Consider the following 48,481-nt stretch of genomic DNA (forward strand, 5'->3'; position numbering starts at 1 on the left):
CCATGTGCATTTCGCACTCGCCGGTCACGACCGCGGCGGCCGCGTCTCATACCGGCTCGCGCTCGATCATCCCGGCCGGCTGTCGAAGCTTGCGGTGCTGGATATCGCGCCGACCTATGATTACTGGCAGAAACTCAACCGCCTCTCGGCGCTGAAGATCTACCACTGGGCGTTCCTGGCGCAGCCCTATCCGCTGCCGGAGACGCTGATCTCCAACAATGGCGAATTCTTCCTCAAGGAGAAGATGGCGAGCCAGACCAGAACCAAGACACTGGAGGCGATCGATCCGCGCGCGCTCGCGCATTACCTTGCACCATTCCGCGATCCCGCCCGCATCCACGCGATGTGCGAGGACTACCGCGCCGGCGCCTATGCCGACTTTGAGATCGACAAGGCGGACGTCGACGCCGGCAAGAAGATCACGATCCCGATGCTGGCGTTGTGGGGCGATGCCGGGGTTGCCAGCGCCGCAACGACGCCGCTCGACGTCTGGAAGAACTGGGCGACCAATGTCAGCGGCGCGCCGGTGGCGTCGGGGCATTTCCTGCCCGAGGAGGCGCCGGACGCGACGGCGAAGCTGCTGCGCGAGTTTTTCCTGGCGGGGTGACTCTGCATAACCACCGTCATCCTGAGGAGCGCGTAGCGCGACTCGAAGGATGCACGGCCCGGCTGGTGGCCGTACATCCTTCGAGACGGCCGCTCCGCGGCCTCCTCAGGATGACGGGGTTGACTTGCTGCATGCCGAGAGGTGCGCAGCCCCTACCGCCGCGCTTTAAAAAAATCCTTCAGCAGCGTCGCGGACTCGGTCTCGCCGACTGCGCCGTAGACCTCCGGGACGTGGTGGCAGGTCGGCTGCGCGAAGAACCGCACGCCTGACTCGACCGCGCCGCCCTTGGGGTCGGCGGCGCCGTAGTACAGCCGGCGGATACGGGCGAAGGAGATCGCGCCGGCGCACATGGTGCAGGGCTCCAGCGTCACGTAGAGGTCGCAATCGACCAGCCGCTCGGTGCCGATGGCCTCGGCGGCTTGCCGGATCGCCAAAACTTCCGCGTGGGCGGTCGGATCGCGGTCGGTGAGGGTGCGATTGCTGGCGGTGGCGATGATCTCGTAACCCCGGACAATCACGCATCCGATCGGAACTTCGCCGGCTTTTCCGGCGTTTTCGGCCGTTTTCAGCGCCAAATCCATGAAAGAAGGGGCTGACATGCCTCGTATCATCGGAAGAAACCTGCTAGTAGCTTCGCCTTCAGCAAAAGTGGATGCCGGTTTTGCGTCAAATGCGCTGCCAACAGGGCGCGTACGCCCGGCTGCCCTTGCACCCCAATTGAGCGTCCAGCGAGATTATTCATGCCCCGCGACAGCGACAAAAACAACGATTCCCGCGGCCGGCGTGATCGGCCCGGCGGCGGCCAAGGCCGTTCCGGAGGCGGCAAGGGCCGCTCCGGCGCCGCCCGTGGACCGGACAAGAAATTTGCCAAGCGCGGCTTCGGCGACAAGAAGTTTGCCGGCAAGGGCGATGGCGAGAAGCGGCCCTACCGCGGCGATCGCGAGGACCGTGCGCCGCGCCGCGAGTTCGGCGACAAGCCGAGGTTCAACCGCGACGATCGCCCCCGTGGCGACCGGCCGTTCCGCGATCGGCCCGCGCGTGACGGCGATGGCGAGAAGCGCACCTTCAAGCCGCGCGAAGACCGGCCGAGATTTGATCGCGGCGGCGATGGCGAGAAGCGTTCGTTCAAGCCGCGCGAAGACCGCGGCGGCGACAAGCGCCCCTACGCGCCCCGCGGCGACCGTCCGAACTTCAATCGTGACGATCGCCCGCCGCGGCGTGATCGCGATGATGCCCGCCCCGCAGGGCGGTCTTCCGATCGGAAGTTCGGTGACCGGAAGCCTTACACGCCGCGCGAACGCGACGGCGAGAAGCGGCCCTATGCGCCGCGTGGCGAGCGATCGTTCGGCGACCGTCCTTCGCGCGATGGCGACCGGCCCGCGCGGAAATTCGGCGGCGACAGCAAGTTCAAACGCGGTGCAGCGGATCGCGGCGGCGATCGCGGCCCACGCAAGGACTTTGGCGACCGGCCGCCGCGCGGCGAATCCAAGCCGTGGCAGAAGCGCGAGGGCGGTTCCGATCGTCCGGAGCGTGGTTCGCGTCCGTTCCGCGACGGCTCGCGCAATTTCGACAAGCCGCGTTACGACAGGCCGCGCGACGATCGCGGCGGCGGCGAGCGGCCGCGGTTCTCGCGCTCCCGCGACGATCGCGAGCAGGGCGATCGTTCGGAGCGGCCGAAGTTCAGTCGGCCGCGTTGGGAAAGAGACGAGGCTGGTGGCGACAATCGCCGGCGCGAGCGCCCCGAAGGCCGCACCGACTGGCAGGAGCATCCGCGCAGCGAAGGCCGTTTCGGCGATCGGCCGCGCCGCGAGAATGAAGACGACAGCAAGGTCTTTGCCAAGCGCCCGGCCTTCGGCGGCCGCGGTGCCTATCGCGAACGTGCCTTTGATGACCGCCGCGAGCGCCCCGAGCCGAAGCCGAAGAAGGCGGGCGAGCGTATCGCCAAGGTGCTGGCGCGCGCCGGTCTTGCTTCGCGCCGCGATGCCGAGGAGATCGTCACCCAGGGCCGCGTCACGGTCAACGGACGGGTGATCAACTCGCCGGCGCTCGATATCACCGAGAACGATGTCGTGGCGGTGGACGGCAAGCCGTTGCCGCCGCGCGAGCGGACGCGGCTGTTCATGTATCACAAGCCGCGCGGGCTGATGACGACGCACGCCGACCCCGAGGGGCGGCCGACCGTGTTCGACAATCTGCCCGAGGGCTTGCCGCGGCTGATCTCGATCGGCCGGCTCGATTTCAACACCGAAGGGCTGTTGCTGCTGACCAATGACGGCGGGCTTGCGCGGACGCTGGAGCATCCCGACACCGGATGGCTGCGGCGCTACCGCGTGCGTGCGCATGGCGAGGTGACGCAGGGCCAGCTCGACCAGCTCAAGGACGGCGTCGAGGTCGACGGCGTCAAATACGGGCCGATCGATGCGACGCTGGAGCGCGACCAGAGCGCCAACGTCTGGGTGGTGTTCGCGATCCGCGAGGGCAAGAACCGCGAGGTGCGCAACGTGATGGCGCATCTCGGGCTCGACGTGAACCGGCTGATCCGGATCTCCTACGGCCCGTTCCAGCTCGGCGAGCTCGAGGAGGGCAAGGTCGAGGAGGTCAAGACGCGGGTGCTGCGCGAGCAGCTCGGCGAGAAGATCGCCAAGGTCGCCGGCGCGGACTTCGCGCGGCCCGAGCAGCGTGACGCGGGCGATGGCGACGATGCGCCCGCCCGGAAGCCGAAGCCCAGCAAGCGCGAGACGATCAACGATCGCAAGGGCCGCCGCGTGCTGGTGCAGCGCACCGGCAGCGAGGAAGCGCGTGCCCGCAACGAGGACGACGCCAACGGCTACGGTCCGCCGCGCCGCCCCAAGCGCGGCTATCACGGCAAGCGCGATCTCGCGCCGAAGGACGAGTAGGGGAACGGAATGGGCCGCGCGTTTTTTGCCGCGATGGTTGCTGAACGGCACACGCTGCTCCCTTCCCCCTTGAGGGGAAGGGTTGGGGAGGGGGGTACTGCTTGCTCAGACCTCCCGTGTGGCACCCCCCTCCCTAACCCTCCCCCACAAGGGGGGAGGGAACGCACCGTGCGTGCGGCAAACATCCGAGCTCTGTAATGCGCGTCGTCGGGGGCAGGCTGAAGGGCCGCAATCTCGCGTCGCCATCGGGCCGCGACATCCGTCCGACTGCGGACCGCCTGCGCGAGTCCGTGTTCAACATCCTGATCCACGCCTACGACAATCCGATTGAGGATGCGCGCGTGCTCGACCTGTTTGCCGGCACCGGTGCGCTCGGCATCGAGGCGGTGTCGCGTGGCGCGAAGTTCACGTTGTTCGTCGACAATGGCGCCGAGGCGCGGGCACTGCTGCGCAACAATGTCGAGGCGCTCGGCCTTGGCGGGACCACCAAGGTCTATCGCCGCGATGCCACCGATCTCGGACCGGCGCATCCGGTCGAACCGTTCTCGCTGGTGTTTCTCGATCCGCCCTATGGCAAGGGTCTCGCCGACAAGGCACTCGCCTCGCTGCGCGACGGCGGCTGGCTGACGCCGGGCGCGCTGCTCGTGGTGGAGGAGGCGAAGGCCGCGGCGTTCGCGGCGCCCGCGGGGTTCGAGGAGCTCGAGCGGCGCGCCTATGACGACACGGAGTTCGTGTTCCTTCGCGAAAAAGTGTAGGGCGCATGGGTGTCAGCGTCATCCGCTGACTTTATGGTGGTTACGCCTTCTCCACCCGACGACTGATTCATCACCGTTTGCGGAGCGCGAACCATGGTCGACACTCTTGCCGGGCTGGCCGGTCAGCTTGAGACCCGCGTCAAGGCGTTGCGCGGCGGGGGTGATGACGCAGCGCTGCTCGCAGCCGCACGCGACGCCGCCGACCAGATCGAGCGCCATCGCGGCGCGCAGGATGGTGACGCGCGTGAAGCGCTCAGGATGGTTCAGCGGTGGACGTTCAACGCGGCGGCCGATTGCTGGCCGGGCTGGAGCGTTTCCGACAAGCCGATCAATCAGGACAATTTGCTCGCCGCGCGCGAGCTTGCGGAGCGCTCGCTCCGGCTGGTGCGGACCCTGGAGGTCGGATCGCTGCGCGAGGCGACGGGCGTCTGGCTGGTGGGAGCGTTCGATCTGGCGCTCGGCCGGTACGACGAGGCGTCACGGCTGTTCCGCGATTCGCGCGAGCAATATGCCTCAGCGAACGCGCCCGGTCTCGTCCTGCTGGTGGATGGCTATGCCGCGATCGTGCGGCAGGTCGACAAGCGCGCTGCCGAAGGCGATGATCTCGATCAGGTCTGCGCCCGCATCGCGGCAGGCGGCTTCGAGGACGGCGATGAATGGATCGCGCAGCTTCGCACGGCGTTGCAGGTCTTCACGCAAAAGGATTCGTAGGATGGGTAGAGCGAAGCGAAACCCATCCTGCGGCTATGGCGACACCGAGTTCGTGTTCCTTCGCGAGGCGTGACATGACATTGCCACTTGTTCTGCTGTCATCACCCGCGCATGCGGGTGATCCAGTACGCCGAGGCCTCTCGTTCGATCACAACAGCCGCGGCGTACTGGATCGCCCGGTCAAGCCGGGCGATGACAGTTGCCTTACCTTCGCCCGAACAGCTTCTCGATATCGCTCAGCTTCAACTCGACATAGGTCGGCCGGCCGTGGTTGCACTGGCCGGAGTTCGGCGTGTCTTCCATTTCGCGCAGCAGCGCGTTCATCTCTTCCGGCTTGAGGCGGCGGCCGGCGCGGACCGAGCCGTGGCAGGCCATGGTGGCGGCGACATGCATCAGCCGGCGCTCCAGCGGCAGCGCTTCGTCCCACTCGGCCATGTGCTCGGCGAGGTCGCGCAGCAGCCCGGCCGCATTGGCCTTGCCGAGCAGCGAGGGCGTCTCGCGCACCGCGACCGCGCCGGGGCCAAACGATTCGATCGCGAGTCCGAACGACGCCAGCTCCTCGGCGCGATCGAGCAGCTTCTCGACGGTCGCCTCATCGAGCTCGACGATCTCGGGAATCAGCAGGATCTGCCGCTGCACGCCGTTCTTGGCCAGCGAGGCCTTCAGCCTCTCGTAGACGATGCGCTCATGCGCCGCGTGCTGGTCCACCACGATCAAGCCGTCGCGGGTCTGCGAGACGATGTAGGTCTCGTGGATCTGGGTGCGCGCGGCGCCGAGCGGCCGGTCGAGCATGTCGGGCGCTGGCGCGGCCTCGAAGCGGACATCGGCGGTCGGCGTGCCGACGTCGAAGGCGGCCTGTCCGGGTTCGGCGAAGGCGGGCGCCGCCGCGCCGTCGAATGCGCGCATCGGACCAGCCGGATAGGACGGCGAACTGCGCCAGTCCCAATTGCCTGGGCGCGGTGGCGTGAAGGCGGGGCGGAACGCGGAGAGCGTCGCGCCGTCGGCGGTGTTGGCCGCGGTGCGTCTGCCCTCGCGCGCCAGGCCATCCTTCAGCGCGTGCACGATCAGCGCGCGCACCAGGCCGGCGTTGCGGAAGCGCACCTCGGTCTTGGCCGGATGCACATTGGCGTCGACCTCTTGCGGGTCGCAGGTGACGAACAGCGCCACGACGGGATGGCGGTCGCGCGGCAGATAGTCGGAATAGGCCGCGCGCACCGCGCCGAGGATCAGCTTGTCGCGCACCGGGCGGCCGTTGACGAACAGATATTGCCCCAGCGCATTGGCCCGGGTCAGCGACGGCGCGGCGGCAAAGCCCTCGACCATGACGCCCTCACGCTCGGCGCGCACTTCGATCGCGCTGGCGCGAAAGTCCGCGCCGAGGATATCGCCGAGCCGCGTCAGCCGGCCGGCCGCGCCGGGCAGCGCGGCAGCCCAGGTGACCGGCGCGCGCTCTTCGCCAGCCAAGGTGAAGGCGATGTCGGGCCGCGCCATGCCGAGGCGCCGCACCACCTCGCGGATCGCCTCCGCCTCGGTGCGGTCGGTCTTGAGGAATTTCAGCCGCGCCGGCGTCGCGTAGAACAGTTCGTTGACCTCGACGCGGGTGCCCTGGCCGAGCGCGGCCGGCATGATCTCCGACTTCTCGCCACCCTCGACCGACAGCGACCAAGCATGCGGTTCGCTGGCATGGCGCGTGGTGATGCCGAGCTTTGCGACCGCGCCGATCGACGGCAGCGCCTCGCCGCGGAACCCGAGCGTGCGGATGCGCAAGAGGTCTTCGTCGTCGAGCTTGGAAGTGGCGTGGCGGTCGACCGCGAGCGCGAGGTCGGTGCGCGTCATGCCGCCGCCGTCGTCGGTGATGCCGATCCGGCGCCGGCCGCCGCCATCGGTGAAAACGTCGATCCGGCTCGCGCCGGCGTCGACCGCGTTCTCGACCAGTTCCTTGACGACGCTCGCAGGGCGTTCGACCACTTCGCCGGCGGCGATGCGGTTGACGAGCTGTTCGGGAAGCTGGCGGACGGGCATGGATTGAACGTCGGAAAAAGCGATTCGAGGCTTGCCGTTACTATAAGTCACCGCCCCGGCAAATGCATGGGAGCGCTGCGGCCATCAGCTGCGCGTTGGGGATGATTCCGGCCTATCGCCTTGAAGACGCTCGTCTTCGGCGCCCGGCCCGTTACGCCCTACGTCGCGATTGTGGGGCCGCACGCACAGGTATATCGTTTAGAAAAATTATAAGTTCTCGCCGGAGGAACGCCATGTGCCATCTTTTCGCGCACCAGCCGCAGCGTGACTATGAATCGCAGACCAGATCGCTGCGGATCGACGGCCATTGCACCTCGATCCGGCTGGAAATGTCGTTCTGGGATACGCTGGAGGAGATCGCGGCCAAGGAAGGCATGAGCCTGGCCAAGTTCCTCACGACCTTGCATAACGAAGTGCTCGACCATCACGGCGAGGTGAACAATTTCGCGTCGCTGCTGCGCTGCTCCTGCCTGATCTACCGCGCCAAGGCGAATGCGCGGGCGGTTGTTTCGGATTATCGCGAGACGGCGGCGATCATGGACGCCGCGGAATAGCGGCGCGCCGACCCATCACGCAGGAAGAAAAAGCGGCCTTGTCCAGTTGGGCAAGGCCGCTTCAGTGAGAGGGGAATTGGATTTTCTTGCTAGAGCTTCGGTTCTGTTGAATCAGAACCGAAGCTCCAGCTTCTTGTTTCGACGCGTTTTCTTCACGCGAACCGGTGCCCACTTCGCTCGAAAACGCTCTAGATCTCCTTGCGCTGCATCGCGCCGGCGATGTGGTCGGCCTGCCGGATCGCCAGCGACACGATCGTCAGCGTCGGATTGCATGCCGCGCCTGATGTGAACTGGCTGCCGTCGGAGACGAACAGGTTCTTGATGTCGTGGCTCTGGCCGAACTTGTTGACGACGCCATCACGCGGCTTCTCGCTCATCCGGTTGGTGCCCATGTTGTGGGTCGAGGGATAGGGCGGCGTCGGGTAGGTCACGGTGGCGCCGACCGCCTCATAGACCGCGGAGCCCTGCTTGTAGGCGTGATCGCGCATCGCGACGTCGTTCGGATGATCGTCGAAATGCACGCTCGCGACCGCCATGCCGAACTTGTCCTTGATCTTCGGATCCAGCGTGATGCGGTTGGTCTCCTGCGGCATGTCCTCGCCGACCAGCCACATGCCGGCCATCCGCGGATAGCCCTCGATCGCGCTGGTGAAGCTGCGGCCCCAGGCGCCGGGATTGAGGAACGCCGCCATGAAGGGCAGGCCGAGCGACAGCGTCTCCATCTCGTAGCCGCCGACGAAGCCGCGGCTCGGATTGTTCTTGGCCTCGTCGCGGATGATGCCGGCCATCGTGGTGCCGCGATACATGTGCACCGACTTCTCGAAGCTCGCATACACGCTGCCGGTCATGTGCCGCATATAGTTGCGGCCGACCTGGCCCGATGAATTGGCGAGCCCGTCCGGGAACATGCTGGAGGCACTGTTGAGCAGGAGCCGCGGGCTCTCGATCGAGTTGCCGGCGACCGCAACCACGCGGGCCTTCTGACGCTGCATCGCGCCGGTCGCATCGGCATAGACCACGCCGGTCACCTTGCCGGACGGGTCGTGCTCGATCTTGATCACCATGCTGCCGGGACGCACTTCGAGATTGCCGGTGGCTTCGCCCTTGGGGATCTCGGTGTAGAGCGTCGACCATTTGGCGCCCGACTTGCAGCCCTGGAAGCAGAAGCCGATCTGCTGGCAGGAGCCGCGGCCGTCGCGCGGCTCGCTGTTGATCGCCATCCGCCCGGTGTGCACTTCCTTGTAGCCGAGCTTCTTTGCGCCGGCCTCCATGACCTTGAAGTTGTTGTTGCCGGGAAGCCCGGGAATGCCGTTGGTGCGGGTGACGCCCATCTTGTCCTCGGCCTTGGCGTACCACGGCTCCATCTCGGCGAGCGTGATCGGCCAGTCCAGCAGGTTGGCGCCGGGGATGCCGCCATAGGCCGACTTGACCTTGAACTCATGCTCGTCGAAGCGCAGCGAGGCGCCGGCCCAGTGCGTGGTCGAGCCGCCGACCGCCTTCACGATCCAGGCCGGCAGGCCCGGAAAATCCTGGTGGACGCGCCAGCTGCCCGACGTCGAGCGCGCGTCGGACCAGGCGAGCTGGGTGAAGCTGTCCCATTCATCGTTGATGAAGTCCTGGTTCTCGATGCGCGGTCCGGCTTCCAGGATCACGACCTTGACGCCCTTCTGCGCCAGCTCATTACCGAGCGTTCCGCCGCCGGCACCGGAGCCGACGATCACGACAACGCCGCTGTCATTCAGATCGAATTTTGCCATTGTTTCCTCCTTGGCGTTGTCCGTTCAAGCCTTCGGCAGCCAGTCGATGTCGGCGAAGCCGCGCTTGATGTAGCCGCCATGCTCGGCGGAGGAGCCCTCGTAGCCGAACCGCGGCCAGACCTCCTTGTTGTTGTAGAGCGAGACGATGAGGTCGCCGCGGATCTTCTGGAAGAACGCGCTCTGCTCGATCTGCTGCAGCAGCGCGACGCGATCGTTCTCCCAGGCGACCTGGACATAAGGCATCTTGTGGCGGTCGTTGGCCGCCTGATCGAGCCGGGCGATGCCGTCATTGATCAACGATTTCGTCGCTGGATCCTTGGCAGCCTTGTCATCCCACGGCTTCACTGCGGTGATGTAGTAGCTGTCGCCGAGGAAATCGTGCGGATAGATGTCGCGCGCCACCTTCAGCAATGTCTTCATCGTGGCCGGCGTCAGCGTGCCGGCCTCATCGGCCCACGCATCGGTGATGCCGAGCCCCGTGGATGTCGCGATCGCGACTGCGGGGGCCGTGACGGCCGCGCCTTTGAGAAACACACGCCGGTCATATTTGCTGCGTCGATCGATTTCTCTCATGGGTTTCCTCCGTGGACATTTTTTGTAATTGGATTAGCCGAAGCGCCCCCCGCGCTGGATCACCTCGATCTTGTAGCCGTCGGGATCCGAGACGAAGAAGAAGCGCGCCAGCGTCTTGCCGTCATGCTTGAAGTCGCGCAGCGGCCCGGGCGACAGTTGCTCCTTCTCGAAGCGCGCGTGTTCGGCATCGACGTCATCGACGATGACGGCGAGATGGCCGTAGCCGTCGCCGAGCGTGTAGGGTTCCTTGCGGTCGAAATTGACGGTGAGCTCGACCTCGAAAGGCGAGGAGGGATGGCGCAGATAGATCAGCGCGAAATCGCCAAATCTCAGATTGTCCGCGATCTCGAGCCCGAACGCGCGGTGATAGAAGTCGAGCGCCTTGGCCTCGTCGAACACGCGGATCATCGAATGCACGGGTTTCGCCATTCAGTTCAGCTCCTTCAGATAGGCGATGATCATGGCGCGGGTTTCCGGCTTGGCCTGCCGGTAGGCCATCACGGCGCCGGGGATCACCTGTTGTGGATTGGTCAACCAGGCATCGAGCCTGGCATCGTCCCAGACGAAATCCGCCTTGGCGAAGCCCGCGGAATATTTGAAGCCGTCGGCCTGGCCGGCATGGCGGCCGACGATCTTGTAGAGCGACGGCCCTTGTCGGACCGGGTCCGAGGTGTTGGTGGTGTGGCAGGTCGCGCATTGTTGCTTGAACAGCGTCGCCCCGTCAGGCGGCTTGGCGGCAGGCAAGGGCATTTGCGCAGCCGTCATTTGCACTGCAAACATCGCGCCGCAAAATCCCAGCGCCAACGTCCACCTCGCGCGCAGCTTTGTCATATACATCACCGCCCCTGTGCGGTGACTGTAAGAGGCGGAAATCGGCCATTGGTAGTAGCGGGCTGTTTCACGGCAGAACAAAACGGCAGAACAAAGCTAGGCGGTGTTCGGGCGGGGAACCGATGGCTGCCGCATATGCGGACGACAAATCCGCAAAATGACCGCGAAATCCCTGCACGATGACCACACGCCGCCGCTTGCATTGCGCGTGCGCCGTTTGCGGAAAATTCAATCTCGCACGATGGGGTTCAGGGTCGGCGCTGCAAACGGCGCACACCTGCGCCGCTCCGTCCATCGTCAATCAAGTCCTGGAGAAATGATGACATTTGCAAAAACCAGCGTGCTCGCCCTTGCCATCTCGGCCGCAATCGCCGGTCCCGTCCTGGCGCAGGGCGCGGCTACGCCGGATACCCAGCTTCGCGGCGGCGCACAGGGCCGAGGGTCCGTGCAGCAGGGCGGCGGCATGTCCGGCAGCGGCGATGAGGAGATGGCGGCGCAGCCGACTTCGCCGACGCCAAAGAGCGGCACCAGCGCCAAGTCGGGCAACAAGGGAACGGTCGGCAGCGGACACGCGACACCGAAGTCGAGCGGCGGTTCCGAGATGGCGCCCGCAACCAAGAAGTACTGATCCACGATGATCGGATCCCGGATGCAGCGCCGCGCGTGCGCTGCGTCCGGTGCTCTAGATTCTAGTTTTGACGCGTTTTCTTCATGCGAACCGGGTATCCACTTCGCTCGAAAACGCTCTAGTCGTCGAAACGTTGACTGCCGCGGCCGGCCTTGATGTCGCTGCGGCGTTTCTTGCCTTCGAGCCGGCGCTTCTTGGAGCCGAGCGTCGGCCTGGTCGGCCGCCGCGGTGTCGGCCGCACCATCGCCTCCTTCAGCATCTCGAACAGCCGCTCGATCGCGTCGGCGCGATTGCGCTCCTGGGTGCGGAAGCGGAACGCCTGGATCACGATCACGCCGTCCTTGGTCATGCGGCTGCCGGCGAGCCGCGCCAGCCGCTGTGCGGCATCCGGCGGCAGCGCGATCTTGTTCGTGTCGAAGCGAAGCTGGGCTGCGGTCGAGACCTTGTTGACATTCTGCCCGCCCGGACCGGAGGCACGGACAAAGACGATCTCAATGTCGTTCTCGTCGATCGTAAGGTCGCGGGACAGCCGCAGCATGACATCACCGTGGAGGGAAGAATCGGCGGCCGCAGGATAGCGGGTTTGCGGTGGGTGTGCTTGGGCGGCGTTGATGCGGTGTTCGCTACGTCGGCGGTCCGAGCCCGCGGCCACCCCTCTCCCCAACCCTCCCCCACAAGGGGGGAGGGAGCCTATGCGCCTGCGCGTCCCTTACGATCGAAGCGTCAATCGAGCCATCGGTGCCGATGTTGGCATGACGTGAGGTGAGCACGCCTCTCAGGCTCCCTCCCCCCTTGCGGGGGAGGGTTGGGGAGAGGGGTGGCCACAACGGTGGTGTGTAGAAGGAGCGGTGTGCGTAACCGCGTCAGTTCGCCTTCGGCGGCGCTGATGCCGGCTGCGCTGCGGCTTGCGGGGCGCGGCCGACGATCACGGTGAGCAGGCCGTTGCCCCACAGCCGCTTGGAGACCCGCTTGACGTCGTCGAGCGTCACCGCATCGACGATGGCGCTGCGCTTCTCGATGTAATCGATCGGCAGCTTGTCGAGCTGGTATTGCAGCATCGCCTGCGCGAGCTTGGAGGAGGTGTCGAGCGCCAGCATCTGTGAGCCCTTCAGATAGGACTTCGCCTCGTCGAGCTCCTGCTGCGTCGGACCTTCGTCGGCGATCCGGCGGATCTCCGCCTCGATCGCATCGACGGTTTCGCCGGCGCGGTCGGCGCGGGTGCCGGTGTTGCCGATGAACAGCGCGGAGTGATCCATCCAGAGCAGCGCCTCATAGATCGAATAGGCCAGCCCGCGCTTCTCGCGCACTTCCTTGTAGAGCCGCGACGACAGCCCGCCGCCGCCGAGAATGTGGTTCACCACATAGCCGGCCATGAAATCCGGGTCGTGCCTGTTGATGCCGGGGCCGCCGAAGGTGACGACGGTCTGCGGCACGTCGAGCGGGACGAAGGCGCGCTGCGGCGGCTTGGTCGCCACGACGTCGGGGATCGCCGTCAATTCGGCCTTGGCCGGCAGGCCGCCGAAGGTCTTGTCCAGGAGCTTGCCGAGCGTATCGGGATCGACGTCGCCGACCACGGCGATGCGCAGCGTGTCCTTGGCGATGATGCGGCGGACATAGTCCTTCAGATCGGAGATCTCGATGGTCGGCACGCTCTCGAGCGTGCCGGTCGCCGCCCTGGCATAGGGGTGATCGCCGAAGGCGAGCTCGAGGAACTTGCGGCCGGACAGCGAGGACGGATTGGTCGATTCGCGGCGCAGGTTCGAGATCACCTGGGCGCGGATGCGTTCGACGTCCTTCGGCTCGAACCGCGGCGAGGTCAGCGCCATCCGCAACAGGTCGTAGGCCTCGTCCTTGTTGTCCTTGAGCATGCGCAGCGAGCCGCGGAACTGATCGCGGTTGGACTGGAAGCTGAGCTCGATGGCGCGGCGCTCGAGCCGCTCATGATAGGTTTTCGAATCGAGATCGCCGGAGCCCTCGTCGAGCAGGTCGGCGACCAGATTGCCGACGCCCGGCTTGCCCAGCGGATCCTGGCTGGCGCCGCCGCCGAAGGAATATTCCATCGCGATCAGCGGCACGGTGGCGTCCTGCACGAACCACGCCTCGATGCCGCCGGGCGACACCAGCCGCTGGATCTTGGCCGCGGCCTGCGAGGGCACTGACGTCAGCGTCAGCATCGCGGCGCAGGCGCCGCCGATCAGCGCCGCGCGGCGGGTGATGGAATAGCTCACGAGCGCTTCTCCTCGCGTTTCGGCGCAGTATCCTTGATCAGATAGCCGGTCACCGACCGCTTCTTGTCGAGCCAGGTAGCGGCCGCAGCGCGCACCTGCTCGGCGGTGACGGCGCGAATGCGGTCCGGCCAGCTCCTGATGTCGTCGATGCTGAGCCCGGTGGTGAGCGCGCCGCCATACCAGCGCGCCAGCGTCGCCTGGTTGTCCTGGGCGTAGATCGCCTCCGCGATCAGCTGGGTCTTGACCCGTTCCAGATCCTCGGCGCGCGCGGGGTTCTGCGCGAGATCGGCGATCACCTTGTCGATCGCGTCCTCGATCTGGGCGAACTCGACGCCGGCCTTGGGCGTCACCGCGATCGAGAATTGCGACGGATCGAGCGCGGTGCCCTGATAGCCGGCGCCGGCCGAGATCGCGAGGCCCTTGTCGATCACCAGCGAGCGATAGAGGTAGGAGTTGGCGCCGCCACCCATCAATTGGGCGAGCACATCGAGCGCCTGGCTCTCGCCGGCCGCCGCCGTGGTCGCCGAGGGCACCAGATAGTAGCGGCGCAGGTTCGGCTGTTCGACGCGCGGATCCGACAGCGTCACGCTGCGCGGTGCAGCCGGGGTCGGCTCCTGCGGCCGGACACGCTTCTCGGCGATCGCGCGTTGCGCGGGGATCGGGCCGAAATTCTTCTCGACCAGCGGGCGGATGTCCTTGACGTCGACGTCGCCGGCGATGACCAGGATCGCGTTGTTCGGCGCGTAGAAGCGGCGGTAGAATGCGAGCGCATCCTCGCGGTCGAGCTTCTCGATTTCCTGGTGCCAGCCGATCACCGGCCGGCCGTAGGGATGGTTGAGATAGAGCGCGGCCATGATCTGCTCGGTGAGCCTTGCATCCGGGTTGTTGGCGACCCGCATGTTGAACTCCTCGAGCACGACGTCGCGCTCGGGCAGCACATTCTCATCCTTCAGGATCAGGCCGGTCATGCGGTCGGCCTCGAACTCCATCATGGTGGGCAGCTGCTCGCGCGGCACGCGCTGGAAATAGCCGGTGTAGTCGTTGGAGGTGAAGGCGTTCTCGTTGCCGCCGACGCGCAGCACGGTCTGCGAGAACTCGCCGGCCGGGTGCTTGGCGGTGCCCTTGAACATCAGATGCTCGAGGAAATGCGCGAGGCCCGATTTGCCAGGCGTCTCGTCGGCGGAGCCGACCTTGTACCAGATCATCTGCGTCACGACCGGCGTGCGGTGATCGGGGATCACCACGACCTGCAGGCCGTTGTCGAGCGTGAAGCTCGCAGGGCGTTCCGAGGTGACGGTGGTCTGGGCGCGGAGGCCAGTGCCCGACAGCGGGATGGTGGAAACAAACGCGGCAGCGAACAGGGCAATCGATCGGCGTGAGGGCATCATGGTCCTTGTGGAAGCCTGAACAGACGGCCGGGCATGAAAGACGCCATCGTACACGGTGCAGTCCGTGCCAGTCGTCACGAAGCGGAGAGACGGACGTCCCCCCGCATTAAGCTTTGCTCATGTCAGCCTTCGCCCAAACAGGCCAAGCTTCGCCCAAGCAGGCCAAGCGTCACTGGATCGGTTTTCCGGTCATGATGTCGTACTGGCCCTCGTTCACCTTCGGCTTCATCGGGCCTGTGCCATAGTCAAAGCCCGAGGACGGCGTCTGGTAGCCCGGAGGAGGCTCGGTCAGGGATTCGCGCGTCGGCTCGCCTGGGAACGGCTTGGCCTCGCTGCTGTTCCCCTTGAAGATGCCGAGCAGACCACCGCTGTAGCCGAGCTGGCTCGGCATCAGCGACGGATTGGTGTTGGTGCCCGGCTGGAGCGGCTCCCTGCGGCCCTCGGTGGCCGTCTGTTGCTTGCGGCCCGCCTCGATCTCGGCCGGCGTCAACGCCACCGCTGACTGCCACGGCTCCTTCTTGACTTCCTTCTTGCGCGCAGCGATCGCAGCCTTGCGCGCCGCGATATCGGGGTCCTTCGGCCAGTTCGGCGCGTTGACCTGGGCGGCTGTGGCAGGCGGCGGCAGATCGAGCTTCGGCGGCACCACCAGCGGCGAGCGCTCGCGATAATCGATGCCCTTGCTGGCCGCGCTCTTGGCGCCGAGCCCGGTCATCAGATTGTCGATGATCCTCTCTTCGAAGGTCAGGCCGTCATCGCCGTCATCTTCATCGTCGCCGGCACGCACCGGGCCGGCCGTCATCACCAGGCCGATCCCGGCCGCAACGAACGCCAGACGCAGGCCGCGCAGCAGCGACAGCCGGGACGTCTCGATCAGGTAACCGCGGACTTTGGTGTTGCGCATCGCGCTATTCCCATCTCAAAATTCGCCAAAGCGATCACTGGCTTAGCGCTCAGTTCCGCTCGGTGCAGGTCGGCCGCCGACCGGCTCGTATCGGCCGGGATCAGGGCGCTTTTACGGCGGGGGTCCCCATGACCGAATCATACAATAGGGCCGCCACGCCAGCAACGATCGCCACATCGGCGAGGTTGAATACGTACCAATTGAAGGTTTTTCCCCCGATCTCGACATGAAACAGGGCAAAATCGACCACCGCGCCATAGGCGAAGCGGTCGATCCCGTTCCCGATCGCACCGCCGATGATCAGGCCGAGCGACACCGTCGCCAGCCAAGTCCGCGACCGCGCCATCCAGATCGCCAGCGCGATCACCGCGGCGGCCTTGATCGCCATCAGCAGGATCTGGGCCGCCGGGGTCTCGCTCTGAAACCAGCCGAAGCTGATGCCGGGATTCCAGGCGAGCACCAGGTCGAAGAACGGCGTCACCTCGACCGCGCCGCGGTGGGCAATGCCGAAGACGAACAGCAGCCAGAGCTTGGAGGCCTGGTCGGCGATCAGGGTGATGACCGCCGCCAGCACACCGGCACGAACGGGAGGGGTCATTGCCAGCACACCAAAGGTGTCGTCCCGGCGAAGGCCGGGACCCATACGCCGTGCCGGGCATTGTTTGAATGACTCGGGGTCATCACCTTCGTCCATTCGAGACAGCGGTGGTTATGGGTCCCGGCCTTCGCCGGGACGACGGACAGTTAGGAGATGCTGACCCCCAGCGCCTTCCACTCGCGCAGCGCTTGCGCGTCGCGCGGCGAGACGTCGGGATAGTCGGGATCCTCGCCGATATCAGGCAGGATCTTCCACGAGCGCGCGCATTTGGTGCCGACCGCCTTCTCCACCACCACGGCGACGCCGGGCACGGCATCGAGGCGGAAGGCATTGGCCGGCGCCTCGCCCTCGCGCACCTCGTAGTTCGAGGTGATGCAGACCTCGGCGAGATCGATGTCGAACAACGTCGCCAGCATCTCGCGGTCGGCGATGTAGATCACCGGCGAGGCCTCGAGTGACGAGCCGATCCGCTTGGCAGCGCGCTCGAGCTCGAGCGCACCGGTGACGACGCGGCGAACGTTGCGGATCGTCTCCCACTTCGCGGCGAGGGCGTCGTCGCGGAACTGCTCGAGACCTTCGGGGAACAGCGTGAGGTGCACCGAGGGCTCGGCGTTCGGCCGGTACATCCGCCAGGCTTCGTCGGTGGTGAAGCTCAGGATTGGCGCCAGCCATTTCAGGATCGCGTCGCACAGCAGGTCGATCGTGGTCAGCGCCGCCTTGCGCGCCACCGAGGACGGCGGGTCGCAATACAGCGTATCCTTGCGGATGTCGAAGTAGAACGCCGACAGCTCCGAGTTCATGAAGGCGGCGAGCGTTGCGACCACGGTCTTGTAGTCGAACGCGGCATAGGCCTTGCGGATGGTCTCGGTGTGGCCGGCCAGTTCGTGCAGCATCAGCCGCTCGAGTTCGGGCATCTCGGCGAAGGCGACCTTCTCGCTCGGCTTGAAATGATGCAGCGTGCCGAGCATCCAGCGGACCGAGTTGCGCAGCTTGCGATAGGTCTCGATGGTGTTCTTCAGGATCTCCGGGCCGATGCGCTGGTCGTCGGCATAGTCGGTGGCGCAGACCCACAGGCGAAGGATATCCGCGCCGGAATCCTTGATCACCTTCTGCGGCTCGACCGTGTTGCCGAGCGATTTCGACATCTTGCGGCCGTTCTCGTCGAGCGTGAAGCCGTGGGTCAGCACGATATCGTAGGGCGCGCGGCCGCGCGTGCCGGCGCTTTCCAGCAGCGACGAGTGGAACCAGCCGCGATGCTGGTCAGAACCCTCGAGATACATCACGGTGTCATTGCCGCCATCGATCTTGCGAACGATGTTGCCGAGCTGCGGGAAGTTCTGGCGGTCTTCCAGCACGAAGGCGTGCGTGGAGCCGGAATCGAACCAGACGTCGCAGATGTCGTCGACCTTCTTCCAGTTCTCCGACGCGCGGCTCCCGAGGAAGCGCTCGCGGGCGCCGTCCATGTACCAGGCGTCGGCGCCTTCCTCCATAAATGCTTCGGTGATGCGCTGGTTGACGACCTCGTCCTGCAGGATCTCGGCCGAGCCGTCGCTGTTCTCGCGCACGAACACGGCGATCGGCACGCCCCAGGCGCGCTGGCGCGAGATCACCCAGTCGGGCCGGTTGGAGATCATGCCGTTGATGCGGTTCTCGCCGGCCGGCGGCACCCATTGCGTGACCGAGATCGCCTGCAGCGCGCGGGCGCGCAGCGTGTCGCCCTTCTTCGCATGGCCATCCTCCGCGATGTCCTTGTCCATCGCGATGAACCATTGCGGCGTGTTGCGGAAGATCACCGGCTTCTTGGAACGCCAGGAATGCGGGTATTGGTGCTTGAGGCGGCCGCGCGCCAGCAGCTTGCCGGCCTCGATCAGCGCCTTGATCACCGCCTCGTTGGCATCGCCCTTCTCGCCCTTGTCGTTGAGCACGCGTTTGCCGGTGAAGCCCGGCGCCTGCGCGGTGTAGGCGCCGTTCTCGTCGACCGTGTAGGGGATCGCCGTCGGGATGCCGCGGGCATCGAGCTCGCGGGTGTTGGCGGTCCAGACGTCGAAGTCCTCGCGGCCGTGGCTCGGCGCGGTGTGCACGAAGCCGGTGCCGGTGTCGTCGGTGACATGCTCGCCGGCGAGCAGCGGTACGGTGAATTCGTAGCCGCCACCAAAGCCGCGCAGCGGATGGGCGCATTCCACGGCGTCCAGCGTGTCGCCGGGAAGATCGCGGACCTTCTCATAGGACGTGACGCGAGCCTGCTTGAACACTTCCGCGGCAAGCGCATCGGCCAGGATCAGGAGATCGCCGGTCTTTGCCCAATTGTCAGCGGGCGCGTCCGTCACCTTGTAAAGGCCGTAGGCGATCTTCGGCGAGAACGAGATCGCGCGGTTGCCGGGCAGCGTCCACGGCGTGGTGGTCCAGATCACGACCGAGGCACTGGCCAGCGCGCCATGCGCGGGCGAGGTGACCGGGAATTTCACCCACACCATGTCGGAGGTGTAGTCCTCGTACTCGACCTCGGCTTCGGCCAGCGCAGTCTTCTCGACCACGCTCCACATCACCGGCTTGGAGCCGCGATACAGCGTGCCGTTGGCGGCGAACTTCATCAGCTCGCGGGCGATCTGCGCCTCGGCCGGATAGCTCATGGTCTGGTAGGGATGATCCCAGTCGCCGATGATGCCGAGCCGCTTGAACTCCTCGCGCTGCACGTTGATCCAGTGCGTCGCATAGGCGCGGCATTCCCTGCGAAACGCAACCATCGCGGCGGAGTCGCGGAAGTCGGGCTTCTGTTTGCCCTTGGAGCGGTAGTTCTCCTCCTCGATCTTCCATTCGATCGGCAGGCCGTGGCAATCCCAGCCCGGCACGTAGTTGGAGTCGAAGCCGAGCATCTGCTGGCTCTTGGTCACGACGTCCTTGAGGATCTTGTTCAGCGCGTGGCCGATATGGATGTTGCCGTTGGCGTAGGGCGGGCCGTCATGCAGCACGAATTTGGCGCGGCCCTCGGCTTCCCGGCGGAGCCTGTCGTAGAGCCCGATCTCGTTCCAGTATTTCAGGATTTCCGGCTCGCGCTGGGGCAGACCGGCGCGCATCGGGAATTCCGTCTGCGGCAGGTAAAGGGTCTTGGAATAGTCGTTAGCGTCGGTCTTTTGCGGCTTGTCGGACATAAAAGCTCTGGTTTGGCAGGTGCGGGCGCGGAAACGCGATCAATCGCGGGTGAAACGACGAAGTCCCGGTCTTGCGCCGAGCCTTCAAGCTCAGGCGGAAGCCGGGCCGCTAATCCGTATGATGCGCCGCGAAAACATGGGTTTTCCATAGCAGCCAAGCGGGGAAATCGCAAAGCCCCCGCCGCCGGCAAATCCAGCCCCGCCGGGCCGCCCTAAGCCTGCCGCGGCCGGGCCGGATTTCCCGCCACGGTGGCGCCGGGGGCGACGTCCCGCGTCACCACGCTGCCGGCCCCGACCAGGGCGCCGTCGCCGATCGAGACGCCGGGCAGGATGATGGCACCGCCGCCAATCCAGACGTTGCTGCCGATCCGGATCGGGCGGCCGAACTCAAGCCCGGCGCGCCGGGTCGCAGCGTCGCGCGGATGGTCGGCGGTATAGATCTGCACCGCGGGTCCGATCTGGGTGCGATCGCCGATCGTGACTTCGACGACGTCGAGGATGACGCAATTGAAGTTGAGGAACACGCCGTCGCCGAGGCTGATATTGCCGCCGTAGTCGCAGAAGAACGGCGGACGGATCACGGCGTCCTTGCCGACCTTTCGGAACCGCGCAGAGAGCAGCGCGTGCAGCTCGGCTGCGGACGATGCGCCTGAGGCGTTGTAGCGCGCCATCCAGTGTTCCGCCGCGGTATGGTCGGCGGCGAGCTCTTCATCCGGGCGATAGAGTTCGCCCGCCAGCATTTTCTCTTTCTCTGTCTTCAACCAATCACTCCGAGCTGCGGGAACGCGTCCGGCGCTGCGGCCAATGCCGCGCGCGCCTTGGCGCTGTCGTCATCCATCTGGCGTATCAACGCCTCGATGGTGTCGAATTTCAGCTCTTCGCGAATGAAACTGATGAAGGCGACATCGAGCACCGTGTCGTAGAGATCGCCCTTGAAGTCGAACAGGAAGACTTCGAGCAGCGGTGCGCCGTTGTCGAAGGTCGGGCGGCGTCCGAAGCTGGCGACGCCGTCGAACCGCACCTTGTCGTTTCCGTGAGCCTTGCCGACCCGCACCGCATAGATGCCGTGCTTCAAGCCGCAATGCTTGTCGAGGCGGATGTTGGCGGTGGGATAACCGAGGTCGCGGCCGCGCTTCTCGCCGTGGATCACCTTGCCGGTCGCAAACCACGGCTCGCCCAGCATCGCGGTGGCGTCGTCGACCTGCCCCTCGGCGAGCGCCATGCGGATCGCGCTGGAGGAGACCGGACGCTCCTCGATGTCGACATGGGCCTGTACGTCGACCTCGATGCCGAGCCGCGGCGCTTCGCTGACCAAGAGGCTCGGCGAGCCGACCCGGCCCTTGCCGAAATGGAAGTCGTAGCCGACCGCAATCCCGCTGATGCCGAGCCGCCCGATCAGATCGTGGTGAATGAAGTCCTGTGCGGTGGTGCCGGCGCGCGCCTTGTCGAAGGTCATCACGACGGCGCCGGCGAGCCCGGTAGCCGCGAGCAGCCGCAGCTTGTTGGTCTCGTCCGTGAGACGGAATTGCGGGGTGTTCGGGCTGAAGAAACTGCGCGGATGCGGTTCGAAGGTCACGGCGAGCGCGGGCACGCCGTGCGTCTTGCCCATCGCCAGCGCCGCGCCGATCACGGCGCGGTGACCGAGATGGACGCCGTCGAAATTTCCCATCGCGACCACGGCGCCCTTCGGAATTGCGCTTTCGGGCGTGTTGTCGCGGATAACGGTAAAGCCGGTGCTCATGTCAGGTATTCTTCAAGGATTCTTAAGCATGATTGGTGCGGGCCGGACCGTGACGCGGCGGCGGCGTGGAAGTCAAGCATAGCGAAAATCGCGTCAAATCCGTAACAATCCGGATTCAGCCGGTTAACGCGCTGTTTAACGCCTGCTGTTAGTCGTTGGCGGAAAGCTGCGTTTGTGCAGAAGCCAAGTTGCGTTAGTGGTTTTGGGGGGAAAGATGGCGGTTGATTTGTCCATGCCGGTTCTGGTGGTTGATGATTACAGCACCATGATCCGCATCATCCGGAATCTTCTCAAGCAGCTTGGATTCGAGAATATCGACGATGCCTCCGATGGCTCTGCGGCGCTCAACAAGATGCGTGGCAAGAAGTATGGCCTGGTGATTTCCGACTGGAATATGGAGCCGATGACCGGCTACGACCTGCTCAAGGAAGTCCGCGCCGATCCCAATCTCGCGACCACGCCCTTCATCATGATCACGGCGGAATCCAAGACCGAGAACGTGATCGCGGCCAAGAAGGCCGGCGTGAACAACTACATCGTCAAGCCGTTCAACGCGGCGACGCTGAAGACCAAGATCGAAGCGGTCTTCCCGGACATGGCGACGGCGTAAGCGCCCGTCCATCGCATCACAATTCATCCTCATCTCGCTGCGCGTCAGCGAATGACCGGCGCCGCCTCACCGTCACCCCCGCGCAACGGCTTTGCCGTTGTCGCTGGAGGAGCCGCGAAGCGGCGTCTCGAAGGGTCGACGGCCCGGCTGGTGGCCGTGCATCCTTCGAGACGCGCGCAAGAGCGCGCCCCTCAGGATGACGGGACTGAAGTATTGCATAATTTCGGAATATTAGAAGAATATCCCTGAGTTGCCCGACGTGTCAAGTCGGCTGGCCGAACGTCGGCCGCCGCCGGCTACTTTGCATGGGGTTGTTTCGATATTTTGGCAGCGCGCCCCTGCGGGGCTGCCCGCTACCACTTCAGCTCGCGCATCAGCGCCCGCGGCGGATGACCGAACAGTTCCTTGATCGAGGCCGCATCGAGCTGCTCGATGCCCTCGAACTGCTCGGAATGGATGCCGCGCGTGACGAACAGGAGATCGATGCCGAAGCTGTGGGCACCGGTAAGGTCGGTGCGCACGGAATCGCCGATCGCGAGCACGCGGCTGAGTTCGGTCGAACGCCCGCGGCGCTCAGTGGCCAGCGCCATGGCGCGCTCGTAGATCGGCCGATGCGGCTTGCCGTAGAAGACCGACTCGCCGCCGAGCTCGCGATAGAGTTCGGCAACTGCGCCGGCGCAATAGATCAGCCGGTCGCCGCGCTCGACCACGATGTCCGGATTGGCGCAGACCAGCGTGAGCTTGCGCTCGAGCGCCTTCAGCAGCGTGTCGCGATAATCCTCGGCGGATTCGGTCTCGTCGTCGAACAGCCCGGTGCAGATGATGTAGTCGGCCTGCTCCAGCGGCACCAAGGTGGCGTCGAGGCCGCGATGGATCGAGCTGTCGCGCTCCGGGCCGATCCAGAAGATCTTCTGACCGGGATGATCGGCCACGAAGTGGCGCGTCAGGTCGCCCGAGGAGACGATCGCGTCATAGGTCTCGTCGGCGACGCCGAGCTTGCGCAGCTGGCGCTGCACGGAATCGGCCGGCCGCGGCGCGTTGGTGATCAGGATGACGGTGCCGCCCTGCTGGCGGAAGGTGTGCAGCGCCTCGCAGGCCTCGGGAAAGGATTCCAGCCCGTTGTGCACGACGCCCCAGATGTCCGACAGCACGACGTCGACGTCGCCAGTGAGGTCGCGCAGCCGCTCCACGAAACGCAACGATGTCATGATGCAAACTGCCGGTTAATTCGGTCCGAGCGCACGGCGCGCCAGCGCTGCGCTACCGGTTGTGCGCGGTGGCGCTGCGGGGCTGGAGACGGGTGCGGAAGTGCCGGCGCCATTGAGGTCCTGGGGCTTGGTCTGCGGAGCCTCGGCGGTAGCAGATGCCCCTTCCGGCCGCAACGGCCGCGGCGGCGCGAACAGGAAGCCCTGGCCGAACCGGACATCGTAGTCGAGCAGGTCGACCACCGAGCGCTCGCCCTCGATCCGTTCGGCGATCAGGTCGATGCCGAAGCGGCCGAGCAGGTCGGACAGATCGGAGGGATCGATATCGGTGGTTGCGCTCTGCCTGGCGTCGAGCAGCAGCGCAGCCGGCACCTTGATGAAGCGGACGCCGCGATCGGCGAGCTCGCGCGGCTCGAGGCGGAGGTCGCTGACGTGATCGATCGAGAACCGGTAGCCGCGCTGCGACAGCGCCGCGAGATTCTCGCTTTCGACCGGGCCGAGATTACGGAAGGTCGCCTGCTTGAACTCGAGCACGAAGGACGGCGCCAGCGCGCGGTTGGCTTCGAGGAAGTCGAGACACTGGGTGAAGTGCTGCGGGCTGGCCAGTGTCGCCGCCGAGACGTTGCAGAACACGCCGACATCCTTGCTGCGGATCATCAGGCGGCGCAGCACCTGGACGCAGCGAAGCATCACCATGTGGTCGATGCGGCCGATCAGGCCGCCGACCTCGGCCGCCTCGATGAAATCGTCGGCGGCAAGGACCTGGTCGCGCTCGTCGCGCAGCCGCGTCACCGCCTCGTAGTAGCGCACCTTGCGCTGCGGCAGCGTCACCATCGGCTGCAGGTAGATGTCGAGGCGATTCTCGTCGATGGCGTGCCTGATCGCGCCGATGAGCTGGGTCTGGCTGCGGGAGATCGCCGATGCGGGCGCAGCCGGCGGCGGAGGCGCAAACACGACGGTCGGAGCCGGCGGGACCGGTTGCAGCAGATCGTCGCGCGGCGCGGCGACCGGCGGCGCCACGGGAGCTGCCGCCAGCAAATCCTCATGATGGGCGACCGACGCCGCAAGCTGCCGCACCAGGCCGCCAAGCTCGTTGATCTCGCCGGCCATGCCCTGGATCCGGTCGGCGCCGGTGGAGTTCGCCGAGGCGACGCGCCCTTCGACCGCGGCCAGCCGGCGGCCGAATTCGGCGACTTGGCGGGCGAGATCGGCGGTGCCGCGCGACAGATCCGCGATCTGGCCGCCGACATCGCTGCGGTCACGCAACCGCATCGACACGGCATTGTAGAGGATCAGGCAGGTGAGGGCGGTGAGCGCCACGATCGCCGATTCCGATCCGCTGATGCCCGCCACCGAATACAGGACGAACCCGAGCGAGGCTGCGAGCAGCACCATGCAGATGGCGATGAAGATCGTCGAAATGCGAATCATGTCGCGCGCCCGCGCCCTCTCTCCGAACGTCCCCGGAGCGCAAGCTTAGCACCATTGTTGATTCGACGGGCCAGCGATCTTCCGAACCGGCTGGAACTGCACACGATTTTCGCTTCGTCTTGGTCGCCCTCGAAGCCGGCACTCCGTAATGGACCGGAGCCGGCCGTGGCGTGCCGGTCAGAGGTCGGCGGCGGCGATCCAGAACACCTCGCCCTCGGAGTCCTCGGTGTCGAGCCAGAGCAGCGGCAGGTTGGGATAGGCGGCCTCGAGATTGTCGCGGCCGCGGCCGATCTCGCAGAGCAGCCCGCCTTGCGGGGTCAGGTGCCGCCTGGCCTCATCGAGCAGGCGGCGGACGATGTCGAGCCCGTCGGCGCCGCCGTCGAATGCGATCTTCGGCTCGGCCCGGCACTCGCGCGGCAGCGCGGCCATGCCCTCGGCATCGACATAGGGCGGGTTCGAAATGATGAGATCGTAGCTGACGTCGCCGAGCGGCTTGAACAGGTCGCCGCGATGGAGCGTCAGGCGGTCGTCGAGGCCGTGGTCGGCGACGTTGCGCGCGGCGACTTCCAGCGCATCCTTTGAAATATCTACCGCGTCGACCGCGGCGTTGGCAAAATGCCGGGCAGCCAGGATCGCAAGGCAGCCGGAGCCGGTGCACAGGTCGAGCACGCGTTCGACGTCGGCGGGATCGCCGATCAGCGAGGTGCCGTCCTCGTCACCGCCGAAATGCGAATCCAGCAATTCGCCGATGAAGGAGCGCGGCACGATGGTGCGCTCGTCGACATAGAACGGCAGGCCGCGCATATAGACCTTGTTGACGAGATAGGCGGCCGGCTTTCGCGTCGCGATCCGCCGCTCGATCAGGTCGAGGATCTGCTTGCCTTCGGCAACCGTGACGCGCGCGTTCGCGAAGCTCTCGAACTGATCGGGATGCAAATGCAGCGTCTCGCAGATCAGGAACGCGGCTTCCGCCACCGGATCGGTGGTGCCATGCGCGAACACAAGCTTTGCCGCGTTGAAGCGGCTGACCGCGTAGCGCAGGAAATCGAACAGGGTGTGAAGCTCGCCGGCGCCGACCTTCGGTGCTTTCTTGGGCGCTTCCTTGGGCGCTTTCGGCGCGGCGGGGCTGCGCCTGGCCGGCACTTTGCTGCGCTTGGCCATCAGGATTTGGTCCAGCGCGCGGCGGCCGCGTCGTCTTGGCCCTGCGCCTCGATCCAGCTCGTGCCGCGCGCGCTCTCTTCACGCTTCCAGAACGGAGCGTTGGTCTTGAGATAGTCCATCAGGAACTCGGCTGCCTCGAACGCGGCCTGCCGGTGCGCCGAGGCGGTCACGACCAGCACGATGTTCTCGCCCGGCGCGATGCGGCCGAAGCGGTGGATGATGGTGAGGCCCTGCAACGGCCAGCGCGCCAGCGCCTCGTCGGCGTGGCGTGCAATCTCGGCCTCCGCCATGCCAGGGTAATGTTCGAGCGTCAGCGCGGCGATCGGCTCGCCCTGTTCGCTGCCGCGGCAGATGCCACTGAAGCTGACGACCGCGCCGACATCGGTGCGGCCCTTGCTTAAGGCCGCGATCTCCTGCGCGACGTCGAAGTCGGCTTGCTGGATCCGGATGGTCGCTGTCACCGTCATGACGAGACTTAGCCGCCGGTCATCGGCGGAAAGAACGCGATCTCGCGGGCGCCGGAGATCACAGCGTCCGATTTGACATGGGCGTGGTCGATCGCGGCGCGGATCACCGTCGGCTTCTCGAAGGCGTGGGCGTAGCCGTCGTCGCGCGCGGCAAGCCAGCCGATCAGCTCGCCGACGGTGCGCACCTCGGCCGGCGGCTCGACGATCTCTTCGGCCTTGCCGATCCGTTCACGCACCCAGGCGAAATACTTCAGCTTCATCCCTCATCCTCCTTGATGAGGTGATGGATGCCGGCACGGAAGTAATCCCAGCCGGTGTAGATCGTGAAGATCGCCGACATCCACAGCAGCACGATGCCGATCAGGGTGGTCGCCGGAAGCACCTGCTCGCCGGCTTCGCCGGCAATCAGGAAGCCGATCGCCACCAGCTGGATCGTGGTCTTCCATTTCGCAAGCTTGGTGACGGGTACGCTGACCCGCAGGCCCGCGAGATATTCGCGCAGGCCCGAGACCAGGATCTCGCGGCACAGGATCACGATCGCCGCCCACAGGGTCCAGCCATGGATCGAGTTGTCGGCGGCCAGCATCAGCAGGCTGGAGGCCACCAGCAGCTTGTCGGCGATCGGGTCGAGCATCCGGCCGAAGGCGGACTGCTGGTCCCACATGCGCGCGTAATAGCCGTCGAGATAGTCGGTGATCCCCGCCGCAATGAACACGGCCAGCGCCACCCAGCGCAGCCACAACGGGCCGTCCAGGATCGACTGCCAGTAGACGCAGCCGATCACCACCGGGATGGCGGCGATCCGGGCGTAGGTCAGGATATTCGGGAGGGACATAGTCTTGCCCTGTCCCCGGGTCGTCGCGATGTTCATCCGTTCTACCAATACCGCTGAAGCGAGAAGGTCAACCGTGCGGGCGCCAGAGCGCGGCGAGATTAGGCTGATTAGTCATGGCGCCTTAGCCCCTTGTTTATGCGTGATCTTTTCAGAACGTTGCTTGCCACTTTTCCGCATCATGCCCTAGATGCCCTGTCGCAGGCGACGCCCTGATGACTCGCCTTTGGTTTAACCCGGCTGGGCGTGGAAAAACTCGAAAATCTTGCGGGCACTCTCGGCGCTGACGCCGGGAACCTTGCCGAGGTCGGCGATCGAGGCCCGCTCGATCTCCTTGAGCGTTCCGAAGTGGTGCAGCAAGGCACGTTTGCGCGACGGGCCGATGCCCGGGATCTCCTGCAGGCCGGCCTCGCGGATGTCCTTTTTGCGCAGCTTGCGGTGCGATCCGATCACGAAGCGATGGGCCTCGTCGCGCAGCCGCTGGATGAAATAGAGCACCGGGTCGCGCGGCTCGAGCTTGATGGCCTCGCGGTCCGGCATGAACAGGGTTTCCCGCCCCGCATCGCGCTCCGGCCCCTTCGCCACCGCCATCAGCGCGACCTGGGTCAGCCCGAGATTCTCGAAAATCTGCCGGACCGCGTTGAGCTGGCCGCGGCCGCCGTCGATGATGACGAGATCGGGCCATTGCGGGAACGACTCATCGTCCGCCTTGTCCTTTGCTTTGGCAGCCTCGCCCTCCGGCGGCTTCAGCAGCCGCTTGAAGCGGCGCTCCAGCACCTCGCGCATCATCCCGTAATCGTCGCCGGGCGTCAGCCCTTCCGACTTGATGTTGAACTTGCGGTACTGGTTCTTCATGAACCCGTCGGGCCCGGCCACGATCATCGCACCAACCGCGTTGGTGCCCTGGATGTGGCTGTTGTCGTAGACCTCGATGCGCTTCGGCGTGTGCGGCAGGCCGAGCGTCGTGACCATGCCCTCCAGCAGCCGGCTTTGCGTCGCGGTATCGGCGAGCTTGCGGCCCAGCGCTTCGCGCGCGTTGGTGAGCGCGTGGCCGATCAACTCCTTCTTCTCGCCGCGCTTGGGCACGGAGACCTCGACCTTGGACCCGGCCTTCACCGACAGCGCGTCGGCGAGCAACGTGCTTTCTTCGATCTCGTGCGACAGCAGGATCAGCTTCGGCGGCGGCTTGTCGTCGTAGAACTGCGCGAGGAATGAGGACAGCACCTCCTCGGGTGTGAAGGTCTTTTCCGCGCGCGGGAAATAGGCGCGGTTGCCCCAGTTCTGGCCGGTGCGGAAGAAGAACACCTCGACGCAGGAATAGCCGCCTTCCTGGTGGATCGCGAACACATCGGCCTCTTCGACCGTGCGCGGGTTGATGCCCTGCTGCGACTGGATCGCCGACAGTGCCGCGAGGCGGTCGCGGTACAGCGCTGCGGTCTCGAATTCGAGCTCGCCGGAGGCCTTCTCCATCTCGGCCGCGAGCAGTTGCTTCACGGCGTGGCTGCGGCCGGAGAGGAATTCGGTCGCCTCGCGCACCAGTTCGGTATAGCCGGGAAAATCGATCTCGCGCGTGCAGGGGCCGGCGCAGCGCTTGATCTGATAGAGCAGGCAGGGCCGGCTGCGGCTTTCGAAGAAGCCGTCGGTGCAGGAGCGGATCAGGAACGCGCGCTGCAGCGCCGTGATGGTGCGGTTGACGGCGCCTGCATTGGCGAACGGGCCGAAATAGCGTCCCGGCCGCGACTGCGCGCCGCGATGCTTGAGGATCTGCGGCGCCCAGTGATCGCCCGATATCAAAATATACGGAAACGATTTGTCATCGCGCAGCTGCACATTGAAACGCGGCCGGAGCTGCTTGATCAGATTGGCTTCGAGCAGCAGCGCCTCGGTCTCGGTCATGGTCGAGACGATCTCGACATGCGTGGTCGCCGCGATCATGCGCAGGATGCGCGCCGGCAGCGGTGCGTTGGCCCGCGCATAGGACGACAGCCGCTTTTTGACGTTCTTCGCCTTGCCGACATAGAGCACGTCGTTGGCGGCGTTGAGCATGCGGTAGACGCCGGGCGAGGTCGGGGCGAGGCGGACCGCGTTCTCGATCGCCTCATGCCCGATCGAGAGCGTCCCCTCGGCAACCGTCTCGGTGGCGTCCTCCGAAGCCTCGGGCAGACGTGCCTCGTCGTCCTCCTCGGCGGCGAAGCTTTCCGGATCGACGTCGCTCGTGTCGAGCGTCAGGTCGTCCTGCGGCAGGTCGGACTTTGAACTGCGCCTTGGCTTGGGATCAGCCTTGGGGGCCGGCGTCGGGCGCTCGGGAGAATCGTGAACCATGGGCCGTAAATTAAGCGCTTGGGCGACCGCTCGCCAGCGTTGGCGACGCAGGAAAAACAACCCCGATTGCAGGACGTTACCGGCCCAGCGCGGCCGCCGGGGCGGGTCGGTAACACATTGTTAAGACTGATGAGCGGGCCGGTAACCGGGCTTAACAACCCTTTAACTTAAAACTCTCGATAAACCTTAGCGAAAAAAGTGGAATTCCGTAACCACGCCGGCCTCGGGCCTGCGGGCTGCGGCAGTTGCGTGGTGGAGAGTACCTATGACCCGGTTTGTTGCGCGTGCGCTGGCACTGATCGTCGCAGGCTGGACGACGTCGTCGGCGGCGGCCGATCTCAACTACGGCTCGCCCTATACCGTCTATCAGCCGCTCAATGCCTACAGCTGGGCCGGGCCCTATCTCGGCGGCAACGTCGGCTATGGCTGGGGTTCGGTCGAAAACAACCCGACCAAGCCGTCCGGTTTCGCCGGCGGCGTGCAGGCCGGCTACAATTTCCAGAACGGCTCTCCCTGGGTGTTCGGCATCGAGGCCGATATCCAGGGCACCACTGCCGACGATCGGTTCGCGCCGTGGAAGTTCTCCAACCCGTGGTTCGGCACGGTGCGCGGCCGCGCCGGCTATGCGGTCAACAACGTGCTGTTCTACGCGACCGGCGGTCTTGCCTTCGGCGAACTGCGCGGCGAGACCTTCGGCATATCGGAGTCGCATACCAATGCGGGCTTCACCGTCGGTGCCGGCGCCGAAATGGGCTTCGCCCCGCACTGGAGCGCCAAGATCGAATATCTCTACGTCGATCTCGCCAACAGCAACTTCACGATCACCGGCGGCGCGTCGAACGGCTACAGCTTCAGCCTGGTTCGCGCCGGCATCAACTACCACTTCTGAGAACAAGAAAACGTCAGACATCAACTCCCGGCCGCGCCTCGCGTGGCCGGGTTTTTCTTTGTGCTGAGCATGTCGACATCACGCACAGCTGCATGAACGCCACGGCGTCCGCGAAACCGGCCGCACGCATCCAATATGCGGGCACCGTCAGTCGCGTCCGCATCATGCAGGCGGTCTTGCAGCGAGCGCGAGCCACGCGCCCTGCGGTCAACTCACACGCAACGCTTCATTCGCTGTTCATCACGAGCCACGCACCGCGAGAGCTCATCATGAAACTACCAGGTTGACCGCCTTCGGGCCCTTGCCCTTCTTGTCCGGTTCAACCTCGAACGTAATGCGCTGTCCTTCAGTCAGGTCCTTCAACCCTGCACGCTCGACAGCTGTGATGTGAACGAACACATCGCGGCCGCCATCGTCAGGCTTGATGAAGCCATAGCCACGCTCTCCGTTGAAGAACTTGACTGTCCCAGTCATGGCCATCGGGAAAACTCCTCCCCCGTATTGCTCCACCGCTACGCGCACGCCGCGTAGTGGTTGACCGACATTCGCTTGTCGGAAGCTTGGCCACCTGAACAAGCCGGCGTCACGCCGCCGGTCTGCCTGGATTTTATTTCGGCCTTGTCACTCCGCCGCAACCATTCGCGGAAGCGGAACGTAAAGCCAGTCGTAACAGGATGAGCATAATACGGTTCCGCGCGCGTTGCCTATGCTCAAATAGAACTTTTCAGTGGGTGCTACCGTTCAAGGTTTAGGCGTTTCGAGTCTGAAGCGTCCGGCGCCGCCTTGACCAAGCGGCTTCTCGAGTTCGGGCAGAATGATCTTCAGCTCGCCCGCCAGCGTCCACGGCGGATTCACTATCAAAAGGCCGGTGGAAACGAGGCCGGCGTCCACTTCTTGCGGCGCCACACTGAATTCCAAGCGCAAGCATTTGCCCGCGGGCCGGCTGCTTGCTGCTGTCGCGGCAACGCTGCGTGCGAGCTCGTCGGAAGCTCTCCGGGATTTTACGGGGTACCACAAAAGGTACGCGCCGGTCGGCCACTTCGCGAACGCTGCCGTGAAGGCACTGGCCAGTCGCTCGAACTCGTCCTTCGCTTCGAATGGCGGATCGATCAGCACCAGGCCGCGCCGCTCGTTCGGCGGCACGAATGCGGGCAGCGCCATCCAGCCGTCGAGATCGACGACGCGCGCCTGCGCATCGCGTCGCAATGCATCGATCAATTGCTTGCGTGCCGCAGGCTCGATCTCGCAGGCCGTCAGGCGGTCTTGCGGACGCAGCAGCGCCCGCGTGATCAACGGCGAGCCAGGATAGGCTTTCAGTTCGCCTCGCGGATTGAATGCCCTGACGATGTCGAGATAGGGCCCGATCAGCGGCAGCGCCTTGTCGGACAGCCGCGCTTGCATCAGTCGCGCAATGCCGGTCAGCCATTCGCCGCCGCGCTGCGCTTCACTCGATGTCAAATCATAGAGGCCGGCGCCGGCATGGGTGTCGATGACGCGGAACGGCGCCTGCTTTTCCTGCAAATAGGTGAGCATGCGCACCAGCACGATGTGCTTGATGACGTCGGCAAAGCTGCCGGCATGAAAGGCGTGACGATAGTTCATGCGATGACGCTGCGCTCCAGAGGGTGCGCATGTTGTACTGCGTCATGCCCGGCCTGTCCCGGGCATCATGGCTGATCTCGCTGGTTTCGTGATGGCGTCCAAGGCCGGGACGCTCGGCGCGACGACGCGCGCCTGCCCGGCCGTGACGTGGACGAGACGTCAGCCGCCGCGAACCGGCGGCATCAGCACCTGATCGCGGCGGCAGGCGCGGCGATCGATTTCCTCGCAGGAGCGGAATTGCAGATCCTTGCTGAGGCAGATCCGCACCTCGCTGAGCCGCTTGCTGTCGCAGGTCACCGAGATCGCGGAGTTGCTGAGCCCCGGATTGGCCTTGATGAACGCCGTCTCCAGCTCATCGGGCGCGATCGTCTTCGGCTCCGTCAATTGCAGGAATTCCTCGGGGATCTTCACCGCGGCGCGGGCCTTGCGGATGGCTTCGAAATAGGCGCGCTCGCCGAGGCCGGAGCAGGTGCCGTGCTTGTCCCACTCATTATAGATCAGCCCGGGCGCCGGCATCAGGTCGAGCATCGAGGTCATGATGTTGCGGGCGAGTCGGGGCGAGGGCCGCTGGCAGTATTCCGGAAAGCCCCGCTCATATTGCGGCCACAGCCCGTGCACCACGAAGGAATAGGGCCGTCCGCCGCACTGCGCCTGCGTGCCGCGGCTGTTGTTGCCGCGCTCGCTCGCCGCCTCGCAGAACGACGGCGACCACGACAGCGACAGCACATAGAAATCGAACTCACCGGGCGCATTCTGCCGGCGATCCTGGGCCGAGGCCCCCATCGCACCACAGAGAACAAAGGCAACTGAAATCAGAAATCGGGAAATTGTGACCAACCGAGGCATCAAACGCTCCCCTGACGCGACCATTCAGAGCCTAGCAGGCCGCCGGAACATTTCAAGAACAAAAGCCGCCGTCTGGATGGCGGCGGCTTCCGTTTTGACCGAACTGGTCGAAGATCAGGGCCGGGCGGCCTTACAGGACGGGTTATAGGCCCAGTTGCGGTCGAGCCCGGCGACGCACCATTCGACGCCCTGGCTGAGGCCAGCAAAGCCGCCGTCCTCGATGATCGAATAGTGCACCTTGCGCACCTTGCCGTCGCTCAACATCGCATCGCCCGAGCAATAGCGGCGCGGAATATTGTCGGACTGCCAGGGACGGAAGGCGGTTTCGTGGATCCGGTTGTAGCCGGTGATCACGAGCGGCGAATTCCAGAAGGTGGCTTCCTTTTCCTGAAATTGGTTGCTGATGATCGCCAGGGCCTTCTCGCAGGGGGCCACATTGCCGTCATAGCGCGGGCCGGACAGCCAAAAATTGAGCTCGAACGGATTGGCGGCCTGAGCCGTGCTCCCGAACGCCAGAAGGCCGACCACGAGCGCGGCGCCGAGGCCGAGCTTATGGCTGAGTTTATTGGGGGAGTTGAACAGGTTGCGCATGGGAATCCACCCGATGATCAGATGCGGCGGACGGTGCCGTGAAGCCCCGGCAAGGTCAAGTGCAGCACGGCAACACCTGCGGAGAAGTCCACTTCCAGCAGCCGGCTCGTTCTTTCCATGGTCGCCGGCGCACTCTATGTTGGTCTTCAGCGAAATGGAGTCTGCGATGCGAAGGAAATTGGCCGCGTGCCTGGTTGCCGTTAGCGGGATGCTGGCCGTTGGTCCGGCGCAAGCCGACTGGATGCAGCCGGTGCCACCGTTCAAGGGCAATGATACCGGCGGTATCATCGCCTATTCGCTGGCGGCCCAGACCGACGCGCGGCAGCTTGCCGTCGATCACTGCGCTTCCTACGGCAAGGTGGTCAAGTTCCTTGCGATGCAGCGCTATCCGGGCGGCTATATCTCCTTCGCCTGCCGCTGGGTACCCTATGGTTCGGCCCAGAGGCCGGTGCGCACGCTCTACTGAGCGCGCTCCAAATCCTTCGATCGTTCAGCCGGGAGCTCACCGCATGACCCGACAGCTTGCCTTGCTTGGTTCTGCTGTTTGCCTTGTCCTGTCCACCGGTGCTGCGAGCGCCCTCGACCTGCCGACCCGCAAGGCCGGTCTGTGGGAGATGAAGATGGTGCGCACCGGCGGGCCGATGCCGGAAATCACCATGCAGCACTGCACCGACGAGACCACCGACAAGGAGATGAGCGCGGCGGCCTCGCCGATGGCCAAGGAAGTCTGCTCCAAGCAGGACATCCAGAAGACCGCGACCGGCTATGTCAGCGACAGCGTATGCAGCGTCGCCGGCATGTCGATGAAGAGCCATGCCGAGATCGTCGGCGATTTCAATTCCGCCTACACGGTCAAGAGCAGCTCGCACGCGGAGGGCGGCGCGGCCGGCTCCCGCGACACCACGATGACCATCGAGGCGAAATGGCTCGGCGCCTGCAAGAGCGACCAGAAGCCCGGTGACATCATCATGCCCGGCGGCATGAAGATGAACGTCAAGGACATGGAAAAGCTGAAGGGCCTGCTGCCCAAGCAGAAGTAAGCGGCGCCTTCGATCGCCGCCGCGCGCCTGAGCACGTCCTCGCTCATTTCGAGAGGACGTGACGTTTTGCACCACCATCATAGCGGGCAGCCCGCGACAGAATCGGCAAGCCGCTTTGCACTGCCTATCATCGGGCGTGCGTTCGCGCGACCTCTCAGTCTGCAATGATGCCTTTGGATCGTGTGCGCCGACTCCGTATTCGCTTCGTCGTTGTCGCTGAAGGTTGACGCCTGGCGCTCGTTTCGCCGCATAACGGTCACCGGCCGCTCACCTTCAATAGATTGGATGTCAAACAAGACGTCAAGTGTTGGTCCGCGGCCACGCGCAATGCACGACAACATTGCCGGACGACATCAGCATCATTGAATGATCGCTGCGTGCCGCGCGCGCGAAACTCTTTGCCAGAGCGAAGACGCGGAGCGAATTCCGCGCGCTGAAAAGTTTGCTGCGACAACATGTCTTTTTGAATCGCTCCAGTATCGCGCATCTTGAATCATTCCAGTGCCGTACATCGCGTGCTTCAATGGATTCTATTTTGCGCGTGTGGAATTCCGCGCATCCCGCCGATAGAAGTCCGCCCCATCGATGCCCGCCCAATGACGAACACGCGGCTCGATCAAGATCGATCTTGGGGAAGTGTGGGGATTGTTTGGTGGGAATGGCTTCGTCGCGGAGCAAGCGCAGCTTGCTTGCATCAACCGCTGCGATCAACGCAGCGTTTCTCGGTTCGGTCTTCCTGGTGCCGATGGGTGCGAACGTCGCCAGCGCTCAGGCACAAACCAGTTCTGCGCAGAACAATGTCAGCGTGCTTCCCGCAGTGACGGTGGATGAACCTGACGCTGCAAGGAAGCGCAGTGCCGCCGCTTCAAGTCGGAACACCAGGTCTTCGCGCGCCACCGTATCGAACCGGCGCCGCACCGTTGCGGCGCGCGCTCAGAACCAGGCTCCGCGGTCGCAAGGCGCGGCCGGCACGGACGGTGCAACGACCGGTTACGTTGCGACCGGCAGCACGGCCGGCACCAAGACCAACACGGCGCTGATCGAGACGCCGCAGTCGCTTTCGGTCGTCACGCAGAAGGAGCTTAGGGATCGCAACGTTCAGACGCTCAAGGACGCCGTCAATTACACGCCCGGCGTCACGACCACAGCGTTCGGCTATGATCCCCGGTTCGATAGTTTCTACATCCGTGGCTTCGATGCGACCTATACCGGGATCTATCGCGACGGCCTTCGCCAGGGCGGCGGCAACTTCGCCATTCCCAAGATCGAACCTTACGGTCTCGACAGCGTGTCGATCCTTCGTGGACCGGCCTCGGGCCTCTACGGCCTCGGCTCTCCGGGCGGCATCGTCGACGTCACCACGAAGCGGCCGACCATGACGCCGTTCGGCGAGGTGCAGCTGCAGACCGGCAACTATGATCGTTACCAGGGCGGCTTCGATATCGGTGGCCCGGTGCCCGGCAGCGACCAATTGTATTATCGCCTGACGGGTCTGCTCCGTGACGCCAAGACCTGGTATCCCGGCAACGACGACGATCGCACCTACATCGCGCCCGCGCTGACCTGGCGGCCCGACGTCGATACGTCCTTCACGATCCTCAGCGAATATCAAAGCAGCCGAACCGCCGCGAGCATCGGCAACTTCCGCACGCCCGACGGACAATTGACCAACATCTATTCGAACGATCCGGCCTTCAGCGCCATGGATCAGAAGCAGTATCGCATCGGCTACGCGTTCGAGCACAATGTCGACGACGTCTGGACGGTGCGGCAGAACTTCCGCTTGTATCAGGTCGACACCGATGCGAAATACACCCAGATCGATTCCATCGACAGCAGCACCAATCTCGCGTCGCGCTCCGCCTGGCGAATCCTCGATAGCTTCAATACCGTAACGCTCGACAACCAGGCCGAGGCCAAGTTCATGCTCGGCGCGATCAAGAACACGGCGCTGTTCGGCGTCGACTACGGGCACTCCTACTACAACGACAAGATCGGCTACGGGGCGGCTCCCGATCTCAATCTCCTGACGATGAATTACGGTGCCCAGGCGATCGCGTCGCCGGCATTCTCGATCTTCAACAAGCAGTCGACCGACGAGGTCGGGGTCTATGCGCAGGAGCAGGCCAAGCTCGGCGGCTTCGTTCTGACGCTCAATGGCCGGCAGAGCTGGGTCTCGCAGACGACGACCGCAGGCCTCGACGGCGTGCCGTCAACGCAGAGGGCCACCGCCTTCACGGGCCGCGCGGGCCTCGCTTACGTCTTCGACAACGGCATTGCGCCTTATGTCAGCTACGCGACGGCATTCGCTCCGCAGGTCGGCGTCGACGCATCGGGATCGCCGTTCAAGCCGACCACCGGCGAGCAGAAGGAAATCGGCATCAAGTACCAGATGCCGCAGGTGCCGGTGCTGTTGACCGCCGCGGTGTTCGACATCACGCAGGACAATGTGCTGCGCACCGATCCGAGCAACATGGCGTTCCAGGCGGCAACCGGGCAGGTCGAATCGAAGGGCGTGGAGCTCGAGGCGAAGCTGGCGCTCAAGCAGGGATTCGATCTCACCGCGGCCTACACCCATCTCAACGTCGTGATCACGCAGGGCAATCCCGATACGACCGGCAATGAGCTCTCCGGCATTCCGAGGAATTCCTTCGCCGCCTTCGGCAAATACACCTTCCAGTCCGGCGTCCCGGTCGAAGGGCTCGGGCTTGGCCTCGGTGTCCGTTACATCGGGACCAACTTCGGCAATGACCAGAATACGTTCCAGAATGCGGCGAGAGCGTTGTTCGATGCCGTGATCGACTACGATCTCGGCAAGCTCGACCGGCGCTTGCTCGGCGCCACCGCGCGCCTGAACGCGACCAATCTGTTCGACACGCGCTACCAGACCTGTCAGTCCGGCTATTGCTATGCCGGCGAACGGCGTCAGGTGATCGGCACCCTGTCTTACCGCTGGTAGCTACACCGGAATCCGCACCGCGGCGCGCAGGCCGCCCATCGGGCTTTCGCCGAGCATGATGTCGCCGCCGTGCGAGCGCGCGATGTCGCGGGCGATCGCAAGTCCGAGGCCGCTGCCGCCTTCGTCCTGGTTGCGGGCGTCGTCGAGCCGCAGGAAGGGCTTGAACACTTCCTCGCGCATGGCGGCGGGGATGCCGGGGCCGTCGTCGTCGACCGTGATGTTGAGATAGCGATGGTCGCGCTGTCCGGTGATCGAGATCGTGTTGGCGTGACGCGCCGCATTGGAGACGAGATTGGCGAGGCAGCGCTTGAACGAGGCCGGCTTCACCGTGACGACGGGCAGGCCGTGGAACGCGACGGTCGCGGTGTGGCCGTGGCGTTCGGCGTCGCCGCGTAAATCCTCCAGCGCCATCGCCATGTCGGTCGGCTGCGCGACCTCGCCGGAATCGCCGCGCGCGAAGGCAAGGTAATCCTCCAGCATCATCGACATCTCGTCGACGTCCTTGCGCATCGCGTCGATCTCGGGGCCTTCGCCGATCAGGGCGAGTTCGAGCTTGAAGCGGGTCAGGATGGTGCGCAGATCATGCGACACGCCGGCGAGCATCGCGGTGCGCTGCTCGATCGAACGCTCGACGCGCGCCTTCATCTCGATGAAGGCCTGTGCCGCGCGCCGCACCTCGCGCGCGCCGCGCGGCCGGAAGTTCGGCGCCTCTCGGCCCTTGCCGAAGCTTTCGGCGGCATCGGCCAGTCTGAGGATCGGCTTGATCTGGTTGCGCAGGAACAGCACGGCGACGATCAGCAGGATCGACGAGGTGCCGACCATCCAGAAGATGAAGATCTCCGAGTTGGAGGCGTAGGCCGCGCTGCGCTGGGCGAAGATCCGCATCACCGAGTCGTCGAGCTGGACGCGGATCTCGACCAGGTTGGACTTGCCGACAGTGTCGATCCAGAACGGACGGCTGATCTGGCGACCGAGCTGCACCGACAGGGTCTGGTCGAGCAGCGAGAAAAACGGCTTCGGTCCCGGCGGCGGCATGTCGCCGGCGGGGAGGAAGTCGACCACCAGCTGCAGCTTCTGGGCGATGCCGCGCAGCTGCGCGCGGTCCTTGTCCTGCGGATAGATCTTGTAGACGTCGATCAGCGCGGCGATGTCGGAGACCACCGCGGCGGACAGGCGGCGCGTCACCGTGTTCCAGTGCCGCTCCATGAACACGAACGCGACCACGGTCTGCAGGATCACCATCGGCACGATCATGATCAGCAGCGCGCGCGCATAGAGGCCGGTCGGCATCCAGCTCTTGAACGCATTGCCCATCCAGCCGTTCGCCTTCGAGACGCGCTGCGAGGCGTTCTTGATCAGGGTCAGGCCGGTGTCGAGCGTGCTCATGGCTGCATCTTACGGCGAGGCGACCAGGCGATAGCCGATGCCGCGTACCGCCTGCAGGAACAGCGGATTGGCAGGATCGTGCTCGATCTTGCGGCGCAGGCGGTTGATCTGGACGTCGACCGCGCGCTCATTGACGGTGCCGCCGCTGGTCAGTTCGCCGCGCGGCACGGTCTCGCCGGGCGCGCTTGCGAGGATACGCAGCATCTCGCGCTCGCGGTCGGTGAGATGGATGATCTCCTCGCCCTGGCGCAGCTCGCTGCGCTCGATGTGGAAGATGTAGGGGCCGAACGCGATCTGTTCGACGACAGTGACTTGCGGCGGCGCGGTGCGCTTGAGGATATTGCCGATGCGCAGCACCAGCTCGCGCGGCTCGAACGGCTTGGCGACATAGTCGTCGGCGCCGATCTGCAGGCCCTCGATGCGGGCTTCCGCCTCGTGGCGGGCGGTCAGCATGATGATCGGCACCGTCGAGGAGGTGCGGATGAAACGGGCGAGGTCGAAGCCGTTCTCGCCGGGCATCATCACGTCGAGGATCAGCAGGTCGAAATGCAGCCCGAGCAGCTTGGCGCGCGCGTCGGTGGCGCTCATGGCCGTGGTGACGCGATAGCCTTCGCCGGAAAGAAAGCGCGACAACAGGTCGCGAATGCGCCGGTCGTCGTCGACCAGCAGGAGATGCGGCGCGTCGTCGGCCGGCTCGACCGGCGTGCGCACCAGGGTTGCAGCCTGCACCAGGTTCACTCCCTTGTTTTTCTGCCGCCGCCGAAGATCGCTTCGAGCACCTTGTCGGGATCGTCGCGGTCGATCATCGCGCGGAGGAATTGGCGAACCGTCTCGACGCCGGCCGGATCGATGCCGGCGATCGCGCGATTGATGCGGTCGGTCTGCAGCCCTGCGAGCTTGGCGACCAGCGCCTCGCCCTTCGGCGTTGCGTAGAGCAGGCGCTGCCGGCGGTCGTTGTTGCCGGTCTTCTGCACGATGTAGCCTTCGTCCAGCAACTGCTTGAGGACGCGTCCGAGCGATTGTTTGGTGATGCGCAGGACGTCGAGCAGGTCGGCGACCTTCAGGCCGGGATAGCGGGTGACGAAGTGGATGACGCGGTGGTGGGCGCGGCCGAAGCCGAACGCCTCCAGCTCCTGGTCGGCGTCGCCGACAAAGTCGCGGTAGGCGAAGAACAACAGCTCGATGATGTCCCAGCGCAGGTCGCGGCCGCCCGCCGCAGGAGCTTGATCATCTCCCTGCGAATCGGGCTTGGCAGCCATGCCTGAGAAATTTATGTCAGTCATATTGACGTATCTTGGGTTCAATGTTACAAAACTGCCAGTCACGACGAAACATTAGGTCGTTTCGTCCCCGACAGCGTTTGAGGCGGCCTGAAAGAGCCTGTGTGGCGGTTTGGGCCGCGAATTGGACTACCGTGCGATTGTCGAGCGGCATTTCGGCAAACATACTGGACTTCAGCACTCCGCAAAAGCATGTCTAACCGGCATGTTGGCGATGGAAACCGGCCGGGTTGCCGGCGGTGGTGAAGTTCGCACCAGCCGAGCCTGATGGCTCCGGGGGAAACAGGCCGTCGCCCGGTATGGCGCCGGTTCCGACAGCGGAAAGCAAGAAAAATGACTTTGAAATTCGACATCCAGCCTTCGCCGAACGCCACGTCCGACAAGGATCGTGCAGCGAAGCTCGTGGACCCGGGCTTCGGCCGCGTCTTTACCGACCACATGGCGATCGTCCGCTACAGCCAGGGCAAGGGCTGGCACAGCGCCCGCGTCGAGGCACGCGCGAATTTTCCGCTCGATCCGGCCGGCGCGGTGCTGCACTACGCCCAGGAAATTTTCGAAGGTCTCAAGGCCTACCGGCGCGACGACGGCGGTGTGAACCTGTTCCGTCCCGACGCCAATGCCCGGCGCTTCCACGATTCGGCCGACCGTATGGCGATGGCGCCGCTGCCCGAGGACGTGTTCATCGACGCGGTCGAGCAGCTTGTGCGGATGGATCGCGCCTGGATCCCGGGCGGCGAGGGCAGTCTCTATCTGCGGCCGTTCATGATCGCGAGCGAGGTCTTCCTCGGCGTGAAGCCGTCGGCGGAATACATCTTCTCGGTCATCGCTTCGCCGGTCGGCTCCTATTTCAAGGGCGGTCCCGCGCCAGTCTCGATCTGGGTGTCGGAAAATTACACGCGGGCCGCGATCGGTGGTACCGGCGCCGTCAAGTGCGGCGGCAACTATGCCGCAAGCCTGCGCGCGCAGGCGGAAGCGATCGAGCGCGGCTGCGACCAGGTCGTGTTCCTCGACGCGGTCGAGCGCCGCTACATCGAGGAACTCGGCGGCATGAACATCTTCTTCGCGTTCGACGACGGCTCGCTCTCGACGCCGCCGCTCGGCACCATCCTGCCTGGCATCACCCGCGACTCGATCATCGCGCTTGCCAAGGATGCCGGCACGCGCGTGCGCGAGGAGCCCTACACGATCCAGCAGTGGCGTGCCGACGCTGCCAGCGGCAAGCTGAAGGAAGCCTTCGCCTGCGGCACCGCGGCCGTCATCTCGCCGATCGGCAAGGTGTGCTCGGCGAGCGGCGACTTCCAGATCAGCGGCGGCGTGGCCGGCCCGGTCGCGATGGGCCTGCGCAAGAAGCTGGTCGACATCCAGTACGGTCGCACCAACGACCCGCATAACTGGATCAGGAACGTCGCCTGACGCAGCGGTTCCACTGCTGACCTGCTTCGATTTGGCGCCTCTTCCTTTGCAAAGGGAGAGGCGCTTTCGCTTTGGAACACCGACAAGCCGACGCTTCGCTTCGGTCGTCATTTTTCCGTGTTGTCTGCCGTCATCGCATGAACGGCCTGCCGCGAGCGCGCGACAAAGTCTCGCCTTCCATTTCAAACAATTCCTATTCGCGTGATGACATGACCAAAACTCCCGTAACACGTCTGACCTGTGCCGTGCTGATCGCGGCTGCGTTCGCGCTCGCCGGAACCAACACGGTGCGCGCCGAGGACCGCTCGCCTGTTATCGATGTCCGCACGGCCGACCCGGAGATGAACGCCGCGATTAGCCATGCGCGCGAAACGCTGCCGGCGTTCTGGGCCTCCTACGAGGCGCCCAAGCCGTCGGAGACCCAACACTCGCTCAAGGTCCGCTTTCCGACCCATCGCAACGAGGGCGAGCACATCTGGATGCGCGAGGTGAAGAAACTGCCGAGCGGCGGCTATTCCGGCCGGTTCGCCAACCAGCCACGCGACCTGCCGGGCAAGCGGGCCGGCGACCTCGCCGAGTTCAAGGAGGCCGACATCTCCGACTGGATGTTCATGCGCAACGGCAAGATCGTCGGCGGCGAGACCATCAAGCCGCTGCTGAAATCGATGCCGAAGGCCGACGCCGACGCGCTTCGCGCGCGGATGGAGCAGCCCTGAGGACCGGTGTTCGGCCGCGGCGGCGGCGCAGAGCCGGGTTGCCGCCTTGCGCGTCCGCTGGTAAACGCCGCCAATGGCCGAGAAACCCAAAAAACCCCAGAAACTGAAGGCGCGCCTGCCGCGCGGGCTGGAAGATCGCGGCCCGGCCGCGATCAATGCCACGCGGGCGATGGTCGAGAAGATCCGCGCCGTCTACGAACTCTACGGCTTCGAGCCGGTGGAGACGCCGGCGATGGAATATACCGACGCGCTCGGCAAATTCCTGCCCGACCAGGACCGCCCCAACGAAGGCGTGTTCTCGTTCCAGGACGATGACGAGCAGTGGATCTCGCTGCGCTACGACCTGACCGCGCCGCTGGCGCGCTATGTCGCGGAAAACTTCGACGCGCTGCCGAAGCCGTATCGGTCCTATCGGTTCGGCTATGTGTTCCGCAACGAGAAGCCCGGTCCGGGCCGCTTCCGCCAGTTCATGCAGTTCGATGCCGACACGGTCGGCTCGGCGACGCCGGCGGCCGACGCCGAGATTTGCATGATGGCGGCCGACACGATGGAAGCGCTCGGCATTCCGCGCGGCTCCTATGTCGTAAAGGTAAACAACCGCAAGGTGCTCGACGGCGTGCTCGAGGCGATCGGTCTCGGCGGCGACGACAATGCAGGCCGCAGGCTTACGGTGCTGCGCGCGATCGACAAGCTCGACAAGTTTCCTGCCGACGAGGTCCGCAAGCTGCTTGGCCCCGGACGATGGGATGGCGGGGAAGAGGGCAAGGGCGACTTTACCAAGGGCGCCGAACTGAGCCCGGCGGATGCCGACATCGTGCTCGCCGTCACGCAGCAGCGCGCGGATTGGCGAGAGGCCATCGCTGCGGCCGAGACCTACCTTGCAAAGAGTGAAGTCGGTCAGGCCGGCGTGAGCGAGCTCGAAGAGATCGCGAAGCTGGTCGCGGCGTCCGGCTATGGCGCCGATCGCATCCGCATCGATCCCACCGTCGTTCGCGGCCTCGAATACTACACCGGCCCGGTCTACGAGGTTGAGCTGCTGCTCGATACCAAGGACGAGAAGGGCCGCCCGGTGCGGTTCGGCTCGGTCGGTGGCGGCGGCCGCTACGATGGCCTCGTCTCGCGCTTCCGCGGCGAGCCGGTGCCGGCCACCGGCTTCTCGATCGGGGTCTCGCGGCTGCAGGCCGCGCTCACGATGCTCGGCCAGCTCGATACGCAGGCCGAATTCGGGCCCGTCGTCGTCACCGTGTTCGATCGCGACCGCGTCGCGGACTATCAGAAGATGGTCACGCAGCTGCGCCAGGCCGGCATCCGCGCCGAGCTCTATCTCGGCAACCCGAAGAACATGGGCAACCAGCTTAAATATGCCGACCGCCGCAACTCGCCCTGCGTGATCATTCAGGGCTCGGATGAGAAGGCGCGCGGTGAGGTGCAGATCAAGGATTTGATCGAAGGCGCCAAGGCGGCGGCCGCGATCGCGTCCAATCAGGAATGGCGCGAAACGCGCCCAGCTCAGTTCTCCTGCTCCGAGGCAGATCTGGTCGCCAAGGTTCGCGAGGTGCTCGCGCGCCACGACGTGAACTGGGGATAGCTGGTTTGTCGTGCGCGGGCTTGACCCGCGCATCCATCTTCAAAAAGATGGCGCGCCAGCCAGACCGGCAGACGACCGGCCTGCGCGTCAACAACAACCAGGGAGCTATTCCGATGCCCGAGATCACCGTGAGCATGGCCGCCGGCCGCACCGACGAGCAGAAGGCCGGCATGATGCGCGACATCACCCAGGCGCTGGTGAAGAACCTCGGCGTCGACGCCGATGCCGTCGTGATCCAGATCAACGAAGCGCCGCTGCATCACAAGATGAAGGGCGGCAAGACCTTCGTCGAGCGCGCGGCTGCGGCGAAGAAATGACGCGCGAAAGCGCGTCATCCCGGGGCGCGCATTAGCGCGAACCCGGGATCTCGATCAACAATCTCCAGATTCCGGGTTCACGCTTCGCGTGCCCCGGAATGACGAGCAAGGTCTCCATGGACGCACGCGACTTCATCAAGATCGGCATGAGCGCCGAACGCATGCTGGTGGTGCCGCCGGAGCGCACGGTCGGGCATTTCGTGCCGGGCATGCCGATGGTCTATGCGACGCCGATGATGATCCTCGAAATGGAGATGGCGTCGGGTGATGCCATCCGCGGTGCGTTGCAGCCCGGCTGGGTCACCGTCGGGACCGAGGTCGATATTCGTCATCTCGCCGCCGCGCTTGTCGGCGCCACGGTGCGGACCACCGCAAAAGTGATCGCGGTCGAGCGCCGCGTGATCCGCTTCGCCGTCGAGGCTTTTGAGGGCGCGCGCAAGCTCGGCGAAGGCCGCCACGCTCGCGGCCTGATCAATGTCGAGAGTTTTAACAAGCGGCTCGCTGGGACGTCGGGCCAGGCGCAGTAAGCGAAACGGCCGACGCGCACCGATCCACTTGTTCGAACGTCATCCTGAGGTGCGCGCCCTTGCGTGCCTCGAAGGATGGCCGCGGGCCGTGCACCCTGCGAGGCTCGCTTCGCGAGCACCTCAGGGTGACGGGATCAGCAGGCAGCTACTTCGCCAATTCCTTCGAGCGCCGCGTTGCCGCCGCGATGGCGCGGGTCATCAGCGGCTGCATGCCGTCGCTCGCCATCAGCACCTCGAGCGCGGCCGCGGTGGTGCCGCCGGGTGAGGTGACATTCTGCCGCAGCGTCGCCGAAGGAAGATCCGAGCGATGCAGCAACTCGCCGGCGCCGGCGACGGTCGCGCGCGCCAGCGTGGTCGCGAGCTGCTCAGGCAGGCCGGCTGCGACACCGGCGCGGGCGAGCTCCTCGGCGAGCAGGAAGACATAGGCCGGGCCGGAGCCGGAGACGGCAGTCACCGCGTCCATCAGGTTCTCATCGTCGACCCATTCGACCAGCCCGGTCGCTTTCAGCAGCGCATCGGTCATGGCGCGCTGCGCGGCGGTGACGCGCTTTGACGGCACGGCGACCGTGATGCCGCGGCCGATCGCCGCCGGCGTGTTCGGCATTGCGCGGACCACCGCGCCGCCGACCACTTCTTCCAGCGCTGATATCGTCGTGCCGGCCATGATCGACACCACGAGCGTCGACGGACCGACCAGCGCCTTCAGCGCGGCGCCGGCGTCGCGGAACGATTGCGGCTTCACCGCGACGACCAGCGCGTCGACCGTACCGAGATCCGTCGCCTGCGGATTGAGCCGCACGCCCTTGGCGGCAAGCGCGGAGATCTCGGGCGAAAGATGCGGATCGATCACCGCGACATGCTTCGGCGAGAGGCCCTGCGCGAGCCAGCCGGTCAGCATCGCGCCGCCCATCTTGCCCGCGCCTGCGAGCGCGATGGTGCCGGTCGAATCTTTCAGTGCGCTGGTTGTGTTCACAGGTGTCACCGCTCGTCGTCCCGGCGAAGGCCGGGACCCATAACCACAGGTGGTTCTAGTAAAGCGAAGCGGGCGCCACAAGCAGTTTGCTCAACCACTGGGGCCGGGGAGTATGGGTCCCGGCTACCGTGCGCAATTGCGCACTAGGCCGGGACGACACTGAGGATGCGCTTACGCCTCGCCCTCGGTATCGAACATCGCGGCGGCCATCGCTTCGGCGGTCGACTTGCCGGCCCACACCACGAACTGGAACGCCGGATAGTAGCGCTCGCAGGCGTGGATCGCGTTGACCACCATGGCCTCGCATTGCGCGGTGGACGCGGTGAGGCCGCCGGGCAGCACCAGCGCCTGGCGATGCATCACCATGCCGGTGTGGGTCCACAAATCGAAATGGCCGACCCACAATTGTTCGTTGATGGCGGCGACCAGCCGCTGCACCTCGGCGCGCCGCGCTTGCGGCATCTTCATGTCGAAGGCGCATGCGAGATGCAGCGCCTCGATCTCTCCCATCCAGGTGAAGGAGAGCTGATAATCGATCCAGTCTCCCTTGGAGACGATCGTCACCTCGTCTTCGCCGGAACGCTCGAACGCCCAGTTGTTGTCGGTGGCGATATCTTCGACCACCGCAAGCGGGTTGTTCCGGGAATCGATAATGCTTTCGAGGAGGGACATGCCGTCTCGGACCTTGTTCTTATGATCGCTTGATACGCACACGGAAGCCGGCTTTTGCGACATACTGCGTCGTGGCCGAGTGCAGTTCCTTGACCGGGCTTCCGGATGCCCCTGGACCTGACGCCGATGAAGTGATGTGATTTGCGGAATCCGCGCAACCGCACGCCGAGTCCGTCCACAGCCAAAGCGCGCATCGTCCACAGCTGATCTCCGCCACACTTGTGATTTTGCGAACAAATCGGAATCTAGGCGTTCGCGTAACGATTTATTAACCATTTGCAGGCGCCTTGCCGCACGCGTGAATCAGCCTTTCGGGCGCTCACATCACTCTGCAAGAGCCGCGGCGCGCTCATGGGGACATGCCGTTTCCCCATGCCAAAGGTGCTTGCCCCGCTGTCGCGGTTTGGTCATATTTCGTCTCAGGCACGTCCATCCCGGGCGTGCCGATGTTCTCAGGGCGGGGCGAAAATCCCCACCGGCGGTAAAGGGCGATGAGCCCAAGCCCGCGAGCGCCTTCTTCCGCGAAGCCGGGAGAAGGGTCAGCAGATTCGGTGCAATTCCGAAGCCGACGGTTACAGTCCGGATGAAAGAGAACGGTTGCGGCAGCCAACGCGATTTTCGCGTGGGCTTGTGTCGTTGTCCGTGTGCCCTGATTCTGGTCCTGAAAGAGGAAAGCCATGAATCAGATGTTGCAAGACCAAGACGTTCAAGCTTCTCAAGTCCAGACCTCCCAAGCAGAAAGTGTTCCGAATACGCCGGCTCGTCCGCCGACGCCGGAGCATCCGCACTTCGCCAAGCCGCAGCGCGTTGCTTTCGTGCAATCGTCCTGGCATCGCGATGTGGTGGAAGAGTGCCGCATCTCCTTCCTGAAGGAGATCGAGGCGCGCCACATCACCAATGTCGATGTGTTCGAAGTGCCGGGCTCGTTCGAGATCCCGCTGCATGCGCAACTGCTGGCGAAGACCCGCCGCTACACCGCGATCGTCGCGGCCGGGCTCGTTGTCGATGGCGGCATCTACCGCCACGAATTCGTCGCCGATACCGTGATCAAGGCGCTGATGGATGTGCAGTTGCGCACCGAGGTGCCGGTGTTCTCGGCGGTGTTGACGCCGCAGCAATTCCACGAGACCGAGGTGCATTACGACTTCTTCCGCAAGCACTTCGTGATCAAGGGGATCGAGGTCGCGGAGGCCTGCGCCAATACGCTGCTCAGCCTCGAACGGTTGCGCGGCCAGGTCGCGGCGGGAATACCTGGCTAAAGCTTCGGCAGCTTAAGGCCCGGCGCAAAAGCGATTCCGGCATGCGTGCCGGGATCGCTGTTGCAGCCCGTGCGTTCGGTTATGCTTGCCGGCATAATCAGAACGCGCGGGAGGCGTCGCCTATGACCGAACAACATTCCTCCGATTGGCTCGGCCTGTCGGGCCGCGTTGCCGTCGTCACCGGCGGAGGCGGCGGCATCGGCCGCGCCACCGCAGTCAGTTTTGCGCGTGCCGGCGCCAGGGTCGCAGCCCTCGATCGCGACGAGCGCGGGCTGGCGGAAACCAAGGCGAAGCTTCGCGAGTTCGGCGATGGTCATCTCGTCGCAAGCTGCGACACGACCAGTGAGGACAATGTCGCGGCTGCCGCCGACGCCGTCGCGAACGCGCTTGGTCCTTGCGACATCCTCGTCAACACCGCGGCGGTGCTGCGTCCCGGCGCGCTCGATACGCTGCCGCTCGCCGAATGGAATGCGGTGCTGGCGATCAACCTCACCGGCTATTTCATCTGCGCGCAGGCGTTCGGCCGCCAGATGCGCAAGACCGGGCGCGGCAGCCTCATCCACGTCGCCTCGATCGCCGCCAGCAACGCGCAGGGGCAGAGCGGCGCCTACAGCGTCAGCAAGGCCGCCGTCGTGATGCTCTCGCAGCAGCTCGCCGCCGAATGGGGGCCGCATGGCATCCGCAGCAATGTGGTCAGCCCGGGCCTCGTCGTCACGCCGATGAGCCAGGCGTTCTACGATACACCGGGGGTCACCGAGCGGCGCACCGCCGTGGTGCCGATGCGCCGGATCGGCGCGCCGCAGGACATGGCGGACGCGACCTTGTTCCTGGCGAGCGATCGCTCGTCATACGTCAATGGCGAGGAGATCATCGTCGACGGCGGCTATGCGCGGACGCTGATGAGCCACGTGCCGCGGCCGGGGTTTTAGCGGAGTGGGTGCCGCCGCAAATTCGCCGTCGTCCCGGCCTTGAGCCGGCAACTGTTATGTTGGTTTGGTTTGCAGGTACGGCTTTCGGTCTCGCATGATGGCATTGAGGACCGTCAGCAGCTTCCT

At 65.1% G+C, this 48,481-nt stretch carries 48 protein-coding genes and 1 riboswitch (1 of these 49 cut by a window edge); of the genes, 18 read left to right on the forward strand and 30 right to left on the reverse strand.

All coding sequences use genetic code 11. From position 1 onward, the window contains the following. A protein-coding gene (locus BraRD5C2_RS04660; RefSeq protein WP_223967158.1) for an alpha/beta fold hydrolase crosses the window boundary here: on the forward strand, positions 1–607 show its 3' portion. The gene continues 299 nt to the left of window position 1, outside the view; only the last 607 of its 906 coding nucleotides appear in the window; its start codon lies beyond the left edge, outside the window; the stop codon is at positions 605–607. Between the two features lie 152 nt (positions 608–759). Here the strand turns inward: BraRD5C2_RS04660 and BraRD5C2_RS04665 are convergent, their stop codons facing one another. Continuing rightward, positions 760–1,218, reverse strand: a complete 459-nt coding sequence (locus tag BraRD5C2_RS04665) for a nucleoside deaminase (protein WP_223967159.1) — start codon at positions 1,216–1,218, stop codon at positions 760–762. Positions 1,219–1,347: 129 nt separating this feature from the next. On the opposite strand from BraRD5C2_RS04665, the gene BraRD5C2_RS04670 reads away from it, so the two are divergent. The 3 genes from BraRD5C2_RS04670 (at position 1,348) to BraRD5C2_RS04680 (ending at position 4,970) form a co-directional block, all read left to right on the forward strand. Continuing rightward, the gene (locus BraRD5C2_RS04670) at positions 1,348–3,504 is read left to right on the forward strand and encodes a pseudouridine synthase (RefSeq protein ID WP_223967160.1); all 2,157 of its coding nucleotides are present in this window, start codon (positions 1,348–1,350) and stop codon (positions 3,502–3,504) included. Positions 3,505–3,701: 197 nt separating this feature from the next. Beyond that, positions 3,702–4,259 carry a 16S rRNA (guanine(966)-N(2))-methyltransferase RsmD gene (rsmD, locus tag BraRD5C2_RS04675; protein ID WP_223967161.1) on the forward strand — a complete coding sequence of 186 codons (558 nt, stop codon included), beginning with the start codon at positions 3,702–3,704 and terminating at the stop codon, positions 4,257–4,259. Positions 4,260–4,352: 93 nt separating this feature from the next. Beyond that, positions 4,353–4,970: a hypothetical protein gene (locus tag BraRD5C2_RS04680; RefSeq protein ID WP_223967162.1), complete on the forward strand. Its 618-nt coding sequence runs from the start codon at positions 4,353–4,355 to the stop codon at positions 4,968–4,970. 204 nt (positions 4,971–5,174) lie between these two features. Here BraRD5C2_RS04680 and mutL read toward each other — a convergent pair whose 3' ends face one another. Beyond that, entirely contained in the window at positions 5,175–6,992 is a 1,818-nt protein-coding gene (mutL, locus tag BraRD5C2_RS04685) for a DNA mismatch repair endonuclease MutL (RefSeq protein WP_223967163.1), read from the reverse strand. A gap of 233 nt (positions 6,993–7,225) precedes the next feature. Between mutL and BraRD5C2_RS04690 the strand changes: the two genes are divergently transcribed. After that, positions 7,226–7,546 (forward strand): ribbon-helix-helix domain-containing protein, encoded by a 321-nt coding sequence (locus BraRD5C2_RS04690; protein WP_223967164.1) that lies wholly within the window; start codon positions 7,226–7,228, stop codon positions 7,544–7,546. Positions 7,547–7,734: 188 nt separating this feature from the next. Here the strand turns inward: BraRD5C2_RS04690 and BraRD5C2_RS04695 are convergent, their stop codons facing one another. The 4 genes from BraRD5C2_RS04695 to BraRD5C2_RS04710 are packed head-to-tail and all read right to left on the reverse strand — an operon-like array spanning position 7,735 to position 10,626. Then, positions 7,735–9,303 (reverse strand): GMC family oxidoreductase, encoded by a 1,569-nt coding sequence (locus tag BraRD5C2_RS04695; protein ID WP_223967165.1) that lies wholly within the window; start codon positions 9,301–9,303, stop codon positions 7,735–7,737. Positions 9,304–9,327: 24 nt separating this feature from the next. Further along, on the reverse strand, positions 9,328–9,876 hold the full coding sequence (locus BraRD5C2_RS04700) for a gluconate 2-dehydrogenase subunit 3 family protein (protein ID WP_223967166.1): 549 nt from the start codon (positions 9,874–9,876) through the stop codon (positions 9,328–9,330). Between the two features lie 33 nt (positions 9,877–9,909). Further along, positions 9,910–10,305 (reverse strand): VOC family protein, encoded by a 396-nt coding sequence (locus BraRD5C2_RS04705; protein ID WP_223967167.1) that lies wholly within the window; start codon positions 10,303–10,305, stop codon positions 9,910–9,912. After that, on the reverse strand, positions 10,306–10,626 hold the full coding sequence (locus BraRD5C2_RS04710; RefSeq protein WP_223967168.1) for a c-type cytochrome: 321 nt from the start codon (positions 10,624–10,626) through the stop codon (positions 10,306–10,308). It lies immediately after the preceding gene. A gap of 400 nt (positions 10,627–11,026) precedes the next feature. Here BraRD5C2_RS04710 and BraRD5C2_RS04715 point away from each other — a divergent pair, with 400 nt between their 5' ends. Next, positions 11,027–11,335 carry a hypothetical protein gene (locus BraRD5C2_RS04715; protein WP_223967169.1) on the forward strand — a complete coding sequence of 103 codons (309 nt, stop codon included), beginning with the start codon at positions 11,027–11,029 and terminating at the stop codon, positions 11,333–11,335. 118 nt (positions 11,336–11,453) lie between these two features. Here BraRD5C2_RS04715 and arfB read toward each other — a convergent pair whose 3' ends face one another. The 8 genes from arfB to BraRD5C2_RS04755 all read right to left on the reverse strand — a co-directional run bounded on the left by arfB (position 11,454) and on the right by BraRD5C2_RS04755 (position 21,340). Further along, entirely contained in the window at positions 11,454–11,873 is a 420-nt protein-coding gene (gene arfB / locus BraRD5C2_RS04720; protein WP_223967170.1) for an alternative ribosome rescue aminoacyl-tRNA hydrolase ArfB, read from the reverse strand. A 325-nt stretch (positions 11,874–12,198) separates the two neighbouring features. Beyond that, positions 12,199–13,509 (reverse strand): M16 family metallopeptidase, encoded by a 1,311-nt coding sequence (locus tag BraRD5C2_RS04725; RefSeq protein WP_223967213.1) that lies wholly within the window; start codon positions 13,507–13,509, stop codon positions 12,199–12,201. Between the two features lie 50 nt (positions 13,510–13,559). Continuing rightward, positions 13,560–14,951 carry a M16 family metallopeptidase gene (locus BraRD5C2_RS04730; RefSeq protein ID WP_223967171.1) on the reverse strand — a complete coding sequence of 464 codons (1,392 nt, stop codon included), beginning with the start codon at positions 14,949–14,951 and terminating at the stop codon, positions 13,560–13,562. Positions 14,952–15,120: 169 nt separating this feature from the next. After that, on the reverse strand, positions 15,121–15,852 hold the full coding sequence (locus BraRD5C2_RS04735; RefSeq protein ID WP_223967172.1) for a hypothetical protein: 732 nt from the start codon (positions 15,850–15,852) through the stop codon (positions 15,121–15,123). A gap of 100 nt (positions 15,853–15,952) precedes the next feature. Beyond that, complete coding sequence (lspA, locus tag BraRD5C2_RS04740) at positions 15,953–16,450, reverse strand: signal peptidase II (RefSeq protein WP_223967173.1); 498 nt, start codon at positions 16,448–16,450, stop codon at positions 15,953–15,955. A 146-nt stretch (positions 16,451–16,596) separates the two neighbouring features. Beyond that, on the reverse strand, positions 16,597–19,599 hold the full coding sequence (ileS, locus tag BraRD5C2_RS04745) for an isoleucine--tRNA ligase (protein WP_223967174.1): 3,003 nt from the start codon (positions 19,597–19,599) through the stop codon (positions 16,597–16,599). Between the two features lie 212 nt (positions 19,600–19,811). Next, positions 19,812–20,339: a sugar O-acetyltransferase gene (locus BraRD5C2_RS04750; RefSeq protein ID WP_223967214.1), complete on the reverse strand. Its 528-nt coding sequence runs from the start codon at positions 20,337–20,339 to the stop codon at positions 19,812–19,814. A gap of 17 nt (positions 20,340–20,356) precedes the next feature. Next, positions 20,357–21,340 (reverse strand): bifunctional riboflavin kinase/FAD synthetase, encoded by a 984-nt coding sequence (locus BraRD5C2_RS04755; protein ID WP_223967175.1) that lies wholly within the window; start codon positions 21,338–21,340, stop codon positions 20,357–20,359. Between the two features lie 214 nt (positions 21,341–21,554). On the opposite strand from BraRD5C2_RS04755, the gene BraRD5C2_RS04760 reads away from it, so the two are divergent. Further along, a complete protein-coding gene (locus BraRD5C2_RS04760) occupies positions 21,555–21,950 on the forward strand; it encodes a response regulator (protein ID WP_016844467.1) in 396 nt (131 codons plus the stop codon). A gap of 353 nt (positions 21,951–22,303) precedes the next feature. Here the strand turns inward: BraRD5C2_RS04760 and BraRD5C2_RS04765 are convergent, their stop codons facing one another. The 7 genes from BraRD5C2_RS04765 to uvrC all read right to left on the reverse strand — a co-directional run bounded on the left by BraRD5C2_RS04765 (position 22,304) and on the right by uvrC (position 29,368). Beyond that, positions 22,304–23,158 carry a TIGR01459 family HAD-type hydrolase gene (locus tag BraRD5C2_RS04765; protein ID WP_223967176.1) on the reverse strand — a complete coding sequence of 285 codons (855 nt, stop codon included), beginning with the start codon at positions 23,156–23,158 and terminating at the stop codon, positions 22,304–22,306. A 15-nt stretch (positions 23,159–23,173) separates the two neighbouring features. Next, a complete protein-coding gene (locus BraRD5C2_RS04770) occupies positions 23,174–24,586 on the reverse strand; it encodes an EAL domain-containing protein (RefSeq protein ID WP_223967177.1) in 1,413 nt (470 codons plus the stop codon). Positions 24,587–24,763: 177 nt separating this feature from the next. Beyond that, on the reverse strand, positions 24,764–25,747 hold the full coding sequence (prmB, locus tag BraRD5C2_RS04775) for a 50S ribosomal protein L3 N(5)-glutamine methyltransferase (RefSeq protein WP_223967178.1): 984 nt from the start codon (positions 25,745–25,747) through the stop codon (positions 24,764–24,766). Beyond that, positions 25,747–26,214, reverse strand: coding sequence for a molybdenum cofactor biosynthesis protein MoaE (locus BraRD5C2_RS04780; protein ID WP_223967179.1), 468 nt, complete (start codon positions 26,212–26,214; stop codon positions 25,747–25,749). Before BraRD5C2_RS04780 ends, prmB begins: the two co-directional genes overlap by 1 nt. Before the next feature lie 8 nt (positions 26,215–26,222). Further along, positions 26,223–26,474 (reverse strand): molybdopterin converting factor subunit 1, encoded by a 252-nt coding sequence (gene moaD / locus BraRD5C2_RS04785; RefSeq protein WP_223967180.1) that lies wholly within the window; start codon positions 26,472–26,474, stop codon positions 26,223–26,225. Next, on the reverse strand, positions 26,471–27,085 hold the full coding sequence (pgsA, locus tag BraRD5C2_RS04790) for a CDP-diacylglycerol--glycerol-3-phosphate 3-phosphatidyltransferase (protein ID WP_223967181.1): 615 nt from the start codon (positions 27,083–27,085) through the stop codon (positions 26,471–26,473). The genes moaD and pgsA overlap by 4 nt, the downstream gene beginning before the upstream one ends. 192 nt (positions 27,086–27,277) lie before the next feature. Continuing rightward, positions 27,278–29,368, reverse strand: coding sequence for an excinuclease ABC subunit UvrC (uvrC, locus tag BraRD5C2_RS04795; RefSeq protein WP_223967182.1), 2,091 nt, complete (start codon positions 29,366–29,368; stop codon positions 27,278–27,280). 265 nt (positions 29,369–29,633) lie between these two features. Here uvrC and BraRD5C2_RS04800 point away from each other — a divergent pair, with 265 nt between their 5' ends. Then, positions 29,634–30,257: an outer membrane protein gene (locus tag BraRD5C2_RS04800; protein WP_223967183.1), complete on the forward strand. Its 624-nt coding sequence runs from the start codon at positions 29,634–29,636 to the stop codon at positions 30,255–30,257. 267 nt (positions 30,258–30,524) lie between these two features. On the opposite strand, the gene BraRD5C2_RS04805 is transcribed toward BraRD5C2_RS04800, so the two are convergent. The 4 genes from BraRD5C2_RS04805 to BraRD5C2_RS04820 all read right to left on the reverse strand — a co-directional run bounded on the left by BraRD5C2_RS04805 (position 30,525) and on the right by BraRD5C2_RS04820 (position 33,296). Beyond that, positions 30,525–30,737 carry a cold-shock protein gene (locus BraRD5C2_RS04805; protein ID WP_016844477.1) on the reverse strand — a complete coding sequence of 71 codons (213 nt, stop codon included), beginning with the start codon at positions 30,735–30,737 and terminating at the stop codon, positions 30,525–30,527. Positions 30,738–30,998: 261 nt separating this feature from the next. Next, positions 30,999–31,859, reverse strand: coding sequence for a 23S rRNA (adenine(2030)-N(6))-methyltransferase RlmJ (locus BraRD5C2_RS04810; RefSeq protein ID WP_223967184.1), 861 nt, complete (start codon positions 31,857–31,859; stop codon positions 30,999–31,001). 159 nt (positions 31,860–32,018) lie between these two features. After that, positions 32,019–32,705 (reverse strand): ribonuclease T2 family protein, encoded by a 687-nt coding sequence (locus BraRD5C2_RS04815; protein ID WP_223967185.1) that lies wholly within the window; start codon positions 32,703–32,705, stop codon positions 32,019–32,021. 114 nt (positions 32,706–32,819) lie between these two features. Beyond that, the gene (locus BraRD5C2_RS04820; protein ID WP_223967186.1) at positions 32,820–33,296 is read right to left on the reverse strand and encodes a hypothetical protein; all 477 of its coding nucleotides are present in this window, start codon (positions 33,294–33,296) and stop codon (positions 32,820–32,822) included. Positions 33,297–33,462: 166 nt separating this feature from the next. On the opposite strand from BraRD5C2_RS04820, the gene BraRD5C2_RS04825 reads away from it, so the two are divergent. The 3 genes from BraRD5C2_RS04825 (at position 33,463) to BraRD5C2_RS04835 (ending at position 37,295) form a co-directional block, all read left to right on the forward strand. Then, positions 33,463–33,762 carry a hypothetical protein gene (locus tag BraRD5C2_RS04825; protein ID WP_212313433.1) on the forward strand — a complete coding sequence of 100 codons (300 nt, stop codon included), beginning with the start codon at positions 33,463–33,465 and terminating at the stop codon, positions 33,760–33,762. A gap of 43 nt (positions 33,763–33,805) precedes the next feature. Next, on the forward strand, positions 33,806–34,336 hold the full coding sequence (locus BraRD5C2_RS04830) for a DUF3617 domain-containing protein (RefSeq protein WP_212313426.1): 531 nt from the start codon (positions 33,806–33,808) through the stop codon (positions 34,334–34,336). A gap of 685 nt (positions 34,337–35,021) precedes the next feature. After that, positions 35,022–37,295 carry a TonB-dependent siderophore receptor gene (locus tag BraRD5C2_RS04835; protein ID WP_223967187.1) on the forward strand — a complete coding sequence of 758 codons (2,274 nt, stop codon included), beginning with the start codon at positions 35,022–35,024 and terminating at the stop codon, positions 37,293–37,295. On the opposite strand, the gene BraRD5C2_RS04840 is transcribed toward BraRD5C2_RS04835, so the two are convergent. Genes BraRD5C2_RS04840 through BraRD5C2_RS04850 form a run of 3 tightly spaced genes read right to left on the reverse strand, consistent with a single transcriptional unit; the run spans position 37,296 to position 39,964 of the window. Continuing rightward, complete coding sequence (locus tag BraRD5C2_RS04840; RefSeq protein WP_223967188.1) at positions 37,296–38,681, reverse strand: ATP-binding protein; 1,386 nt, start codon at positions 38,679–38,681, stop codon at positions 37,296–37,298. It abuts the gene before it with no gap. Between the two features lie 9 nt (positions 38,682–38,690). Continuing rightward, positions 38,691–39,413, reverse strand: coding sequence for a response regulator (locus BraRD5C2_RS04845; protein WP_171948219.1), 723 nt, complete (start codon positions 39,411–39,413; stop codon positions 38,691–38,693). Between the two features lie 2 nt (positions 39,414–39,415). Then, entirely contained in the window at positions 39,416–39,964 is a 549-nt protein-coding gene (locus BraRD5C2_RS04850; RefSeq protein WP_374707957.1) for a MarR family winged helix-turn-helix transcriptional regulator, read from the reverse strand. Between the two features lie 330 nt (positions 39,965–40,294). Between BraRD5C2_RS04850 and BraRD5C2_RS04855 the strand changes: the two genes are divergently transcribed. The 5 genes from BraRD5C2_RS04855 to BraRD5C2_RS04875 all read left to right on the forward strand — a co-directional run bounded on the left by BraRD5C2_RS04855 (position 40,295) and on the right by BraRD5C2_RS04875 (position 44,522). Further along, positions 40,295–41,374 (forward strand): branched-chain amino acid aminotransferase, encoded by a 1,080-nt coding sequence (locus tag BraRD5C2_RS04855; RefSeq protein WP_223967189.1) that lies wholly within the window; start codon positions 40,295–40,297, stop codon positions 41,372–41,374. Positions 41,375–41,583: 209 nt separating this feature from the next. Continuing rightward, entirely contained in the window at positions 41,584–42,090 is a 507-nt protein-coding gene (locus BraRD5C2_RS04860; protein ID WP_223967190.1) for a YegJ family protein, read from the forward strand. 73 nt (positions 42,091–42,163) lie between these two features. Beyond that, positions 42,164–43,678, forward strand: a complete 1,515-nt coding sequence (gene hisS / locus BraRD5C2_RS04865) for a histidine--tRNA ligase (protein WP_223967191.1) — start codon at positions 42,164–42,166, stop codon at positions 43,676–43,678. 113 nt (positions 43,679–43,791) lie between these two features. Beyond that, complete coding sequence (locus BraRD5C2_RS04870) at positions 43,792–43,995, forward strand: tautomerase family protein (protein WP_044538952.1); 204 nt, start codon at positions 43,792–43,794, stop codon at positions 43,993–43,995. 116 nt (positions 43,996–44,111) lie between these two features. Then, positions 44,112–44,522, forward strand: a complete 411-nt coding sequence (locus BraRD5C2_RS04875) for a thioesterase family protein (RefSeq protein WP_223967216.1) — start codon at positions 44,112–44,114, stop codon at positions 44,520–44,522. Between the two features lie 145 nt (positions 44,523–44,667). Here BraRD5C2_RS04875 and proC read toward each other — a convergent pair whose 3' ends face one another. Together proC and BraRD5C2_RS04885 are read right to left on the reverse strand one after the other, a co-directional pair. Continuing rightward, positions 44,668–45,432, reverse strand: a complete 765-nt coding sequence (gene proC, locus BraRD5C2_RS04880; protein WP_249788324.1) for a pyrroline-5-carboxylate reductase — start codon at positions 45,430–45,432, stop codon at positions 44,668–44,670. Positions 45,433–45,666: 234 nt separating this feature from the next. Further along, on the reverse strand, positions 45,667–46,167 hold the full coding sequence (locus tag BraRD5C2_RS04885) for a type III secretion system chaperone family protein (protein ID WP_016844492.1): 501 nt from the start codon (positions 46,165–46,167) through the stop codon (positions 45,667–45,669). A gap of 444 nt (positions 46,168–46,611) precedes the next feature. Next, positions 46,612–46,766: riboswitch (FMN riboswitch) on the forward strand. 78 nt (positions 46,767–46,844) lie between these two features. On the opposite strand from BraRD5C2_RS04885, the gene BraRD5C2_RS04890 reads away from it, so the two are divergent. Together BraRD5C2_RS04890 and BraRD5C2_RS04895 are read left to right on the forward strand one after the other, a co-directional pair. Then, entirely contained in the window at positions 46,845–47,426 is a 582-nt protein-coding gene (locus BraRD5C2_RS04890; protein WP_223967193.1) for a 6,7-dimethyl-8-ribityllumazine synthase, read from the forward strand. Between the two features lie 122 nt (positions 47,427–47,548). Then, positions 47,549–48,355, forward strand: a complete 807-nt coding sequence (locus BraRD5C2_RS04895) for an SDR family NAD(P)-dependent oxidoreductase (protein ID WP_223967194.1) — start codon at positions 47,549–47,551, stop codon at positions 48,353–48,355. Positions 48,356–48,481: the final 126 nt, after the last annotated feature.

Origin of the sequence: Bradyrhizobium sp. RD5-C2 (assembly GCF_019972155.1) — a bacterium.
In the GTDB taxonomy this organism is placed as follows: domain Bacteria; phylum Pseudomonadota; class Alphaproteobacteria; order Rhizobiales; family Xanthobacteraceae; genus Bradyrhizobium.

Excerpts from the sequence above, each read along its gene's own strand:
- BraRD5C2_RS04830 (WP_212313426.1), top strand. The coding sequence starts at position 33,806 with ATGACCCGACAGCTTGCCTTGCTTGGTTCTGCTGTTTGCCTTGTCCTG.
- pgsA (WP_223967181.1), bottom strand. The coding sequence starts at position 27,085 with ATGAACATCGCGACGACCCGGGGACAGGGCAAGACTATGTCCCTCCCG.
- lspA (WP_223967173.1), bottom strand. The coding sequence starts at position 16,450 with ATGACCCCTCCCGTTCGTGCCGGTGTGCTGGCGGCGGTCATCACCCTG.
- BraRD5C2_RS04810 (WP_223967184.1), bottom strand. The coding sequence starts at position 31,859 with ATGAACTATCGTCACGCCTTTCATGCCGGCAGCTTTGCCGACGTCATC.
- BraRD5C2_RS04780 (WP_223967179.1), bottom strand. The coding sequence starts at position 26,214 with ATGACGGTGACAGCGACCATCCGGATCCAGCAAGCCGACTTCGACGTC.
- BraRD5C2_RS04690 (WP_223967164.1), top strand. The coding sequence starts at position 7,226 with ATGTGCCATCTTTTCGCGCACCAGCCGCAGCGTGACTATGAATCGCAG.
- BraRD5C2_RS04895 (WP_223967194.1), top strand. The coding sequence starts at position 47,549 with ATGACCGAACAACATTCCTCCGATTGGCTCGGCCTGTCGGGCCGCGTT.
- BraRD5C2_RS04700 (WP_223967166.1), bottom strand. The coding sequence starts at position 9,876 with ATGAGAGAAATCGATCGACGCAGCAAATATGACCGGCGTGTGTTTCTC.
- uvrC (WP_223967182.1), bottom strand. The coding sequence starts at position 29,368 with ATGGTTCACGATTCTCCCGAGCGCCCGACGCCGGCCCCCAAGGCTGAT.
- rsmD (WP_223967161.1), top strand. The coding sequence starts at position 3,702 with ATGCGCGTCGTCGGGGGCAGGCTGAAGGGCCGCAATCTCGCGTCGCCA.
- BraRD5C2_RS04670 (WP_223967160.1), top strand. The coding sequence starts at position 1,348 with ATGCCCCGCGACAGCGACAAAAACAACGATTCCCGCGGCCGGCGTGAT.
- BraRD5C2_RS04825 (WP_212313433.1), top strand. The coding sequence starts at position 33,463 with ATGCGAAGGAAATTGGCCGCGTGCCTGGTTGCCGTTAGCGGGATGCTG.
- BraRD5C2_RS04870 (WP_044538952.1), top strand. The coding sequence starts at position 43,792 with ATGCCCGAGATCACCGTGAGCATGGCCGCCGGCCGCACCGACGAGCAG.
- BraRD5C2_RS04750 (WP_223967214.1), bottom strand. The coding sequence starts at position 20,339 with ATGCTGGCGGGCGAACTCTATCGCCCGGATGAAGAGCTCGCCGCCGAC.
- BraRD5C2_RS04680 (WP_223967162.1), top strand. The coding sequence starts at position 4,353 with ATGGTCGACACTCTTGCCGGGCTGGCCGGTCAGCTTGAGACCCGCGTC.
- BraRD5C2_RS04850 (WP_374707957.1), bottom strand. The coding sequence starts at position 39,964 with ATGACTGACATAAATTTCTCAGGCATGGCTGCCAAGCCCGATTCGCAG.
- BraRD5C2_RS04730 (WP_223967171.1), bottom strand. The coding sequence starts at position 14,951 with ATGATGCCCTCACGCCGATCGATTGCCCTGTTCGCTGCCGCGTTTGTT.
- BraRD5C2_RS04875 (WP_223967216.1), top strand. The coding sequence starts at position 44,112 with ATGGACGCACGCGACTTCATCAAGATCGGCATGAGCGCCGAACGCATG.
- BraRD5C2_RS04890 (WP_223967193.1), top strand. The coding sequence starts at position 46,845 with ATGAATCAGATGTTGCAAGACCAAGACGTTCAAGCTTCTCAAGTCCAG.
- BraRD5C2_RS04885 (WP_016844492.1), bottom strand. The coding sequence starts at position 46,167 with ATGTCCCTCCTCGAAAGCATTATCGATTCCCGGAACAACCCGCTTGCG.
- BraRD5C2_RS04695 (WP_223967165.1), bottom strand. The coding sequence starts at position 9,303 with ATGGCAAAATTCGATCTGAATGACAGCGGCGTTGTCGTGATCGTCGGC.
- BraRD5C2_RS04705 (WP_223967167.1), bottom strand. The coding sequence starts at position 10,305 with ATGGCGAAACCCGTGCATTCGATGATCCGCGTGTTCGACGAGGCCAAG.
- BraRD5C2_RS04760 (WP_016844467.1), top strand. The coding sequence starts at position 21,555 with ATGGCGGTTGATTTGTCCATGCCGGTTCTGGTGGTTGATGATTACAGC.
- BraRD5C2_RS04820 (WP_223967186.1), bottom strand. The coding sequence starts at position 33,296 with ATGCGCAACCTGTTCAACTCCCCCAATAAACTCAGCCATAAGCTCGGC.
- mutL (WP_223967163.1), bottom strand. The coding sequence starts at position 6,992 with ATGCCCGTCCGCCAGCTTCCCGAACAGCTCGTCAACCGCATCGCCGCC.
- BraRD5C2_RS04735 (WP_223967172.1), bottom strand. The coding sequence starts at position 15,852 with ATGCGCAACACCAAAGTCCGCGGTTACCTGATCGAGACGTCCCGGCTG.
- prmB (WP_223967178.1), bottom strand. The coding sequence starts at position 25,747 with ATGGCCAAGCGCAGCAAAGTGCCGGCCAGGCGCAGCCCCGCCGCGCCG.
- hisS (WP_223967191.1), top strand. The coding sequence starts at position 42,164 with ATGGCCGAGAAACCCAAAAAACCCCAGAAACTGAAGGCGCGCCTGCCG.
- BraRD5C2_RS04665 (WP_223967159.1), bottom strand. The coding sequence starts at position 1,218 with ATGATACGAGGCATGTCAGCCCCTTCTTTCATGGATTTGGCGCTGAAA.
- BraRD5C2_RS04755 (WP_223967175.1), bottom strand. The coding sequence starts at position 21,340 with ATGAGCACCGGCTTTACCGTTATCCGCGACAACACGCCCGAAAGCGCA.
- BraRD5C2_RS04840 (WP_223967188.1), bottom strand. The coding sequence starts at position 38,681 with ATGAGCACGCTCGACACCGGCCTGACCCTGATCAAGAACGCCTCGCAG.
- BraRD5C2_RS04725 (WP_223967213.1), bottom strand. The coding sequence starts at position 13,509 with ATGCTGACGCTGACGTCAGTGCCCTCGCAGGCCGCGGCCAAGATCCAG.
- BraRD5C2_RS04805 (WP_016844477.1), bottom strand. The coding sequence starts at position 30,737 with ATGGCCATGACTGGGACAGTCAAGTTCTTCAACGGAGAGCGTGGCTAT.
- arfB (WP_223967170.1), bottom strand. The coding sequence starts at position 11,873 with ATGCTGCGGCTGTCCCGCGACCTTACGATCGACGAGAACGACATTGAG.
- BraRD5C2_RS04855 (WP_223967189.1), top strand. The coding sequence starts at position 40,295 with ATGACTTTGAAATTCGACATCCAGCCTTCGCCGAACGCCACGTCCGAC.
- moaD (WP_223967180.1), bottom strand. The coding sequence starts at position 26,474 with ATGAAGCTGAAGTATTTCGCCTGGGTGCGTGAACGGATCGGCAAGGCC.
- BraRD5C2_RS04860 (WP_223967190.1), top strand. The coding sequence starts at position 41,584 with ATGACCAAAACTCCCGTAACACGTCTGACCTGTGCCGTGCTGATCGCG.
- proC (WP_249788324.1), bottom strand. The coding sequence starts at position 45,432 with ATGGGCGGCGCGATGCTGACCGGCTGGCTCGCGCAGGGCCTCTCGCCG.
- BraRD5C2_RS04710 (WP_223967168.1), bottom strand. The coding sequence starts at position 10,626 with ATGCCCTTGCCTGCCGCCAAGCCGCCTGACGGGGCGACGCTGTTCAAG.
- BraRD5C2_RS04765 (WP_223967176.1), bottom strand. The coding sequence starts at position 23,158 with ATGACATCGTTGCGTTTCGTGGAGCGGCTGCGCGACCTCACTGGCGAC.
- ileS (WP_223967174.1), bottom strand. The coding sequence starts at position 19,599 with ATGTCCGACAAGCCGCAAAAGACCGACGCTAACGACTATTCCAAGACC.
- BraRD5C2_RS04800 (WP_223967183.1), top strand. The coding sequence starts at position 29,634 with ATGACCCGGTTTGTTGCGCGTGCGCTGGCACTGATCGTCGCAGGCTGG.
- BraRD5C2_RS04715 (WP_223967169.1), top strand. The coding sequence starts at position 11,027 with ATGACATTTGCAAAAACCAGCGTGCTCGCCCTTGCCATCTCGGCCGCA.
- BraRD5C2_RS04815 (WP_223967185.1), bottom strand. The coding sequence starts at position 32,705 with ATGCCTCGGTTGGTCACAATTTCCCGATTTCTGATTTCAGTTGCCTTT.
- BraRD5C2_RS04770 (WP_223967177.1), bottom strand. The coding sequence starts at position 24,586 with ATGATTCGCATTTCGACGATCTTCATCGCCATCTGCATGGTGCTGCTC.